Origin of the sequence: Burkholderia theae, assembly GCF_048565265.1 — a bacterium.
GTDB classification, from domain to species: Bacteria; Pseudomonadota; Gammaproteobacteria; order Burkholderiales; family Burkholderiaceae; genus Burkholderia; species Burkholderia theae.
Window position 1 is genome coordinate 1,813,206 of record NZ_CP183461.1, and the last position, 54,848, is coordinate 1,868,053.

The 54,848-nt window shown below is 65.7% G+C and carries 57 protein-coding genes (2 of these 57 cut by a window edge); 42 read left to right on the forward strand and 15 right to left on the reverse strand.

What is annotated here, in order from left to right:
• The 5 genes from ACN22W_RS08505 to ACN22W_RS08525 form a co-directional block, all read left to right on the forward strand.
• Positions 1 to 398: the 3' portion of a glycoside hydrolase family 19 protein gene (locus ACN22W_RS08505; protein ID WP_419687294.1), read on the forward strand. Its footprint begins 169 nt before the window's first position; 398 of the gene's 567 nt are visible here — the last part of the coding sequence; the start codon falls outside the window, past its left edge; its stop codon occupies positions 396 to 398.
• A 77-nt stretch (positions 399 to 475) separates the two neighbouring features.
• Entirely contained in the window at positions 476 to 1,108 is a 633-nt protein-coding gene (locus tag ACN22W_RS08510) for a hypothetical protein (protein WP_419687295.1), read from the forward strand.
• 3 nt (positions 1,109 to 1,111) lie between these two features.
• On the forward strand, positions 1,112 to 1,306 hold the full coding sequence (locus ACN22W_RS08515; RefSeq protein WP_419687297.1) for a hypothetical protein: 195 nt from the start codon (positions 1,112 to 1,114) through the stop codon (positions 1,304 to 1,306).
• A gap of 44 nt (positions 1,307 to 1,350) precedes the next feature.
• On the forward strand, positions 1,351 to 1,815 hold the full coding sequence (locus ACN22W_RS08520; protein ID WP_419687299.1) for a hypothetical protein: 465 nt from the start codon (positions 1,351 to 1,353) through the stop codon (positions 1,813 to 1,815).
• Positions 1,812 to 2,420: an alpha/beta fold hydrolase gene (locus ACN22W_RS08525; RefSeq protein ID WP_419687301.1), complete on the forward strand. Its 609-nt coding sequence runs from the start codon at positions 1,812 to 1,814 to the stop codon at positions 2,418 to 2,420. Before ACN22W_RS08520 ends, ACN22W_RS08525 begins: the two co-directional genes overlap by 4 nt.
• A gap of 268 nt (positions 2,421 to 2,688) precedes the next feature.
• Here the strand turns inward: ACN22W_RS08525 and ACN22W_RS08530 are convergent, their stop codons facing one another.
• Positions 2,689 to 3,228, reverse strand: coding sequence for a hypothetical protein (locus ACN22W_RS08530; RefSeq protein ID WP_419687302.1), 540 nt, complete (start codon positions 3,226 to 3,228; stop codon positions 2,689 to 2,691).
• Between ACN22W_RS08530 and ACN22W_RS08535 the strand changes: the two genes are divergently transcribed.
• Entirely contained in the window at positions 3,167 to 4,675 is a 1,509-nt protein-coding gene (locus ACN22W_RS08535) for a glycosyl hydrolase family 28-related protein (protein WP_419687304.1), read from the forward strand. The genes ACN22W_RS08530 and ACN22W_RS08535 overlap by 62 nt on opposite strands.
• Before the next feature lie 813 nt (positions 4,676 to 5,488).
• Positions 5,489 to 6,004 carry an N-acetyltransferase family protein gene (locus tag ACN22W_RS08540; protein ID WP_419687306.1) on the forward strand — a complete coding sequence of 172 codons (516 nt, stop codon included), beginning with the start codon at positions 5,489 to 5,491 and terminating at the stop codon, positions 6,002 to 6,004.
• A gap of 95 nt (positions 6,005 to 6,099) precedes the next feature.
• Here ACN22W_RS08540 and ACN22W_RS08545 read toward each other — a convergent pair whose 3' ends face one another.
• Positions 6,100 to 6,564 carry a plasmid fertility inhibition factor family protein gene (locus ACN22W_RS08545; protein WP_419687308.1) on the reverse strand — a complete coding sequence of 155 codons (465 nt, stop codon included), beginning with the start codon at positions 6,562 to 6,564 and terminating at the stop codon, positions 6,100 to 6,102.
• Positions 6,565 to 6,872: 308 nt separating this feature from the next.
• Here ACN22W_RS08545 and ACN22W_RS08550 point away from each other — a divergent pair, with 308 nt between their 5' ends.
• Positions 6,873 to 7,268, forward strand: a complete 396-nt coding sequence (locus ACN22W_RS08550) for a hypothetical protein (RefSeq protein ID WP_419687310.1) — start codon at positions 6,873 to 6,875, stop codon at positions 7,266 to 7,268.
• 230 nt (positions 7,269 to 7,498) lie between these two features.
• Here ACN22W_RS08550 and ACN22W_RS08555 read toward each other — a convergent pair whose 3' ends face one another.
• Together ACN22W_RS08555 and ACN22W_RS08560 are read right to left on the reverse strand one after the other, a co-directional pair.
• Entirely contained in the window at positions 7,499 to 7,720 is a 222-nt protein-coding gene (locus ACN22W_RS08555) for a hypothetical protein (protein WP_419687312.1), read from the reverse strand.
• A gap of 426 nt (positions 7,721 to 8,146) precedes the next feature.
• Positions 8,147 to 8,890, reverse strand: coding sequence for a DUF695 domain-containing protein (locus tag ACN22W_RS08560; RefSeq protein ID WP_419687313.1), 744 nt, complete (start codon positions 8,888 to 8,890; stop codon positions 8,147 to 8,149).
• A gap of 26 nt (positions 8,891 to 8,916) precedes the next feature.
• On the opposite strand from ACN22W_RS08560, the gene ACN22W_RS08565 reads away from it, so the two are divergent.
• From ACN22W_RS08565 to ACN22W_RS08585, 5 genes are all read left to right on the forward strand, one after another.
• The gene (locus ACN22W_RS08565) at positions 8,917 to 9,360 is read left to right on the forward strand and encodes a VOC family protein (RefSeq protein ID WP_419687315.1); all 444 of its coding nucleotides are present in this window, start codon (positions 8,917 to 8,919) and stop codon (positions 9,358 to 9,360) included.
• A gap of 48 nt (positions 9,361 to 9,408) precedes the next feature.
• The gene (locus ACN22W_RS08570) at positions 9,409 to 9,717 is read left to right on the forward strand and encodes a phosphatidylserine/phosphatidylglycerophosphate/cardiolipin synthase (protein ID WP_419687316.1); all 309 of its coding nucleotides are present in this window, start codon (positions 9,409 to 9,411) and stop codon (positions 9,715 to 9,717) included.
• 205 nt (positions 9,718 to 9,922) lie between these two features.
• On the forward strand, positions 9,923 to 10,159 hold the full coding sequence (locus ACN22W_RS08575; RefSeq protein ID WP_419687318.1) for a hypothetical protein: 237 nt from the start codon (positions 9,923 to 9,925) through the stop codon (positions 10,157 to 10,159).
• A 198-nt stretch (positions 10,160 to 10,357) separates the two neighbouring features.
• Positions 10,358 to 10,897 (forward strand): aspartyl-tRNA synthetase, encoded by a 540-nt coding sequence (locus ACN22W_RS08580; protein WP_419687320.1) that lies wholly within the window; start codon positions 10,358 to 10,360, stop codon positions 10,895 to 10,897.
• A 153-nt stretch (positions 10,898 to 11,050) separates the two neighbouring features.
• Positions 11,051 to 11,524, forward strand: a complete 474-nt coding sequence (locus tag ACN22W_RS08585; protein ID WP_048243853.1) for a VOC family protein — start codon at positions 11,051 to 11,053, stop codon at positions 11,522 to 11,524.
• 66 nt (positions 11,525 to 11,590) lie between these two features.
• Here the strand turns inward: ACN22W_RS08585 and ACN22W_RS08590 are convergent, their stop codons facing one another.
• Positions 11,591 to 12,562, reverse strand: a complete 972-nt coding sequence (locus tag ACN22W_RS08590; protein ID WP_419687322.1) for a sensor domain-containing diguanylate cyclase — start codon at positions 12,560 to 12,562, stop codon at positions 11,591 to 11,593.
• Between the two features lie 262 nt (positions 12,563 to 12,824).
• Here ACN22W_RS08590 and ACN22W_RS08595 point away from each other — a divergent pair, with 262 nt between their 5' ends.
• Positions 12,825 to 13,052: a hypothetical protein gene (locus ACN22W_RS08595; RefSeq protein ID WP_419687324.1), complete on the forward strand. Its 228-nt coding sequence runs from the start codon at positions 12,825 to 12,827 to the stop codon at positions 13,050 to 13,052.
• Positions 13,053 to 13,199: 147 nt separating this feature from the next.
• Here ACN22W_RS08595 and ACN22W_RS08600 read toward each other — a convergent pair whose 3' ends face one another.
• Positions 13,200 to 13,823 (reverse strand): phospholipase D family protein, encoded by a 624-nt coding sequence (locus tag ACN22W_RS08600; RefSeq protein WP_048243846.1) that lies wholly within the window; start codon positions 13,821 to 13,823, stop codon positions 13,200 to 13,202.
• A 331-nt stretch (positions 13,824 to 14,154) separates the two neighbouring features.
• A complete protein-coding gene (locus tag ACN22W_RS08605; protein ID WP_193098294.1) occupies positions 14,155 to 14,643 on the reverse strand; it encodes a winged helix-turn-helix transcriptional regulator in 489 nt (162 codons plus the stop codon).
• Between the two features lie 169 nt (positions 14,644 to 14,812).
• Between ACN22W_RS08605 and ACN22W_RS08610 the strand changes: the two genes are divergently transcribed.
• Both ACN22W_RS08610 and ACN22W_RS08615 read left to right on the forward strand, forming a co-directional pair.
• On the forward strand, positions 14,813 to 15,250 hold the full coding sequence (locus ACN22W_RS08610) for a PaaI family thioesterase (protein ID WP_129514482.1): 438 nt from the start codon (positions 14,813 to 14,815) through the stop codon (positions 15,248 to 15,250).
• Between the two features lie 143 nt (positions 15,251 to 15,393).
• Positions 15,394 to 16,446, forward strand: a complete 1,053-nt coding sequence (locus tag ACN22W_RS08615) for an NADP(H)-dependent aldo-keto reductase (protein ID WP_412021906.1) — start codon at positions 15,394 to 15,396, stop codon at positions 16,444 to 16,446.
• Between the two features lie 77 nt (positions 16,447 to 16,523).
• Here ACN22W_RS08615 and ACN22W_RS08620 read toward each other — a convergent pair whose 3' ends face one another.
• Together ACN22W_RS08620 and ACN22W_RS08625 are read right to left on the reverse strand one after the other, a co-directional pair.
• Entirely contained in the window at positions 16,524 to 17,810 is a 1,287-nt protein-coding gene (locus ACN22W_RS08620; protein WP_419687326.1) for an MFS transporter, read from the reverse strand.
• 35 nt (positions 17,811 to 17,845) lie between these two features.
• Entirely contained in the window at positions 17,846 to 19,267 is a 1,422-nt protein-coding gene (locus tag ACN22W_RS08625) for a M20 family metallopeptidase (protein WP_419687328.1), read from the reverse strand.
• Between the two features lie 165 nt (positions 19,268 to 19,432).
• On the opposite strand from ACN22W_RS08625, the gene ACN22W_RS08630 reads away from it, so the two are divergent.
• From ACN22W_RS08630 to ACN22W_RS08645, 4 genes are all read left to right on the forward strand, one after another.
• Complete coding sequence (locus tag ACN22W_RS08630) at positions 19,433 to 20,386, forward strand: LysR family transcriptional regulator (RefSeq protein ID WP_129514485.1); 954 nt, start codon at positions 19,433 to 19,435, stop codon at positions 20,384 to 20,386.
• Between the two features lie 64 nt (positions 20,387 to 20,450).
• On the forward strand, positions 20,451 to 21,578 hold the full coding sequence (gene mnmH / locus ACN22W_RS08635; RefSeq protein WP_419687330.1) for a tRNA 2-selenouridine(34) synthase MnmH: 1,128 nt from the start codon (positions 20,451 to 20,453) through the stop codon (positions 21,576 to 21,578).
• Entirely contained in the window at positions 21,575 to 22,633 is a 1,059-nt protein-coding gene (locus ACN22W_RS08640) for a permease (protein WP_048243834.1), read from the forward strand. Before mnmH ends, ACN22W_RS08640 begins: the two co-directional genes overlap by 4 nt.
• 101 nt (positions 22,634 to 22,734) lie before the next feature.
• Positions 22,735 to 23,157 carry a hypothetical protein gene (locus ACN22W_RS08645; protein WP_048243832.1) on the forward strand — a complete coding sequence of 141 codons (423 nt, stop codon included), beginning with the start codon at positions 22,735 to 22,737 and terminating at the stop codon, positions 23,155 to 23,157.
• A 37-nt stretch (positions 23,158 to 23,194) separates the two neighbouring features.
• Here ACN22W_RS08645 and ACN22W_RS08650 read toward each other — a convergent pair whose 3' ends face one another.
• On the reverse strand, positions 23,195 to 24,028 hold the full coding sequence (locus ACN22W_RS08650; RefSeq protein WP_048243831.1) for an ABC transporter permease: 834 nt from the start codon (positions 24,026 to 24,028) through the stop codon (positions 23,195 to 23,197).
• A gap of 6 nt (positions 24,029 to 24,034) precedes the next feature.
• Positions 24,035 to 24,949: a nodulation factor ABC transporter ATP-binding protein NodI gene (nodI, locus tag ACN22W_RS08655; protein WP_240674405.1), complete on the reverse strand. Its 915-nt coding sequence runs from the start codon at positions 24,947 to 24,949 to the stop codon at positions 24,035 to 24,037.
• A gap of 337 nt (positions 24,950 to 25,286) precedes the next feature.
• On the opposite strand from nodI, the gene ACN22W_RS08660 reads away from it, so the two are divergent.
• Positions 25,287 to 25,784 (forward strand): universal stress protein, encoded by a 498-nt coding sequence (locus tag ACN22W_RS08660; RefSeq protein ID WP_129514489.1) that lies wholly within the window; start codon positions 25,287 to 25,289, stop codon positions 25,782 to 25,784.
• 87 nt (positions 25,785 to 25,871) lie between these two features.
• Here ACN22W_RS08660 and ACN22W_RS08665 read toward each other — a convergent pair whose 3' ends face one another.
• From ACN22W_RS08665 to lexA, 3 genes are read right to left on the reverse strand one after another with little or no spacing between them, the layout of a single operon-like run.
• A complete protein-coding gene (locus ACN22W_RS08665) occupies positions 25,872 to 26,576 on the reverse strand; it encodes a DUF2939 domain-containing protein (RefSeq protein WP_419687333.1) in 705 nt (234 codons plus the stop codon).
• A 29-nt stretch (positions 26,577 to 26,605) separates the two neighbouring features.
• The gene (locus ACN22W_RS08670; protein ID WP_048243823.1) at positions 26,606 to 26,941 is read right to left on the reverse strand and encodes a hypothetical protein; all 336 of its coding nucleotides are present in this window, start codon (positions 26,939 to 26,941) and stop codon (positions 26,606 to 26,608) included.
• Positions 26,942 to 26,966: 25 nt separating this feature from the next.
• Entirely contained in the window at positions 26,967 to 27,614 is a 648-nt protein-coding gene (gene lexA / locus ACN22W_RS08675) for a transcriptional repressor LexA (protein WP_047900600.1), read from the reverse strand.
• Between the two features lie 264 nt (positions 27,615 to 27,878).
• On the opposite strand from lexA, the gene ACN22W_RS08680 reads away from it, so the two are divergent.
• From ACN22W_RS08680 to ACN22W_RS08755, 16 genes are all read left to right on the forward strand, one after another.
• On the forward strand, positions 27,879 to 28,916 hold the full coding sequence (locus ACN22W_RS08680; protein WP_048243821.1) for a sulfate ABC transporter substrate-binding protein: 1,038 nt from the start codon (positions 27,879 to 27,881) through the stop codon (positions 28,914 to 28,916).
• Between the two features lie 121 nt (positions 28,917 to 29,037).
• Complete coding sequence (gene cysT, locus ACN22W_RS08685) at positions 29,038 to 29,931, forward strand: sulfate ABC transporter permease subunit CysT (protein WP_193098299.1); 894 nt, start codon at positions 29,038 to 29,040, stop codon at positions 29,929 to 29,931.
• Positions 29,928 to 30,878: a sulfate ABC transporter permease subunit CysW gene (gene cysW / locus ACN22W_RS08690; RefSeq protein ID WP_412021897.1), complete on the forward strand. Its 951-nt coding sequence runs from the start codon at positions 29,928 to 29,930 to the stop codon at positions 30,876 to 30,878. The genes cysT and cysW overlap by 4 nt, the downstream gene beginning before the upstream one ends.
• Positions 30,879 to 30,891: 13 nt before the next feature.
• Positions 30,892 to 31,950, forward strand: coding sequence for a sulfate/molybdate ABC transporter ATP-binding protein (locus ACN22W_RS08695; RefSeq protein ID WP_129514493.1), 1,059 nt, complete (start codon positions 30,892 to 30,894; stop codon positions 31,948 to 31,950).
• Positions 31,951 to 32,025: 75 nt separating this feature from the next.
• Positions 32,026 to 32,952, forward strand: coding sequence for a CysB family HTH-type transcriptional regulator (locus ACN22W_RS08700; protein ID WP_048243814.1), 927 nt, complete (start codon positions 32,026 to 32,028; stop codon positions 32,950 to 32,952).
• Positions 32,953 to 33,447: 495 nt separating this feature from the next.
• Positions 33,448 to 33,834, forward strand: a complete 387-nt coding sequence (locus ACN22W_RS08705) for a DUF805 domain-containing protein (RefSeq protein WP_193098301.1) — start codon at positions 33,448 to 33,450, stop codon at positions 33,832 to 33,834.
• Positions 33,835 to 34,110: 276 nt separating this feature from the next.
• Positions 34,111 to 35,061 carry a sugar ABC transporter substrate-binding protein gene (locus ACN22W_RS08710; protein WP_129514495.1) on the forward strand — a complete coding sequence of 317 codons (951 nt, stop codon included), beginning with the start codon at positions 34,111 to 34,113 and terminating at the stop codon, positions 35,059 to 35,061.
• 145 nt (positions 35,062 to 35,206) lie between these two features.
• The gene (locus ACN22W_RS08715) at positions 35,207 to 36,817 is read left to right on the forward strand and encodes a sugar ABC transporter ATP-binding protein (protein WP_419687337.1); all 1,611 of its coding nucleotides are present in this window, start codon (positions 35,207 to 35,209) and stop codon (positions 36,815 to 36,817) included.
• On the forward strand, positions 36,817 to 37,836 hold the full coding sequence (locus ACN22W_RS08720) for an ABC transporter permease (protein WP_412021894.1): 1,020 nt from the start codon (positions 36,817 to 36,819) through the stop codon (positions 37,834 to 37,836). The genes ACN22W_RS08715 and ACN22W_RS08720 overlap by 1 nt, the downstream gene beginning before the upstream one ends.
• 35 nt (positions 37,837 to 37,871) lie before the next feature.
• Positions 37,872 to 38,903: a LacI family DNA-binding transcriptional regulator gene (locus ACN22W_RS08725; RefSeq protein WP_048243807.1), complete on the forward strand. Its 1,032-nt coding sequence runs from the start codon at positions 37,872 to 37,874 to the stop codon at positions 38,901 to 38,903.
• Positions 38,900 to 39,829: a ribokinase gene (gene rbsK / locus ACN22W_RS08730; RefSeq protein ID WP_419687339.1), complete on the forward strand. Its 930-nt coding sequence runs from the start codon at positions 38,900 to 38,902 to the stop codon at positions 39,827 to 39,829. The genes ACN22W_RS08725 and rbsK overlap by 4 nt, the downstream gene beginning before the upstream one ends.
• Positions 39,830 to 40,128: 299 nt before the next feature.
• Positions 40,129 to 41,901, forward strand: coding sequence for a methyl-accepting chemotaxis protein (locus ACN22W_RS08735; RefSeq protein WP_419687341.1), 1,773 nt, complete (start codon positions 40,129 to 40,131; stop codon positions 41,899 to 41,901).
• 545 nt (positions 41,902 to 42,446) lie between these two features.
• Positions 42,447 to 44,369: a PrkA family serine protein kinase gene (locus tag ACN22W_RS08740; RefSeq protein WP_129514500.1), complete on the forward strand. Its 1,923-nt coding sequence runs from the start codon at positions 42,447 to 42,449 to the stop codon at positions 44,367 to 44,369.
• 125 nt (positions 44,370 to 44,494) lie between these two features.
• Positions 44,495 to 45,763 carry a YeaH/YhbH family protein gene (locus ACN22W_RS08745; RefSeq protein WP_129514501.1) on the forward strand — a complete coding sequence of 423 codons (1,269 nt, stop codon included), beginning with the start codon at positions 44,495 to 44,497 and terminating at the stop codon, positions 45,761 to 45,763.
• Positions 45,760 to 47,439 carry a SpoVR family protein gene (locus ACN22W_RS08750; protein WP_419687342.1) on the forward strand — a complete coding sequence of 560 codons (1,680 nt, stop codon included), beginning with the start codon at positions 45,760 to 45,762 and terminating at the stop codon, positions 47,437 to 47,439. The genes ACN22W_RS08745 and ACN22W_RS08750 overlap by 4 nt, the downstream gene beginning before the upstream one ends.
• Positions 47,440 to 47,672: 233 nt before the next feature.
• Positions 47,673 to 48,977, forward strand: coding sequence for an MFS family transporter (locus ACN22W_RS08755; protein ID WP_129514503.1), 1,305 nt, complete (start codon positions 47,673 to 47,675; stop codon positions 48,975 to 48,977).
• 77 nt (positions 48,978 to 49,054) lie between these two features.
• Here the strand turns inward: ACN22W_RS08755 and ACN22W_RS08760 are convergent, their stop codons facing one another.
• The gene (locus ACN22W_RS08760; RefSeq protein WP_419683564.1) at positions 49,055 to 49,984 is read right to left on the reverse strand and encodes a LysR family transcriptional regulator; all 930 of its coding nucleotides are present in this window, start codon (positions 49,982 to 49,984) and stop codon (positions 49,055 to 49,057) included.
• Between the two features lie 101 nt (positions 49,985 to 50,085).
• Here ACN22W_RS08760 and ACN22W_RS08765 point away from each other — a divergent pair, with 101 nt between their 5' ends.
• The 5 genes from ACN22W_RS08765 to ACN22W_RS08785 form a co-directional block, all read left to right on the forward strand.
• Positions 50,086 to 51,123, forward strand: coding sequence for an agmatine deiminase family protein (locus tag ACN22W_RS08765; RefSeq protein ID WP_419683566.1), 1,038 nt, complete (start codon positions 50,086 to 50,088; stop codon positions 51,121 to 51,123).
• A 46-nt stretch (positions 51,124 to 51,169) separates the two neighbouring features.
• Positions 51,170 to 52,084: an N-carbamoylputrescine amidase gene (aguB, locus tag ACN22W_RS08770; RefSeq protein WP_419683568.1), complete on the forward strand. Its 915-nt coding sequence runs from the start codon at positions 51,170 to 51,172 to the stop codon at positions 52,082 to 52,084.
• A gap of 10 nt (positions 52,085 to 52,094) precedes the next feature.
• On the forward strand, positions 52,095 to 53,207 hold the full coding sequence (locus ACN22W_RS08775) for a polyamine ABC transporter substrate-binding protein (protein WP_419683570.1): 1,113 nt from the start codon (positions 52,095 to 52,097) through the stop codon (positions 53,205 to 53,207).
• Positions 53,208 to 53,257: 50 nt separating this feature from the next.
• A complete protein-coding gene (locus ACN22W_RS08780) occupies positions 53,258 to 54,370 on the forward strand; it encodes an agmatine deiminase family protein (protein ID WP_419683572.1) in 1,113 nt (370 codons plus the stop codon).
• A 149-nt stretch (positions 54,371 to 54,519) separates the two neighbouring features.
• Positions 54,520 to 54,848, forward strand: the beginning of a protein-coding gene (locus tag ACN22W_RS08785; protein WP_419683574.1) for an agmatine deiminase family protein. 1,177 nt of this gene lie beyond the right edge of the window; 329 of the gene's 1,506 nt are visible here — the first part of the coding sequence; the start codon lies at positions 54,520 to 54,522; its stop codon lies off the right edge, out of view.

Sequence of the window (54,848 nt, forward strand, 5' to 3'; positions counted from 1 at the left end):
GCGAGATCTGGGGGCCGACGCCGGCGCAGCGCGCATACGAGCCGCCGGCGGCGAAGGCGGCCGAGCTGGGCAATACGCAGGCCGGCGACGGGTTCCGCTACCGCGGCGGCGGCCTGCTGCAGATCACCGGCCGCTACAACTTCCGCGTGATGGGGCAGAAGATCGGCATTGACCTCGAGGGCGATCCCGATCAGATCGTTCAGCCGAGCGTCGCCGCGGAAGTGTCGGCGCAGTTCTGGGCCGACAACGCCCTGAGTGCGCTCGCCGACGCCGGTGACTTTCTGGCGATCAGCCGTGCGATCAACTTCGGCAACCCGCGATCGGCGGCCACACCGAACGGCATGCCCGACCGTCTGGCGCTCTGGGATTCCTGCAAGAAGGCGTTAGGCGTGGCCTGACGCACCAGTTTTCGATTTTTCGAAATTTCGCAATCCAGCCCGGCCGCACGCCGGGCTTTTTCATTTCCGGACCAGACATGACCCGATGCAGCCATGACGTCGCGCTCGAGCAGCGCTGCGAGAAATGCACGGCCGAGGGCCTCGCCGGCCTGCCGAAAATCGCCGGCGAGCATGCCGTGCGTGTGACCGAAGTCGAGATCGAGTACTACCCGGATCACCCGCCGCGCACCGAATCGGCGACGTTCCGGCACACGAAGAAGGAAGGGCACGCCGCGGGGCTGCGCTGCGCGATCAGCGGCCAGCCGGCGCCCGAGTATCACCACCTGTTCTGCGAGTGGGCTGATTCGGACGCAATCGACTGGATGGTCGTGCGCGGCGTCGCGCTCGGCGAGGTGAAGGAGCTGCCCGTGCTCGACCCTGCGACCGACAAACCGACGAAGGAGCTGTATCCGGTCGAGGAGTCGTTCCTGTGGCTTGTTTGCAAGCTCGTCGAGCTGCGCGGCTTTGACTGGCACGCGTTCGACCCCGCGAAGCCCGAAACCTTCGTCGACGCGATGACGAACATGCTGCCGCTCTCGGCGAAGTTCCACCGGTCGCCGACACACGGCATCCATCACCGGTCGTTCCCGACCTTCGTGTTCCAGGCGTTCCCGCGCAAGGCCGGGTTCGTCTTCACCCCGGACGAGCTCGTCCAAGACCAGAAGGAGTAAGCCATGCCGAAATCCATTCTGCAAACCGGTGCTGTCACGTTCACCGCGTCGTCGTTCGTCCCGCTCATCGATTGGGCGGCATCGGCGATGGGCGTGAAAATCCCGCTCGATGCACAGCTCCAACTCGCGGCGGGTCTGATCACGCTCGGCCATGCCGTCGTCAATCGCTTCTTCCCGCAAGCCATCGCCCAGCAGTAACCGGCCGCCGCGCACCGCGGCACACCTCCCGAAGGAATTCCCCCATGAAGAAGCTCATGCCGCTCGCGGCAGGTATCGTTGCGTCCGTCCTCATCGTCGTGGCCGGCTGCACGACCGCCCAGCAACAGAAACTCGCTGATCTGGCGGCGACCGCCAAGGTTCGGGTCGCGCAAGCCTGCTCGGTTGTGCAGCCGACGCTGCTCGACCTGAGCGCGTCGCTGCCGAACGACGCGAACCTGAAACAGCTCGCCGCGGACAATGGCGAGATCTGCGCGGCCGCGCAAGCGCTCGACGCCACCAGCGCTCAATCGCTCGTGAACACGCTGATCCCGCAGGCGATCGGTCTGGTCGGCATGCTTCCGATCGATCCCACCGCACAGGCTTCGATCCGGCTGGCGCTCGGCGCGGCGTCGATCGCGCTGTCGAACTGGTTGGTGGTTTACGGCACGCCGGTGGCGACTGCGCCGGCTGCTGCTTCGACGCCGCTCGCGGGCGCGCCGCTGCAATGACGCCGCGCGATTACGCGCTGCTCGCGCAGGAGGCGTATTCCGCAAAGCCAGACATCGGCAAAGCGGACAGCGCCTCGCGCGCGATCGTGCGGCAGACGGCCGGCGGTCTCGTCGTTGCCTTCCCGGGCACCGATAATCTCGATTGCGTGGCGGCCGACCTGGACGCCCATCCGATCGATGTGATCGGTGTCGGGCAGGTGCACCATGGTTTCTGGTCTGCTTGGGGCGCCATCGCCGTCGACGTGCTCGCCGCGATCGACGGCCGGCCGGTGACGCTCGTCGGGCACTCGCTCGGCGCGGCGATCGCGATCATGGCCGCAGCGGCGATGGTGGTCGGCGGCCGCCCGCCGGCGGCCGTCTACGGCTTCGAGCCGCCGCGCGTAAGCACGAACGACAGCGTCGCATCGCTGCTCGCGAAGGTGCCGCTCAACCTGTTCAAGAACGGGAACGACATCGTGCCGGATCTGCCGATCGAGTGGCGTCACGCCGGCGTAATCCGGCAGATCGGTCGCGCGACGCTGCCATTTCCTAATGTCAAGGATCATGCAATCGCGCGCGTGATCATGGCGTTGGCGAACGACCAGGTTTCCGCCAAGACAGCGTAGAATGGTGGGAATGAAGCGAAAAAAAGCCTGTTGAATCAAGGGCAAGTTTTTCGGTAAGATTCCCACTTACGCGCCTGTGAGGCTTGCTGCATATGGATGACATACTAGGATTGTGATTCCTGTCGTCGTGGGTTCGAGTCCCATCAGCCACCCCAAAATTCTTGAACAAAACAGGCGCTTCGGCGCCTGTTTTGCTTTGTGCGGGCCATTCGGGTAACAGCGCCGATTCGAGCCTCGCCATCTCCTGAGCGTTCTGCTCGCCATTCATTCATTTCGCGTAAGTCATCGGAAATATCTCTGTGCTGTGCTCGAATTGTTTCGTGCAAAGGCAGCAGCGGTCATTCCGTTCATCGGCATTGCTGTCGCGTAGCGATGGCGACGCATGTTGCACGGGCGGCGAAAGCGAATTCCGGGGCGTTTCAAGAAGGGTATTCAGAAACTGCGCCGAAATACGAACGGCATTCGGACGTTGCAGCCGCGGACGGTCGCGCAGATCCAGCAGGTCGGGCAGGATGGAAGGGCGCCAATCCTTGCCGCGTTGACGCACCAACAGGAACTCGCCGACAAGGTTGCGGTCGCGATGACTGTCGCTGACTTCCCATTCATCGCACGGAACCGAAGCAATGAAGAAACGAATACTCGCGCTGCTACCCGCCACGGCGCTTGCACTCGCCTTGGCGATATCGCTCGTTGCACGCGCAGAGAGTGCGCCCGGCGAAGCCCCCACGGCTGCGCAACTGAAGAGCATGTACTCGTCGGTATCGCAGTTCCGCAGCGCCGCGCCGGGCAGCGTTTCGCGCACGATCATCGACAAGCTGCAGGACGTCGTTAATTTCCGCGACTTCGGCGGCAAGTGCGACGGCACGACGAACGACGACGCTGCGATGAACGCGGCGCTGACGAACCTCACCGCGGGCGAGCTGCTCGTGTTCCCGGCGGGCACCTGCGTATTCAGCACGCCGAAGGCGCTCCCGATCGTGCAGAACGTGTCGATCCGCGGCGCGGGCGCGCGACAGACGGTGTTGCTGTACACCGGTTCGAATACGACCTCGGATCTTTGGACCGTCGGCGATGGCACGACGTCGATGACCGGCTGGTCGATCTCGGGACTGCGCTTCGACTCGACCACCACGATGACGGCCGGCGCCGCGCTGCATCTGAAACGGATGCAGAACGGCAGTGAGCTGTTCGACGTCGACGCGGGCGTCTTCGGGCAACCGTCGCGCAAGCTGTACAACGGCATCTGGCTCGACAACGTCAACGTTTTCAAGTACTCGAAGTTCAACATTCAGGTCCAGAACCAGGGCTTGATGATGAACGGGGCGCCGACCAGCGACGAGGGCTCCGACATCTTCCTCGACGACGGTGTCGTGACCTTCTCGAACATCGGGTACCACGTGGGCGGCGGCCAGGGCGGCGTCTATTTCGGCAAGGTGCTCGCGTACGGTAATGGCACGAACTACCAAATCGACAATTCGCTGACCGCGCGCCTGAACCGCGAGATCTTTTTCAGCGACCAGAGCATTTCCGACAGCTCGTACGGATACGGCGTCTGGATCAACGACTCACTGACCTCGAATGCGCCGATCGTCCTGAACGGCGCGTTTGGATCGGCCGGCATGCTTGGAGGCGGTCCGAACGGGATCGAGATCTACGTGCAGAAATGGCCGAACGGCCGCATCTCGCTCGGGCCGGGCCAGCTCTATAACGCGACGAAAGACGGCATGCGCGTCGACGACGCGAGCACGATCATCACCATCGATTCGACGCGCCACATCGCTTACAACGGTGGTTATGGCGTGAACGCGACTGTCCCGACGACCAACATCTACAGCCTGTCGCAATACGTTGCGTCGAACACGCTCGGGAACTACTCGCGCAACGTGAAGCTCGGCCCGCTGAATGTTGGCGGCGCGATCTCGGGCACGTCGATCGCGAATAGCCAGCAGCAGATCGACAAGGCCTACACATATTCCGCGCCGGCGAGCGGCGCGGCCGTGACGATCGCATCGGGCACGCAGACGGCGCTGATCGACCCGGCCGCGACACTCGCTGCGCTGACGATCACCCTTCCGGCGTGCACGTCGAGCTACGACGGTTCGATCGCGCGGTTCTCGTCGACGCAGGCCATTACCGCACTCTCGCTCACTGCCGCATCCGGAAGAGTTGCAGCTCCCGCGACATCGCTCGCTGCAGGGGCGGGGCACGGGTACCTCTGCCGGGGCGTGAATGCGACCTGGTATCCGTTGTACTGACCGTTCAAAAGCGTCGCACAACAGCCGCCCGCGGGGGACGCCGCTTCTCGATTCTCGAACAGCGCGTCAACGTGAACGCGGCCGCCGCCGAAGAGCACCTTCAGCGTCAGGACGAAAAGATCGATGCCATCGTGGTTTCGCTTTCCATGATCCATGCATGTGACTGCCATCTTCGTCCGATCCTCGGGCTCGCCTTGCACACGCGCTTCCACGATCGGGATTGTCCCGCTCGGCATGTGCCCGTTGTGTCTCGCCATTCGTTCGCGTTGTGCCGACAACGCACATGCGAGTTCGCGAACGGGGCTTTCTTTCTCGCCTCAGGCTAAGGTTCGCACGCGCCGTGCCGTTATCTTTCCTGGACAGCCCTCGTGCCTCGAATGCTGATCCGTTTTCTTGCCTGCTCGCGTACTGCGCGAGCAGGCTTTTTTCGTTTACGGCGGCTTTAAATCGGCAACTTGGCGGAATAGAGCAGGGACTTGGCGCGAACCGACAAAGCGCAACAGTCTTTCATTCGTGTAATGTGTGACTTCCTCGTGCCCGCATGCTTTGCAGGGCCGTTCGATCCCGACGACCAGTGACGGTGTCGGGATTTTTTTTGCCTGCGCGCCAATGTCCCGACGACAAGCCGTCACGGAATGCAATGCCGTCGCGGAGTCCGGCGAAGACGTATCGATGCGACGGCTTCAACAACTGCACCGCACTCACGCCACGCCAAGGCATCGGACCCGTGGCGACCTTCGCATACCGCAAAGCACGGTATATTTTGCGACAAGACATTCCGATCGATAGAACAAGCAGAAGGAGTTACCGCCGATGCCGGAAACCCGGACCACGCTTCGAGCCGCGACAGCGCAGGACGCAAGCCACATCGCTCGCCTGCACACGCTGAGCTGGCAAACCGCATACAGCCATATCCTTCCGGCCGCCTATCTGTCCGACGAGGTGCCGACGGAACACGCGGTCCGGTGGCGCAAATATCTCGATCGCAACGAAGAGGAGTGGGGCCTTGTGCTGATCGCCGAGTCGGATGGCGAGCCCGTTGGTTTCGTCAGTGCCGAACGCCCGGTCGATCCGGTGCTCGGCGTGCTGCTTGACTGCCTTCATGTTCATCCGTCGCATCACGGCAGCGGTACCGGCAAGCGCATGATCAAAGCCGTTCGCGCGTGGGCGCGGACGCTTGGTGTGGACAAGGTCCACCTGCAGGTACTCGAGGGCAACGTGCGCGCGATCGGTTTCTACGAGCACAACGGCTGGCAGTTGGCGAGAGTCGAAACGAGCCGCATCGGCCAGACGGAGGTCACCGACCGAATCTACGCGATACAGGCCTAGGCGCTCGTCCGCAATCGAATGAACGGTCGCCCGCGATGCAGCGACTCCCGGCCACGCCGAAGTCACACCGGGTAAAGGCTGAATTTGCTTCGCCTTTACTCGCCGCAATAGTGAACGAGCAAATCGGCTTCCGTCTCGTGCACTTCGACGGGCAGCGTCGTCGCGCCTGCATAGGCAAGATAGCGTGCGCGATGCTGGCCGTTGCGGAATGACGCGACGCCGACTTTCGACAGGCCGGGAATGCCGAGCAGCATTCGCGTTCTCGTTTCGCGAAACGTGATGAACGGCATGTCCGGAATCCTGTCCTGGTCCGGATCGAGGAACTCGCGAATACCCACGGCTTTGCCAGGCGCCCAGTACTGAACGGACGGCAGCACGTAGTCCGTGGTATCGCGGTCGGCACATGCCAGCAGTTTCTTCAGGTCGATCGTCACGACCCGATGTCGCGAGTCGTCGGACGAGAAAACCCGCTTGAGGTGCGCATAGGCATAGGGGACGTGCCCGGGAAGCTGGATAATCCAGACATCTACGCCGTTCTGTTGTGCGCGGGCGAGTGCCATTGTTTCCTCTGGTGGTGCAAGCGGTCTTTGTGGCCGGAGTTTAGCAGCGCGATTGCAACAGTGGAGCAGATTGATACACGGGATAGGAAAATGGAGCGGCCCGCAGCGGGATCGGAGGCGAAAGCGCAGAAGGTATGGTCGGCAAAGCGGATGCGGTCATGCGCCAGTGGTCGATATGAGAATATCGCGATACTGCCGGCGGGAATGACACGCCGCACGAAATTCATGCAAGATTCACATGGCATCGCGAAGCCGGGCAGGCGCGGATCATCATAAGAACCGAGAGATCAGATTGACCGGAGAAAAACATGGCGTCGAAACTTGAGATCGAATACCTCGATTACTGTTTCACCGCGACGCTCGAAATCAGGGAGTCCGGCCGGACCGGTGTTGTCGACTGGCAGCTCGAATCCAATGCGCGAAGCAAGACCCTCGCATGGATCGTGTTCGATCGCTTCCTCGAACGAAACGACTTCGCCGATGAGGAAGATGCGCGCGCAAATATCGTCGACTGGCTGGAGCGGCTTGCGGATCCGAGGTCGGGTGCGTCAGCGGAGATTGCGAAGGCGGGCGTGGTGGCTTCGGGGGCGGTGGCGGCAACTTCATCGACTGCCGAAATCGTCGGCGAGACCGTCATTGAAATCGTCAGCGATCTCGACTGGATCGACATGGTTACCGACTGGTTTTCCAGCGGTTCGCCTTGATGACGAAACCGGGGTGTCGTGACGCAGGTTATCGTGCTCGTGAATTACGGCTTCGCGAAATGCCGTATAAGAAAACGAAACCAGAGTCACGGTAAAAAATAGAATATCCCTGCTTTGACAATACACGCGCCTGACCGGAAACTGAACCCGGATCTGAATACGTCCGCTTGAATCAAATCAAGATCGAACTCCAGATATGAAATGAAGAACGCTGCTGACGGCTGGCGCGATCACTCATGCCCGATGCCGGCCTGACAAGCTGCACAGCAATGTTGTTCAGAGTCGGCGGATACGAATAGCTTGTCGACCGATTTTTCGTCAGCGAGGGCGGCAAGAAGTATCAGCACATTTTCGACATGCCCGAGCATCTCGGCGCGGTGCTTGCATGGTCTTTCCGGAAATCGATCGACGCGTCTCCATACCAGCGGGGCGGTGATGTTGTTGCCCGTCATCGTGGTGACGCTGGCCGCGCGGCACGCGAGCCTGCCGGTTGCCGCGGGATTGTCACCAAATGGTGAGTTGCCGCACAGACTGTTGCGCGGCCCCCGATCACAATTTGGCAGGTTGACCGTTCTTCCCCGGCCCGGTCAACCGTTTCCCCGCTCGCTTGCGCAGGAGCGGGGCTTTTTGCCCGTCCGACGCCGGAAGGCTGCGTCGGCGGAACCGGACAGGCGTTCGGCAGGCTGCGTAATCGCGCCCCGGCATCCGTTCGCCTGATCCGTACGAATCGCTTTCCTCGTGCCTGAGCGAACCCTCAGGCCCATCGCCGGTTTCGGCCGGCGATGCCTTGGTCCCGGCGGCGCGCAGCCACGCTGCCGGGATGTTTTTTGCGCCGAATGCGCTGCATCACGTCGTGCGCAACGCGCATGTCGACCCGCTCAGCCAGTCTGTTCGACGCTGGTTTCCCATCCGTCGTATTCCCCTCCGAGCGAACGCACTTCGCGATTGATCGCGATCGTATGGCGCGTGATGTCGGCCAGCGCCATGGTGCCTTCGTGCGAAAACCGTACGGCCGACTTGCCGTCCTCGGTCGGGGCGACCGATTCGACCGGATAGCCTTTCGCTTCGGCCCAGTCCGCGAACTGGTGCGCGTCGCTCGGGTCCTGGAAATACGCCCAGTGCATCACGCGCCGGCTCACGTCGCTGGCATCGCCTTTCTGCCGCAGCGCATCCAGCACGCGCATGTCGCGCATGATCTGCCAGTCGTCGTCGGTCGGGTAGAGGGTTTGCCAATACGCCTCCTTGTCCGGATCGTCCTGATGGGCGTACTGAAGCGCGTAGGTCGTCTGGTCGGCCAGCGAGTCGACGATCTCCGCCGCCACCTCTCCGTCGAACGGCACGTAGAAAAGGAAATCCCGATTACCGTCGACGGTGATGCGGCCGACCTGTACGCCGCCTTTCGCGGTGATCGTGGCGTCCAGCAGATCCTCGATCGTCGTGAGGTCGGCGAACTCGTCGCCGGTCGGCAGCCCTTCAGGCGTCGGATGAGCAAAGGGGACGCGCACGCTGAGCAGCGACGTGCGCGGATCGCCTTCCGCGATCTCCGCAAAGCTGTGGTTGAAGCTGATGAAAGCCTGATGGTCGCCCATTCTGGCAGGGAAGGTTCCCCAGGCGTCGGTCATGTGTTTCTCCCGTACACGATTGTCTGTTGACGGTTGCAAAGCGTCCCAATGTATCATCGAAAATCGCGTTGGCCGAAGAGGCGCACATGATCGCGAGTCTGGGCATTCTGGTGCCGGTCGAAGAGGATCGCTATCGGGCGGTGGTGGATTTCTACCGTCTGGCGCTCGCGCTTCCGGTGCATTCCGACGGTGTGTCGGCTGCGGGGAATCCGTGGCATCGCTTTGTCGTGCAGAGCGCGACGCTGACCGTTCATACCGGCAGGCACGGCGAGTTTCCGTATCCGGAGTTTCGTCCGACCGGCCATGGAATCGCACTGGCAATCGAAGTGCCACACGTCTCGGAGGCCGTTGCACGACTTGAATCGCACCGCGTCGGCATCCTGAACGACTGGGACTACGGCGACGGCACGGTGGCGATTTCCGTGGCAGACCCCGCGGGTAACGTATGCGAGATCTGGGGTTGCCCGTGACCCGGCGCGCTGGTGCGGCGGGCCGCAAAAATTTCGAAGGAGAATCCGATGTCGATGTTTGCGGTGAATGGTGTCCGAATCGATCCGCTCAGCGCGCGCGTGACGCACGTGCGCTGGGCGGCCGTGAATTCGGCCGACCGGTCGTGGGCGGCGAAGCCGAGCGAGGCGCCGGTGGCGGAAGTGGCGCACGCGCTCGCGTCGGGCAACGATGTCCGTGCGATTTTCTCGGAGTCGGACGCAACCGCGATCGGGCCGAAGCTGAAACGCGTGCTGTATCGCGACGCATCGGAAGGCATCGAGCTCGACATCGATGCAACGAGCGAGTCGCGCACGTTGTGGGATCTTCCGCAAATCTGACCGGAGCGGCACGCGCAGGCGGTAGCGGGTGCCGCAGCATCGATTGCGGCAGCTGGCCGAAAGGCCGGCTCGCACAACGCCGATCGCGAGGAGTAGTATCGGACAACCGCCATGCTGTCGTGCTGTTGCGCCGAACGGTTTGATGCGCCGCGCGACTGTTGGCGAGCCAGTACCCGAAGCGAATATCGCACACGCGCCCGAGACCATGTCCAGACCGCTCATCGCCCCGTTGGTATCCGCGCTTTGTCTGGCGCTCTCGGCCTGCCAGACCGCGTCCGAGCCGGCTCCGCTGCCGTCGCCCGAGACCGCGTCGGCAGCCGTTCCGGCGTCGTCGCCGGCCGTGCCGATCCGCGGTATCGGCCTGGCGCCTCATCTGGCGGGGCAGAGTCACTGGGCCGTCGGTCAATGCACGACCAACGGCACCGTCAAGGTGTGTAATTGACCGACGCTGACCGAACGGTGTCCGTTCCCTGCGAATGAAAGCGTGTGAGTGCGCGGCGACGCAGAACTTTCCCGGCCGCAACGAATTCTTGTCGACAAGGCGCTCGTCGCCGATCCCTGTCTTCCGGTTCGTTCCCGGCGTGTTGATAGGGCGCTCGACCTCGATGGGCCGATTGCCGTCGATGCAATTGATTGAGCGATGAACAGCGAACACGAAACAAACGATTCGGGCTTGCACGTCGATCCCGTCGCGGGAACGGTCATCGGCCAGCTGCCGGTCACGCTGGCGGTCGATAGCCGGAGCCTGACAAGACGGGCAATCGTCTGCGCGGTGCTGGCCGTGGCGAGCCTCTGCGGTTATGCAGCGGACCCAACGCTCTGGCCGGTTGCGGCGCTGGCCGTGCTGCTGGCGCTGGCGAGTGCCGCCTTCTTCGTCTCGTCGCGGCGCAAGATGGCGCTGCATGTCGACGAAACGGGTTTCAGGCTGATCGGCTCGGCGCGTGAAAAACCGGTTACGCCATGGCGCGACGTCACCGAGTTCCGGATCATCAGCGTCGCCGGAAATCGCTACATCGGCTACCAGTTCTCGGCGTATTCATCGCGCACCAAGGTGCCGGGCGGCGTGATGCTGCCGATCTCCCGGTTTGCCGATCTTCCGCTCGACGCGGTGGCCGGATTGCTGGAGGCATGCCGTCGACAGTTCGGCGTGCCGGAAGAGCGGGCCGACGACGCTTTGTAAGCGCGGCCTGAGCGACCCGCCGCTCAGGAAAACAAAAAAATGTCGGGGGCCATGTCGATTTCCGTCGGGTTCGTCCGTCGTAGCATCGGAGGCGTGCGCATCGCGCGTCCGTCCCGTTTTCCGATACGACAACCGACTGAAGGAGCGACACCCATGTCCACGTCCGTCAAACCGATCCCGGAAGGGATGCGCACGCTGACGCCGCACCTGATCTGCGCCGGCGCAGCCGCCGCCATCGACTTCTACAAGCGCGCCTTCGGTGCGAACGAACTGTTTCGCCTGGCGATGCCCGACGGCAGGCTCGCGCACGCGTGCCTCGCGATTGGCGATTCGACACTGATGCTGGTGGATGAAATGCCCGAGCACGGCGCGCTCGGGCCGAAGGCGCTGAAAGGCACGTCGGTCTGCCTGCACCTGTACGTGCCGGACACCGATGCGGCGATCGCAAAGGCCGTCGCGGCCGGTGCGACGGTCACGATTCCGGCGGCCGACATGTTCTGGGGCGATCGCTACGGACAGGTCGAGGATCCGTTCGGACACCGCTGGTCGCTGGCGACGCATCAGCGCGACCTGACGCCCGAGCAGATCGCGGAGGCGATGGCCAGCGCACCGCCGTGCGGAAGCTGACATAGCCGCGCAGCCGCGCTTGGACGGCAGGGCGGCGGCACAGGCCCGCGCCCGGTTCGCCCGCGGTCACGTGCCGGCCGTCTTGCCGCGCTGCTTGTCCTCGTACATCCGGTGATCGGCCGATGCGAGCAGGTCGACCACCGCGTGATGGCGCGCGGGATCGTACGCGACGTGCCCGACGCTGAACCGGATCGCGTAGCCGCGCGCGTCGGCCGCGTTGCGCAACGCGAGCGCGTGCGTCACGCGTTCGACCGGCTCGACGGCGTCGGCCGGATCGGTGGCGCTCAGCAGCACGACGAACTCGTCGCCGCCGAGCCGTGCGATCACGTCGCCGTCGCGCAGCGCGCCCGTCAGCGTATCGGCGAATGCCTTGAGCGCGCGGTCGCCTTCGGCATGGCCGAAGCGGTCGTTGATCGTCTTGAAATCGTTCAGGTCGAAGAACAGCAGCGTGGCGTGGCGGCCCAGGCGATCGCACAGGCTCAGCACGTGGCGGGCCAGGATCTCGAAGCCGCGCCGGTTCGTCAGCTGCGTAAGCTCGTCGGTGGTCGCGAAATGCAGCGCCGCGATCTCGCGTTCGGTCATGTGGGCGAGATCGCCGAGCAGCGCGAGTTCGTCGGGCTCGAGCGAGCGCGGCCGCGTGTCGATCAGGCACAGCGTGCCGATGGGTGCGCCGTTCGGCGCGGCAAGCGGCCGGCCGGCGTAGAAGCGGATGCCGGGTGCGCCGGTGACGAGCGGGTTGTCGTGGAAGCGGCTGTCGTTCAGCGCGTCCTGGATCACCATCGTATTGCCCGCGAGCAGTGCATGGGCGCAGAACGATACGTCGCGCGACGTCTGCGTGACGTCGATTCCCGCATGGCTCTTGAACCACTGGCGATTCTCGTCGACGAGGCTGACGAGTGCGATCGGTACGTCGAACAGCCGGCGCGCGAGGCGCGTCAGGCGGTCGAAACGCTCTTCGGGCGGCGTGTCGAGGATCGAGAGCGAATGAAGCGTATCGAGCCGGGCCGCCTCGTTGGCCGGTTTCGGTGCGATTTGCATGGGCCTTGTCTCTTGTCCCGGCTGCGAGCCGGTCATCGGATCGTATGCCGACCAGTATGGCGCATTATTCGGCGCATCGCCAAGCCGGAAGCCCGGCCCGACCGGTTTCGGCTTGATCCGGATCGATGCAGATGCGGTGAGAAGCGGGCGTCATGGGCCTGCGTTTCGTCCCGATACGGAATCGAATGCGCGATGCCTCAAGGTGCTCGGCGGCGTGCCGTAAATAGGACGAGTCCAATCGTTCATCACATCCCATCGCACCATGGTTCGAATTCTGTACGCGGGTTATCTCGCGTTTGCGCTGTATCTCCTTTACCCGATGGTGCAGAACGCGCTGGCATTCGGCACGGATTGCGTGAGCAGCGCGCTGCCAGGGGGCGCCCGCGGTTTGTCGACGCCTTCGGCAAGCGGCGTGGGCGGACACGCGAACCGCTGCGCGCCGACCGCGCAGGCCGGTGCCGCAACTGGGCGGCTGCCTGAAATCCATTGAGCGCGGATTGTCGCGCGTGTCGCTCGATGCATGAGGCGGCGCGTTGGCCATTCGGCCGAATTGAATGCCGCGCGTCGCTCGACGATCCTGTGCAACGCGGCGGATCGAATGCGAGGTGGCGAGAGCCGGGTGACAGCGCGGCGCGCGTCAGTAGCTGGAGCGGTACGGCGCGCCCTGGTCGAAGCGGCTCTGCCAGTGCGCGAGGTAGCGCGATGCGAGTTGCGGATTGTTCCAGACCACCACGACGTTTTCGGAATTGCGGCTGGCGGCCGATGCGCTGTAGTTGAACGAACCCGTTTCGACGTGCTCGGCGTCGATCACGAGGTACTTGTCGTGATGGATCGCATAGGCGTCGATCGTGCGGGTCGGGATGCCGGCGTTCACGAGCAGGTTCAGCGCCTGCTTGCTGCTCTTTGCGCGGTTGCCCTTGTCGTCGACGACCACGGCGACATTGACGCCGCGTCGCTTCGCGGCGAGCAGCGCGCGCGTGACGGGCGGCGACGTGAACGAATACGCGGCGACGCGGATCGAGCTGCGCGCAGCGCCGATCGCCTTCAGCACGAGTGCCTCGGCGCCGCCGTCGGGCGAGAACGCCGATTCGACGACCTGCGTCGCGGGTGCTTCGTGAGTGGGCGCGGGCAACCATCGCGACACGAAGTCGATCGCTTGCTGGAGCAGCGATTCACTTTGCGTCTTGCCGAAAGCGGCGAAGGGGGTGGCGAGCAGGGAAGCGGCGAGACAGGCGGCGGCGAGGCGATTGCGCGACAACATCTTGGACAGCGAACAATTTCGAGACAGCGGGCCGTGAGTGTAACGCAGACGCGGCGGCTCGGTCACGTGCGGATGCGAAGGGATTCGCACGCGCGATGATCGGTGGTCGCCGTGGCAATGACGCAAAGTTGCGTTGTGCGGTATCCGCGTATGCGATCAGGTTGATCGACGGATGTTGCCGACGGCGGCGTGTGATTGCGCTTGCCGTTGCGGGATAGCGATGCGCAAGCAATGCGCGAGCGCAGTCGAGCGGGCGCGTTGCGGCCCGTGATGGAAGCGCGCGTGCAAAGAACGACTCGTCGGCGTCAGTCGATCATGCGCGCGCGATGCGTCAATCCTCGACCGCCGGCGCGCCTGCTTGGTCGGATGCGATCCACCCGGGGCCGGGCTCCGGCAGCACGTCGCGTGCGTCGAGCGGTTCGCCGCAGGCCGAGCACACGGTGACCGCATGCATCAACTGGCCGCAGGTGCGGTGGCGCAATTGCACCGGCGGCCCCTGGCCGTCGTCCTTCCAGCGGTCGCCCCACGACATCAGCGCGAGCAGGGCCGGGTAGAGGTCGAGACCTTTGTCCGTCAGCCGGTATTCGAAGCGCGGCGGGCGCTCCTGATACGCACGCTTGACCAGCACGCCTTCGTCGACGAGTCGCGCAAGCCGTTCGGCCAGCACGTGGCGCGTGACGCCAAGCTGGGTCTGGAACGCGTCGAAACGGCGGCAGCCGAGGAACGCGTTGCGAAGGATCAGCATGGTCCAGCGGTCGCCGAGCACGGCGAGCGTGCGCGCGACCGAACAGTTCAGCGTACCGATGTCATCCCATTTCATCGTCGAGTCTCTTGCGGCGGTTCAGCGAATCAGCGGGTTCGATTATAGAACCCGCCTTCGGTTGCAACGGGCACGGCTGCGTTGACAACGGCCGGCATCGTTGTCAATAATAAGTTCCAATTTAGAACTTACTCGCGCGGCGACGCGCTTTCAACCCGGAGACACCCCGATGAATCCGCTTTCCCTGTCCGGTCTCGATCTGCTGCGTGCCGCGGTGGCGGGCGACGCGCCGCTCGCGTCGATTTCCGAGACGATCCCGATGCGTCCGCTGGACGTCGAACTCGGCTATGTGAAGTTTTCGGCGCGCGCGGACGGCCGGCACCTGAATCCGCTTGGCGGCGTGCACGGCGGGTTTGCCGCGACGGTGCTCGATTCGGTCACGGGTTGCGCGGTGCATTCGATGCTCGACGCGGGTGTCGGTTACGGCACGGTCGATCTGCATGTGAAGATGCTGCGGCCCGTGCCGCGCGACGCCGACCTGATCGCGGAAGGGCGCGTGATCCACCTGTCGCGCTCGCTGGGCGTCGCGGAGGGCACGCTGAAGACACCGGACGACAAGATCGTCGCGCATGCGTCGGCAACCTGTTTCATTCAACGGCCGCAGTAACGAGGGCGCCAGGGCCGTCGTCCGCGCAGGCGCGTGAACATCCATGGCGGCGAAGGCCGCCTGTAAGCGTCCGCGGCGCAAGTCTGAAGCGGCCGCTTCAATGTGATAGCGTTTCTGCTTTCCACCGACGCGACAGGAACAGCATGGAATACCGCACACTCGGCGATTCGGGCATCGAGGTCAGCCTGATCGGTCTGGGCACGATGACGTGGGGCGAGCAGAATTCGGAGCGTGACGCGCACGAGCAGATCGACTACGCGCTCGGGCAGGGCGTGACGCTGATCGATGCCGCGGAGATGTATCCGGTGCCGCCGAAGCCCGACACGCAGGGGCGCACCGAGCAGTACATCGGTACGTGGCTCGCGCAGCATCGCGCGCAGCGCGACCGCATCGTGCTCGCGACGAAGATCGCGGGGCCGGCGCGGCAGCCGCACAATCCGCGCCATATCCGCGGCGAGGGCAACCAGTTCGACCGCAAGAACCTGACCGAGGCGCTCGATGGCAGCCTCAAGCGCCTGCAGACCGACTATGTCGATCTCTACCAGTTGCACTGGCCCGACCGCAGCACGACGACGTTCGGCCGCCCGGCCTATCCGTGGGTCGACGACGCCTATACGGTGCCGATCGAGGAAACGCTCGGCGTGCTTGCGGAATTCGTGAAGGCCGGCAAGGTGCGCGCGATTGGCGTGTCGAATGAAACGCCGTGGGGCGTCGCGCAGTTCCTGCACGCGGCCGAGAAGCTCGGGCTGCCGCGCATCGCGAGCATCCAGAATCCGTACAGCCTGCTGAACCGCACGTTCGAGAACGGGCTGTCGGAATTCACGCACCGCGACGGCGTCGGCCTGCTCGCGTATTCGCCGCTCGCGTTCGGCTGGCTGTCCGGCAAGTACGAGAACGGCGCGCGTCCGGCCGGCGCGCGCATCACGCTGTTCGAGCGCTTCCAGCGCTACAGCAAGCCGCAGGCCGTCGACGCGACGTCGCGTTACGTCGCGCTCGCGCAGCGTCACGGGCTGTCGCCCGCGCAGCTCGCGCTCGCGTTCGTCAACAGCCGGCCGTTCGTGCGCAGCAACCTGGTCGGTGCGACGTCGCTCGCGCAGTTGAAGGAGAACATCGGCAGCATCGACGTGACGCTGTCCGACGAGATCCTCGCCGAGATCGACGCGCTGCACGAACTGCAGCCGAACCCGGCGCCGTAAACGGCACGCGGCCCGCGCGGCAACGATGCCGCGACGGGCCGCGTCGGCAGCGCATCGTGGCGCCGCCGCTGGCTTCGTTACCGCATCTTGAGCCGTGTGCGCGCGACAAACAGCGCGGCGAGGCTCAGCAGCGCGCAGCCCATCAGATAGAGCGCCGGTGACAGCCGGTTGCCGGTCGCGCTGATCAGCCAGGTGATGACGAACGGCGCGAAGCCCCCGAACAGCGTCACGCCCGTGTTGTAGCTGACCGCGAGCCCCGTCGCGCGCGTCTGCGGCGGGAACAGTTCGGCCATCAGTGCCGGCAGCGCGCCGCAGTACATGGCCTTCAGCATGCCGATCCAGATCAGTGCGGCGAGCATCGTCGCGAACGACGCGTGGCGCGTGAGCCATGCGAACGTCGGCCACACGGAGACGAGCATCAGGACGGCCGCGACCACCATCATGCGGATCCGCCCGGTGCGATCGGACAGGTGGCCGACGACCGGCGTGACGAGCGTCAGCACGAAGCCGGTCGCGAGCGTCGCCGCGAAGCCGGTCGACGCGGGCAGCCCGAGCTGCTTGATCGCATAGGTCGGCATGTACAGCACCATGTAGTTGATCGCGGTCGAGATCACGAGTGCGCCGATCGACAGCAGCAACCGCAATTTCTGATCCGCGAACAGCTCGCGCACGGGCGCTTCGGAGCGCGCCTGCGTCTTGAACTCGACACCTTCGTCGACGTAGCGGCGGATATACAGCCCGATCGGCCCGATCGCGAGACCGAACAGGAACGGAACGCGCCAGCCCCAGCTTTCGAGTTGTGCGGGTGTCAGCGTGGTCGTCAGCAGTGCGCCGAAGCCGGAAGCGAGCAGCGTTGCGAGGCCCTGGCTCGCGAACTGCCAGCTCGACATGAAGCCGCGCCGCTGCGGCGCGTGCTCGACGAGGAACGCGGTCGAGCTCGCGAACTCGCCACCCGCGGAAAAGCCCTGCATCAGCCGCGACAGCATGATCCCGAGCGGTGCGAGGATGCCGATCGATGCGTAGGTCGGCATCAGCGCGATCAGCAGCGTGCCGGCCATCATCATCGCGATCGACAGCAGCAGCGACGCCTTGCGGCCCGCGCGGTCCGCGTACGCGCCGAGCACGAAGCCGCCGATCGGCCGGATCAGGTAGGACAGCCCGAAGGTACCGAGCGTCAGCATCAGCGACGTTGCTTCGCTCGTCGCGGGGAAGAACAGCTTGGCGATCGTTACCGCGAAGAAGCCGTAGACGATCAGGTCGAACCATTCGAGCGCGTTGCCGATCGACGCCGCGAAGATGATGCGCCGGATCTTCGCGGCGCTGGGGCGGGCGGCTTCCTGCGAGGTCAGGGTGGTCGTATTCATCGTGTGTGCAGGTCCCGTGAAAGGGGCGAAGCGCGTTACAGGACGGCGCCGGCCGCGGCGGGCGCCGCGCGGCGAACGGGCGGCGCGTCGTCGCCGAGATCCCAGAAGAGGCCGGCCATCATCTGCAGCCCTTCGCTGACGACGCTCGCGAGCAGGTGCTCGTCGGGCGCGTGCTGCGAGCACGCCGGGTACGAGTGCGGCACCCACAGCGTCGGCAGCCCGAGCGTGTCGGCGAACACTTCGTTCGGCAGCGTGCCGCCGAGATTCGGCAGGATCGCGGGCTTCTTGCCGGTGGTGCGCGCCAGCGACGCGACGGCCCAGCGGACCCACGGATCGTCCGGCGGCACGCGCGTCGCCGGTGCGCCGCGTTCGACGTCGATCTCGATGTCGCCGAAGCCGTGCGCATCGAGGTGCGTGCGCAGGTGCGCTTGCAGCGCTTTCCAGTCGGTGCCGACGACGAAGCGCAACTGACAATGCGCATACGCGACGGGCGGGATCGCATTGACGGGGTGCTCGGGGTTGCCGGCCTTGAACGCGAGAATCTCGAACGTATTCCAGCCGAACACGCGCTCGGCCGCGGACAGGCCGGGCTCCCCCCAGCCGGCATCGAGCGCCGGATCGCCGGGGCCGCCGCCGACGGACAGGTCGGCGAGCGCGTCGCGCACGGCGGCCGGGATCGGCGGCGGGCGCAGCCCCGCGACGCGAATCGCGCCGCGCGCATCGACGAGGCTCGCGAGCGCATGCGCGAGCACGATCGCCGGATTGCGCAACAGGCCGCCCCAGTTGCCCGAGTGGTGCGCGCCGTCGCGGGCGCGCAGGCTCAGCTTGAAGTTGACCGAGCCGCGCGAACCGAGGAACACGGTCGGGCGCGCGGCGGCGATGCGCGGGCCGTCGGACGCGATCAGCACGTCGGCCGCGAGCGCGTCGCGCTCCTGGCGGCACAGCGCGTCGAGGCCCGGCGACCCCGTTTCCTCACCCATCTCGATCAGCAGCTTCGCGTTGAAGCCGAGCCGGCCGCCGCGCGCGTCGAGCACGCTCGCCAGCGCGGCCAGGTTGATCGTGTGCTGGCCCTTGTTGTCGGCGCTGCCGCGGCCGTACCAGCGGTCGCCGTCGGCCGTCAGCGTCCACGGCGACAGCGGCGCGCGCCACTGCGCGTCGTAGCCGCGCACGACGTCGCCGTGGCCGTAGATCAGCACGGTCGGCAGCGCATCGTCTTCGTGGCGCGACGCGAGCAGGAATGGGCCGCCGCCGTCGACGGGGTTGTCGACGATCCGCGAACTGAAACCGAGGCGCGCGGCCTCGGGGGCGATCTCGTCGGTCAGGTACGCGCGCAGCGCGGCACCGCTGCCGCTTTCCTGGCTTTCGGTGCGCAGGCCGACGCGGCGGCTCAGGGTCGTGAAGAACGCACCGGATTCGAACTGGTTCAGCGCGTGCTGGATGGCGATGTTACGGCTCAAGTCGGGTCTCCTCGGTCGGGTTCGCGGCGCATGCGGATCACGTGCGCAGCGTGAAGTGCGATCGATTCTAGAAAGCCGTTTTTTTTGTCACAATGATCGAATTTCGAACCTTTCTTTGCCGAAAAGGCAAAGCAGCGCAGCCGGGAGCGGCACGGAGACAGAACGATGGCGGCTTTCCTGCATGGCCTCGCGTTGCGGTATTTCGTCGAAGTGGCGCGCACCGGCTCGATCAGCGACGCCTCCGCGCGGCTGCACGTGGCCGTGTCGGCGATCAGCCGCCAGATCGCGAAGCTCGAGAGCGAGCTCGGCGCGCCGTTGTTCGAGCGCCGGCCGCGCGGGATGGCACTGTCGGAGGCCGGCGAGCGGCTGCTGGCGTTCGCGCAGCGCAGCCTGCTGGAGGCCGAGCACGTGATGAAGGACATCGGCGGGCTCGATGCGCTGCACGGCAGCCTGCTGAAGATCGCATGCTCGGAAGGGTTCGCGATCGATTTCCTGCCCGGCGCGCTCGCGAGCTTCAAGGCACGCCACCCGGGCGTCGATTTCACCGTGTGGGTCGTGTCGCCGGCAGACGCGACGCGGCGCGTGCGCGACGGCGATGCGGACGTCGCACTGACCTTCAGCCTCGCGCCGGAGAAGGGCGTGCGCGTCGAGCACACCGAACGCGCGCCGATCTTCGCGCTGGTGCGGCACGACCATCCGCTCGCGACGCGCGACGCTGTGTCGCTCGCCGATGTCGCGCGTCATCCGCACGTGCTGCCCGAGGCCGGCACGACGGTGCGCCAGCTGATCGACATCGCGTGCGCGCTCGACGGGCTATTGCTCGAGCCCGAACTGACGAGCAACAACACGGCGGCGATGTATGGCTACGCGCGGCGCACCGGCGCCGTGATGTTCACGGGGCTGCTGTCGGTGCGCGACCGCTGCGACGCGGACGGCTTCGTCGTCGTGCCGGTGACAAACCCGCAGTTGCGCGAGCGCAGCATCCAGGTGCAGACGATGGCGGGGCGCGATCTGCCCGCGTCGGTACGGGCGTTTCGCGACCATCTGATCGACGCGATGCAGGCCGCATCGCCGCCGCCGGCCGCCGCGCGCGGCCCGAGACGCCGGCCCGTGAGATAATCGTCAATCCGCCTTCCGCGCCCATGCGGCTCATCGAGCCGCATCGCCCCTGTTTGACGCCAAATTGAAGAACCTGATTGTCACCCTCGATCGCGTCGGCGAGTTCGACGAGATCATCGACGTGCGCACGCCGCTCGAGTTCGCCGAGGACCATATTCCCGGCGCACTGAACGCGCCCGTGCTCAGCAACGAAGAGCGCGTGCTCGTCGGCACGATGTACCGCCAGGTGTCGCCCTACGAGGCGACGCGCGTCGGCGCGGCGATCGTTGCGCGCAACATCGCACGCCATCTCGACACGACGTTCGCCGACCGTCCGCGCAACTGGCGGCCGCTGATCTACTGCTGGCGCGGCGGCAAGCGCTCGGGCTCGATGACGACCTGGTTCAACCTGATCGGCTGGCAGGCACGCCAGCTCGACGGCGGATACAAGGCGTATCGCCGCTCGGTGTGCGCGACGCTCGACACGCTGCCGACGCGCTTTCGCTACATCGCGCTCGTCGGCCATACGGGCTGCGGCAAGACGCGCCTGCTGAACGCGCTGCGCGACGCGGGCGCGCAGACGCTCGATCTCGAGGCGCTCGCGTGCCATCGCGGTTCGCTGCTCGGCGCGCTGCCGGGCAGGCCGCAGCCGTCGCAGAAGGGGTTCGATTCGGGGCTCGTCGAAACGCTTGGGTGTTTCGACCCCGAATGGCCGGTGTTCGTCGAATCGGAAAGCCGCAAGATCGGGCTCGTGCAGTTGCCGATCGCGTTGATCGACGCGTTTCACGCGGGGCCGTGGGTGCAGGTCGAAGCCGCACATGACGAGCGCATCGCATTCCTGCTCGACGATTACGCCCACCTGTTCGACGCGCCGGTCGCGTTCAAGGCGCAACTCCATCGACTGATCGGCCTGCACAGCCGCGAAGAGGTGGCGCACTGGAATGCGCTGATCGATGCGAACGCGCGGGCCGAACTGTTCACGACGCTGATCGACAAGCATTACGATCCCGCGTATGCGCGCACGTACCGCGCAACGTACAACAAGCCGAACCGGGCGCTGACGTTCGCTTTCCGGCCCAACGCGGCCGACGTGCGCGATCAGGCGCATTCGCTGCTGGCCCAGCTCGCGCTGGCCGGGCTGCCCGCGTCGGCCGCGCTGGCGGCAGGTGCGGAATCCGTTACCGACAAAGACAAATCGACGACCACACGATGACGACCACACGCACCCAACCCAATCCGGCCCTCGGCTGGATGACCTTCCTGCTGATCGCGGTCGCAGGGCTGTTCTATGTGAAATGGTTCCCGTACTACAACAAGGCGTTCGTTGCCGCCGAGCATCATTCGATCGGCCAGTCGATCCTGATGGGCACGTCGGCGGTCGCGCCCGAGCCGTCGCTGAAGGCCGCGCTCGACTACGCATGGGCGTACGGCAAGGCGATCTGGCAGGCGATGGTGCTCGGCCTGCTGCTCGGTTCGGCCGTTCAGGCGCTGCTGCCCGCACACTGGGTTGCGCGCGTGCTCGGCCGCACGGGCTTCGGCAGCGTCGCCGCGGGCGGCCTGCTGTCGCTGCCCGGGATGATGTGCACGTGCTGCGCGGCACCGGTCGTCGCGGGCCTGCGTGCGCGCCATGCATCGCCGGGCGGTGCGGTTGCGTTCTGGCTCGGCAACACGGTGCTGAACCCGGCGGCGCTGGTGTTCATGGGCTTCGTGCTCGGCTGGCACTGGAGCGCGCTGCGTCTCGTGCTTGGCATCGCGATGGTGTTCGGGATCGGCTATCTGCTGAACCGCATTGCGCGTCCCGAAGACCGCAGCATCGACGATGCGCAGCTCGCCGCACTGGCGGCCGAGCAGGCCGCGGCCGGCAATCCGTTCGTCCGCTGGGTGAAGCTGCTTGCCCGCATGGCCGTGCGCCTCGTGCCCGAGTACATCGTGCTCGTGCTGCTGCTCGGCGCCGCGCGCGCATGGCTGTTCCCGCATATCGGCCCGGACATCGGCAATCATCTCGGCTGGATCGTCGCGTTCGCGGTCGCGGGCATGCTGTTCGTGATCCCGACGGCCGGCGAAGTGCCGATCATCCAGGCGATGCTGTCGCTCGGCATGGGCGTCGGCCCGGCCGCCGCGCTGCTGATGACGCTGCCGCCGATCAGCGTGCCGTCGCTCGCGATGCTCGCGCGGTCGTTCAAGCCTTACATGCTGGCGATCGTCGCGGTCCTCGTCGTCGTGTTCGGGATCGCGAGCGGACTGCTCGCGGTCGCGTTCGGGTTCTGACGCGCGCAAGCGATGCGCCGATCGGGCGCGAACGTCGTATTCATCCGGCGTCGCCGCTTCACGCGTGCGGCGCCCTTTACAAGAAGCAAACAGGAAAACGCATGACCCAACCGAAGATCCATCCTCGACTCGAAAAGGCGCTGACGCGCGGCGATCTCGCGATCCGCCAGGCCAATTCCGCGCGGGCAACTGCCGTGCTGAACGCGCTCGGCACGATGATCATCGAAGCCTCTTCAACGATCGGCGTCGAAGCCAGCATCGACATTCCGCAGGGCGACCGCATTTACGATCCCGTCAACGGCCTGTGGCCGCAGAAGATGCTGGTGTCGTTCGACGGCCCGGTGGACGAAGCCGATGCGGACGAACTGCGCACGGTCTATTTGGTTGCCGACGATCCGGGCACGCAATTCCGCGTCGAATGGCATCGCGCGGACGGCAAGCTCGGCCGCCAGGAAGGCGGCCCGCTCGCGACCGTCGCGTTCCTGACCGACGTCGAGATCCCGTGGAGCGACGACGACGAGTGATGTCGTCGCGTGAAGCCGGCGCCGCGCGCGCCGGCTGTCAGCGCATCATCCGCCGCCGGAACAGCCACGCGGACAGCAGGAATCCGCCGACCGCGTAGCCGGCGAGCACCGCGATATGCAACGCGACGTCCGTCGCCGGCCGGCCGAGCATCGCGGGCCGGATCAGCTCGACCGCGTTCGCGAGCGGCAGCGCATGCGCCGCATGCTGCGCGATCGGCGGCAACTGCGTGATCGGGAAGAACACCCCGGACAGCAGCAGCATCGGCGTCAGCACGAGCGTCTGATAGAACATGAAGAAATCGTAGGACGGCGCGAGCGCCGTGACGATCATCGCGATGCTCGCAAACGCGAGGCCCGCGAGCGCGATCACGGGCAGCGCCGCGAGCATCGACGGAAACCGCGCATAACCGAGCGCACCCGCGACGAGCATGATCGCGACACCCGACAGCATCGCCTTGCTGGCACCCCAGACGATCTCGCCGAGCACGATGTCGCCGAGCGCGAGCGGCGTATGCATGATCGCTTCCCAGGTGCGCTGCACGTGCATGCGCGAAAAACCCGAATACATCGACTCGAAGCTCGCGGACATCATCACGCTCGACCCGACCGTGCCGGCCGCGAGGAACGCGATATACGACACGCCGTCGACATGGCCGAGCATCAGGCCGAGCCCGAAACCGAGCCCGAACAGATAGATCATCGGATCGGCAAGATTGCCGAACATCGACGCGAGCGCGAGTTTGCGCCAGACGAGATAGTTGCGCCGCCAGACGGCAACCCAGTTGGTTGCGTTCGCGGGCATCGCGATCGCGAAGCGCGACTCGCGCGGCGGTGCCGACGGTGCGGCGGCGGAATAGTTGCGGACGTCCATGATCGCTCAGTCCTGCATTTCGCGGCCCGTGAGCCGCAGGAACACATCTTCCAGATTGGCTGGGCGATGCAGATAGCGCAACCCCGGGCGACCCTTGAGCCGCGCGCTGAGCGGCTCGGGGTCGCTCACGTAGCAGAACAGCGTCTCGCCGCTGATCTCGGTGCGCTTCGCGAACGCCGACAGCTCGTCGCGCAGGATGGCCGGATCGGGCCCGTAGATCTCGATCACATCGCAGCCGATCTCCGATTCGATCAGCGCGTGCGGCGCGCCTTCGGCGATCTTGCGGCCTTCCTCGATCACGCACAGGCGGTCGCACAGGCGTTCGGCTTCTTCCATGAAATGCGTGGTGATCAGGATCGTCTTGCCGCGCGCGAGCAGCGAGCGCAGCCGCTCCCACATCAGGTGCCGCGCCTGCGGATCGAGGCCGGTCGTCGGTTCGTCGAGCACCAGCACGTCGGGATCGTTGACGAGCGCGCGGGCGAGCGTGAGGCGGCGCTTCATGCCGCCCGACAGCTCGCCGACTTTCGCATCGGCCTTGTTCTCGAGTTTCGCGAATTCAAGCAGCGGCCGCACGAGCGCACGGGCAGCCTGCGCGGACATTCCGAAATAGCGGCTGAACACGAGCAGGTTCTCGCGCACCGTGAAGTCGGGGTCGAGATTGTCGAACTGCGGGACGACACCAACGCGCTGGCGCGCATGCCGCGCACGGGATGGAACCGGTTCGCCGCACAGCGAAATGGTGCCGGCATCGGGATGCGCGAGGCCGAGCAGCATCTTCAGCGTCGTGGTCTTGCCGGCGCCGTTCGGCCCGAGCAGGCCGTAGCATTCGCCGGCTTGCACGTTGAAGGACAGACCGTTGACGACGAGCTTGTCGCCATAGCGCTTCTCTACGTTCCGTAAATCGATCGGTGCGACGGACATGGGCATGTTGTCATTGTGAGCGGGCGCACGGGCGTTCCGCTGTCGGCTGCGTGGCCGGTTTGCGAACGGATCGGGCGAATGCGTGTCACATGGGCATGACCGAAGCGCACGAGGCCGACGCCTGATGGCCCGCCGGAGTACGAACGGGCCATTCTAGTGCATCGACTGCGTCTCTTCAGGGCATGCCTGCACGGTGCGATGCATGCGCGCACCGATCGTGCACTGCATCATCGCGCACGCGCCGAGCGGGGCGAATCAGCGTTTTCCATCCCTTGCGTCCTGAATTGCGGCGCACCATGATGAATGCGTAGGCTCGTTGTCGCGATAGGGAGGTTTCATGGCTAGCTACAACAAGATTTTGCTGTGTTACGACGGCTCGCTCGAAGGGCGCAAGGCACTGCGTTGCGGTGCCAATCTCGCAATGGACCTGAAGGCCGAGACGCATTTGCTGTCGGTCGTCGACATGCGTTCGAGCATTGCACAAAGCGCGGGTTTGCTGACCGACGTCGCGTGTGGCCGATTCGAGGAAACCGCGCGTGAAATCCTGCAGGAAGGCGTGAACTGGCTACGCGAGCGCGGCGTACAGGCCGAAGGCCATTTCGCGTTCGGCTATCCGATCGACGAAATCGCGAATCTCGCGACGGAACTGAAGGTTGACCTCGTCGTCGTCGGCCACCGGTGCCGTAGCGGGTTGTCGAGATGGTGGATGGGGTCGGGGAATACGCAACTGCTCGACCGTGTGAACTGCAGCATTCTGGTTGCGTGCTCGTCCGCGCAAGAGCAGAAGGCCGAAATCGCGCGCGAGCGTGAAGCGGCTACGGCGAGCGGCAAATGATCTGATGACTTGACGACGGCCTGACCGGCGATTCGCGCCGGTCAGGCGCCGCGCCACATCAGCGGCGCGGGCGTCGACCGCGGCCGGCTACGCATGCAGGTCGATCGCGGACAGCTTCCACGAGAACAGGCCGAAGCGGTGGAATATCGCCGCATAGCGGGTGCCGTCGGCGCTTCGCTGATAGGTCACGACGAATTCGTCGACATTCCGGTAGCCGGCACTGGTTTGCTGCTGGTGCGGTGGATGCGTTGCATCGCCCGCGCTGGCCGGTGCGGCAGGGGCCGGTGCCGGCGATGACGCGGCCGTGGCGACCGCGTTGCTGCCCGGAACGGCTGCGCTTGCCGGAGCCGGATTGGCCGGCGGTGCGGCCGGTGCATTGCCTTGCGGCAGATTCGACCATTCGGGCGGACGCTCGCCTGGATTGCCGCGCGGCGGCAAGCCGCTCATCAGCGCGGCCACGCCCTCCGGGGTTGCGTATGCATCGACCAGCGGGCCGATCAGCGCGGACCCGATCAGCGCACCGATCACCGCGAACGGATTGTTCTTCTTCACCGCGTCGATCCGGCGCATCAACTCTTCCGTGACCTGCTGCTTCAGACTGATGCGCAGCGACGGAAAATCGACATATTCACTGATGGCTTGCGCATCGCGCGCATCGATCGCCGATTTCAGGCGGCCGAGCGCGACGTATGGCGACGCATATGCATAACCGATCGCCGCAATGACGGCGACGGCCAGCACGGCGATCAGCAGGGGCTTGAGCCGCCATGCGCGGCCCGAAGATCCAGTCACGTTGCCTCCGGTGCGGGAATGTTCCGCAATCAGAGACCGCCTGGCGTGGCCGATCGTTCCTCGGCGATGCAGCGATCGATCATCCGGCACACGGCATCGATCGTGCCGACCATGATCAGGCGCGAACGGCCGTGATAGACGCGCACCGGCGCGCGGCGCGCAGGTTCCGCGTGATTCAGACCGGCGTTCAGCGATACCCGCGCGAAGGCGGGAAGCGCTGACGGCAGCAGCGACGCCTGCCGTTCGACTGCGACTTCTTCTTCCACAGGCGCCGCCGCGGACAGCGGTGCGCAGGGCGTGCGGCCGCGCAGATGACGCAGGCGACCGAATTGACGGAAAGGCAGCAGGCGGGCAAGGCGTTCCATGATGTTCTCCTAACGAGACGGAATGTCAGAGTTCGCCGGATCGGATCAGCCCGACGGCGATGCCTTCCAGCGCGAATTCCGCGCTGCCGGCCTTGACGAAGATGTTTTCGTAATCGGGGTTCTCCGCGATCAGCTCGAGACCGCCCGGCCGGCGCATCAGGCGCTTGACCGTGACGTCGTCGCCGAGACGCGCGACGATGATCTGGCCGTCCTTCGCTTCGGTGCGCTTCTGCACGGCGAGCAGGTCGCCGTCGAGAATGCCGGCGTCGCGCATCGACAGGCCGCGCACCTTCAGCAGGTAGTCGGGCTTGCTGGAGAACAGCGCGGGATCACACGCGTAATGCTGCGAGATGTGCTCCTGCGCGAGGATCGGGCTACCGGCCGCGACGCGGCCGACGAGCGGCAGCGACAGCTGCATCAGGCCGGCATGCGGCAGCGTGAACTGGTGCGGGGAATCTTCGAGGCCGAGCAGGCGGATGCCGCGCGACGCGCCGGCGGCCAACTCGATCACACCCTTGCGCGCCAGTGCGCGCAGGTGCTCCTCGGCCGCATTCGGCGAGCTGAAGCCCAGTTCGGCCGCGATCTCGGCGCGGGTGGGCGGGAATCCGGAGCGTTCGATCGCGCGACGGATCAAGTCGAACACTTGCTGCTGACGGGCGGTGAGTTTGGTCATGGCTCAACTGTATGGATAGACAGTGAGCTGTATTTTTATACAGTACTTCGCGAAATTCAAGTGTTACGTGAGGTTCGACGCGATCGCGCCGGTTCCGACGCGATTCCGCGACGTCCGGACGCCGGTTTATCCGCCGCAACCGTCCATCCCGTCTGCGTTAGCACTTTTGAGTATTAAAAAATGAAGAACGATTATTTTTAATCATGTAACCCGTTCGTTAGACTGGCCCGACATCGCAATACCGACAACACTGGAGAACCAAGGATGGCGAAGCGCAATACGGGGCTGGTGGGCGGGGTGGGCCGCCTGATCGCAACACTCGCGCTGGGCGCGGCGGCGGCGCTGGGCGTCGCGACGCATGCGCAGGCCGATACGACCTTCCTGAACGTGTCGTACGACCCGACGCGCGAGCTGTATCAGGACTTCAACCAGGCGTTCGGCAAGGAGTGGAAGGCGAAGACGGGCGAGACCGTCAACTTCAAGCAGTCGCACGGCGGCTCGGGCGCGCAGGCTCGATCGGTGCTCGACGGCCTGCAGGCCGACGTGGTCACGCTGGCGCTCGCTTACGACATCGACGCGCTCGCGAACAAGGGGCTTGTCAACAAGGACTGGCAGAAGCGCCTGCCCGACAACGCTTCGCCGTACACGTCGACGATCGTATTCCTCGTGCGCAAGGGCAATCCGAAGGGGATCAAGGATTGGGACGACCTGACCAAGCCGGGCATCTCGATCGTCACGCCGAACCCGAAGACGTCGGGCGGCGCGCGCTGGAACTACCTGGCCGCGTGGGCATACGCGCTGCACAAGCCGGGCGGCAACGAGCAGACGGCGAAGGAATTCGTCACGAAGCTCTACAAGAATGCGGGTGTGCTCGATTCGGGCGCGCGAGGCGCGACGACGAGCTTCGTGCAGCGCGGGATCGGCGACGTGCTGATCGCATGGGAAAACGAGGCATTCCTGTCGGTCAAGGAGTTCGGCACCGACAAGTTCGAGATCGTCGTGCCGTCGGTGAGCATCCTGGCCGAGCCGCCCGTCGCGGTGGTCGACAAGGTGGTCGACAAGAAGGGCACGCGCAAGCTGGCCGACGCGTACCTGAATTTCCTGTACAGCCCGCAGGGCCAGGAGATCGCGGCGCGCAACTACTACCGGCCGCGTTCGAAGAACGTGCCGGCCGAACTGACGAAGCAGTTCCCGAAGCTGAAGCTGTACACGGTCGACGACACGTTCGGCGGCTGGACGAATGCGCAGAAGACGCATTTCGCGGACGGCGGCGTGTTCGATTCGATCTACAAGCCGCAGTAACGCCATAACCACAGCGGTGCGCCACGCAGTGCGCCGCATCCCCGACGGGCCGCCGGCGCGATTCACCGCGCCGGCGTTTGCGTCGGACCCATGAGCAGCAACGACCCAGCAAGAGCATCCGATGACGACGTACACCTTTCGCAAGCCGAGCGCGCTGCCCGGTTTCGGCGTGACGCTAGGCATCACGGTGGCCTATTTGAGCCTCGTGGTGCTGATTCCGCTCGCCGCCACGTTCCTGAAGACCGCGACGCTGTCGTGGGACCAGTTCGTCACCGCCGTCACGTCGCCGCGCGTGCTCGCATCGTACCGGCTGACGTTCTCGGCCGCGCTCGGCGGCGCGCTGATCAACGCCGTGTTCGGCTTCCTCGTCGCGTGGGTGCTCGTGCGCTACACGTTCCCGTTCAAGCGGATCGTCGATGCGATCGTCGACCTGCCGTTCGCGCTGCCGACCTCGGTCGCCGGCATTTCGCTTGCGGCCGTCTATGCGACCAACGGCTGGGTCGGCCAGTATCTCGCGCCGCTCGGCATCAAGATCGCGTTCACGCCGGCCGGCGTGCTGGTCGCGCTGACCTTCATCGGGCTGCCATTCGTCGTGCGCACCGTGCAGCCGGTACTCGAGGATTTCGAGCGCGAGCAGGAAGAGGCCGCCGCGTGCCTCGGCGCGTCGCGCTGGCTGACGTTCCGCCGCGTCGTGCTGCCGGCCGTGCTGCCGGCGCTGCTCACCGGTTTCGCGCTGGCGTTCGCGCGTGCGCTCGGCGAATACGGCTCGGTGATCTTCATCGCCGGCAACGTGCCGATGAAATCCGAGATCACGTCGCTGCTCATCATCACGAAGCTCGAACAGTACGACTACGCGGGCGCGACCGCGCTCGCGGTTGTGATGCTGGTCGTGTCGTTCCTGATGCTGCTGCTGATCAACACGCTGCAATGGTATTTGCAGCGCCGCACGAGCAAGGGCGCGAGCGGCCCCGCACCCGCGACCGTCGTCGCAACCGCGGCAGGAGGCCAGCAATGAACCAGGAGGCCACCGTCGTGCTGAAAACCCCGTCGTCGGCCGCGCGCGGGCGCGCCGCGAAGCGGCTCGACCCCGTCAGCGAGTCGCGCGTCGTGCGCTGGCTGCTCACGGGCATCGCGTTGGCGTTCCTCGCGTTCTTCCTCGTCGTGCCGCTCGCCGCGGTGTTCGTCGAGGCGCTGAGAAAGGGTGTCGGCTTCTACCTCGAATCGCTGGCCGATCCCGATGCCTGGGCGGCGATCAAGCTGACGCTGACCGTCGCCGCGATCGCCGTGCCGCTGAACCTCGTGTTCGGCGTGTGCGCATCGTGGGCGATCGCGAAGTTCGAATTCCGCGGCAAGGCGTTGCTGACGACGCTGATCGACCTGCCGTTCTCCGTGTCGCCGGTGATCTCGGGCCTGGTCTACGTGCTGCTGTTCGGCGCGCAGGGCTGGATCGGGCCGTGGCTGCAGGACCACGACGTGCAGATCATCTTCGCGGTGCCGGGCATCGTGCTCGCGACGATCTTCGTCACGTTCCCGTTCGTCGCGCGAGAGCTGATTCCGCTGATGCAGGCGCAGGGCACCGACGAGGAAGAGGCCGCGCGCGTGCTTGGCGCGTCGGGCTGGCAGATCTTCCGCCGCGTGACGCTGCCGAACGTGCGGTGGGGCCTGCTGTACGGCGTGATCCTGTGCAATGCGCGCGCGATGGGCGAGTTCGGCGCGGTGTCGGTCGTGTCGGGCCATATCCGCGGCGTGACCGACACGATGCCGCTGCACGTCGAGATCCTGTACAACGAATACAACTTCGCGGCAGCGTTCGCGGTGGCGTCGGTGCTGGCGCTGCTCGCGCTCGTCACGCTCGCGCTCAAGCTGCTCGCCGAGCGTCATCTCGCCGCCGAACTGGCCGGCGCGCGCGACGCCGTTCCCGCACATGCCGGCCCCGTCGCCGCCGTTTCGTCGAAATCGTAAAGAGGCAACCAGAATGGGTATCACCGTCCGTAACCTTCAGAAGCGCTTCGGCGATTTCACGGCGCTCGACAACGTCTCGCTCGACTTCCCGCCCGGCGAACTGGTCGCGCTGCTCGGGCCGTCCGGCTGCGGCAAGACCACGCTGCTGCGCGTGATCGCGGGCCTCGAGCACGCGGACGCCGGCCAGGTCGTGCTGCAGGGGCTCGACGTCGCATCGGTCGGCGCGCGCGACCGTCAGGTCGGTTTCGTGTTCCAGCATTACGCGCTGTTCCGCCACATGACGGTATTCGAGAACGTCGCGTTCGGGCTGCGCGTGAAGCCGCGCCGCGAGCGGCCGTCGGAAGCCGCGATTCGCGACAAGGTGCACGACCTGCTGAAGCTGGTGCAGCTCGACTGGCTCGCGCAGCGCTATCCGTCCGAGCTGTCGGGCGGCCAGCGCCAGCGCATCGCGCTCGCCCGCGCGCTCGCGGTCGAGCCGAAGGTGCTGCTGCTCGACGAACCGTTCGGCGCGCTCGACGCGAAGGTCCGCAAGGAACTGCGCGGCTGGCTGCGTCGTCTGCACGACGACCTGCATATCTCGACGATCTTCGTCACGCACGACCAGGAAGAGGCGCTGGAAGTCGCGGACCGCATCGTCGTGCTGAACCGCGGCCACGTCGAGCAGGTCGGTAGCCCGCAGGACGTCTACGATCATCCGCAGAGCGCGTTCGTGTACGAGTTCCTCGGCGCTGCCAACCGGCTGCCGGGCACGGTCGCCGGGCGCGGCTTCGTCGCCGAGGGCGCGGCCGCGCCGATCGAGGTCGATGCCGATTTCGCGGGCCCCGCGAACGCGTACGTGCGGCCGCACGACCTGCAGCTTTGGCCGACGGGCGAAGGGCATCGGGACGGCATCGCGGTGGACGTGCGCCGCGTGATCCCGCTCGGCGGTTCGGTGCGCGTGGAGCTCGAGGCGCGCGCGGGCGGTGCGCTCGAGGCGGAACTCGATCGCGACGCGTGGCGTGCGCTCTCGCTGCAGGTCGGCGACGGCGCGACGGCCGTGCCGCGCGCGGTGCGTGTGTTTCCCGCGCGTTGACGAGAGAATGCTGGGCAGAGGGCGGAAACCGCTCCGATTCGACAATCAAACAACGACAGCCTAAGAGGCATACCCATGAATTTTCAGCAATTGCGGTTCGTGCGCGAAGCGGTGCGCCAGAACATGAACCTGACGGAAGTCGCGAACGTGCTGTACACGTCGCAGTCGGGCGTGTCGAAGCAGATCAAGGATCTCGAGGATGAACTGGGCGTCGACATCTTCATCCGGCGCGGCAAGCGGCTGACGGGGCTCACGGAGCCCGGCAAGGCCGTGCACCAGCTGATCGAGCGGATGCTGCTCGACGCCGAGAACCTGCGCCGCGTCGCACGCCAGTTCGCCGACCAGGACAGCGGCCACCTCGTCGTCGCGACGACGCACACGCAGGCACGCTACGCGCTGCCGAAGGTGATCCGGCAGTTCACCGACGTGTTCCCGAAGGTGCATCTCGCGCTGCGTCAGGGCAGCCCGCAGCAGATCGCGCAGATGATCCTGAACGGCGAGGCCGATCTCGGCATCTCGACCGAGGCACTCGACCGCTATCCGGACATCGTCACGTTCCCGTGCTATTCGTGGCATCACACGGTCGTCGTGCCGAAGGGCCATCCGCTCGTCGGCCGTGAGAACCTGACGCTCGAGGAAATCGCCGAATACCCGATCATCACGTACGACCAGGACTTCACGGGCCGCTCGCATATCGACCAGGCGTTCACGCAGGCGGGTGCCGTGCCCGACGTCGTGCTGACCGCGATCGACGCGGACGTGATCAAGACCTACGTCGAGCTCGGGATGGGGATCGGCGTCGTCGCGGCGATGGCCTACGATCCGCAGCGCGACACGGGGCTCGTCGAACTCGATACGCAGCATCTGTTCGAGGCAAGCACGACGCGGGTCGGGCTGCGCAAGGGCGCGTTCCTGCGCGCGTATGCGTACCGGCTGATCGAGATGTTCGCGCCGCACCTGAACGAAGCGGAAATCGCGGGGATGTTGCGCGAAGCCGTCTGATGGTGGCGCGCCGCGCGCCGTCCCGGAAAGTTGCCCGCGGACGGCGCGATGTGCGCGCAGGTTGCCATGCACAGGGCGGCGGCAGGGGCAGGGGATGCGCCGCCGCTGTCATGGCTGACCGACTCGTCGAATAATCGAATCATCGACCGCAGTCGCGGTTTCCAGTCCGATGCGCCGCGAGCGGCGCTCGACGCGCGTTCGCCTGCCAGCAGAAAAACAAGACGGCACATTCGAACGCTTCGTTTCGGCCCTGTCGAACGGGCCACGCTTCGGAAGATATGATTCAATGCGCCTGAATGCTGGATGACGGGCGTTCGGGCCGCTTCACGGCCTGACTGACCGGCACCCGCGGCACAACGCAACGCTGCGTCGAAGTGCGAGAAGCGAAACCGACAAGCCCTCATCGTTCAGCAAACAACGCATGCGGATTGCCGGTTCCAACCCACTCGAACGCACATCACGCCGCGCGCAACACGTACGGAGAAGCGCTAAACAATGAATCTCAAATGGTTTCTCTTTTCGTTCGAAGGCCGGATCGGCCGCATGCCGTGGTGGATCTACGCGCTGGTTTCCGCGTTGATCAGCGCGGTTTTCGATGCGGGTTCCCGCGGTTCGCCGGATGACGACCTGCCGCTGCTGGCGATGCTTGTGCTGGTCGCGATCGCGGTCGTCGCGGTGTGGTCGTCGCTTGCCGTCGGCGTGAAGCGGCTGCACGACATCGACAAGTCGGGATGGTGGATGCTGCTGATTTTCGTGCCGATCGTCGGCGCGATCGCGCTGTTCGTGATGAACGGCTTCATCGCCGGCACGCCGCATGCGAACCGCTTCGGCGAGCCGCCGTCGTCCGATGAAGACGAACCCGCGCCGCAGGACCCGGCGTAATGCGCGACGCGCGCGCTCCGAATAAACCCTTAATTATTGATCAGACAGGTTGCGCGTCGAAGCGAATCGGTACAGCATAGCCCTCACTCCGCCGGCGGTCCCGCTGGCGGCGGCGCGTCAACGACAGCACGCGCCAGGCAGTCGGCCGTCTGCCTTGCTTCCATTTCGTGGTACCGACAGCAGCATCGATGGCCATTGCTCGGGTAGTGTGGCGCAAACGTTTGCTCACATTAAAACAACAGTCCGGCCCATTGGGCCAGTCGCCAGGAGATGTGTATGAATGTCCTGTTTCGCCGTCGCTTCCTGACCGCCGCGCTCGCCGCCGTCGCGGTCGCTGCCGCACCGGCCGTCCACGCGCAATCGGCGGCCAAGCCGAAGGTCGCGCTCGTGATGAAGTCGCTCGCCAACGAGTTCTTCCTGACGATGGAAACCGGCGCGAAGGAATACCAGAAACACAATGCAAGCCAGTTCGACCTGATCACCAACGGCATCAAGGACGAGACCGACACCGCGAACCAGATCCGCATCGTCGAGCAGATGATCGTGTCGAAGGTCGACGCGATCGTGCTCGCGCCGGCCGATTCGAAGGCACTCGTGCCGGTCGTGAAGAAGGCGGTCGATGCGGGCATCATCGTCGTGAACATCGACAACCGGCTCGATCCCGACGTGCTGAAGTCGAAGAACCTGAACGTGCCGTTCGTCGGCCCGGACAACCGCAAGGGCGCGCGCAAGATCGGCGACTACCTCGCGAAGCGGCTGAAGGCGGGCGACCAGGTCGGCATCGTCGAAGGCGTGTCGACGACGACCAATGCGCAGCAGCGCACGGCCGGTTTCCAGGACGCGATGAAGGCGGGCGGGATGAAGGTCGTGTCGGTGCAGTCCGGCGAATGGGAGATCGACAAGGGCAATGCGGTCGCATCCGCGATGCTCAACGAATACCCGAACCTGAAGGCGCTGCTGTGCGGCAACGACAACATGGCGATCGGCGCCGTGTCGGCCGTGCGCGCGGCCGGCAAGCAGGGCAAGGTGCTCGTGGTCGGCTACGACAACATCAACGCGATCAAGCCGATGCTGAAGGACGGCCGCGTGGTCGCGACCGCCGACCAATACGCGGCGAAGCAGGCCGTGTTCGGCATCGACACGGCGCTCAAGGCGATTGCCGAGCATCGCAAGCAGGCCGACATGTCGGGCGTGGTCGAGACGCCGGTGGATCTCGTGACGAAGTGACGCGGCCCCGATGCGGCCGCCGCCCTCAAGAATCCGGCGCGGCGGCCGTTATCAGGGGTGAGCGCGATCACGGCCACTGCATGCACATGCACTTGTGAGCGTCACACCCGCGCGCCGCGTACCAGCGGCCGCAACCAGGATCGCGATGGAACCGACCTTCCAACCCTCCCGTTCAGCCCATCCCGTGCTGTCCGTCTCCGGCATCGGCAAGACCTATGCCGAACCGGTGCTCGCCGACGTCACGCTGACGCTCGAGGCGGGCCACGCGCTTGCGCTGACGGGCGAGAACGGCGCCGGCAAGAGCACGCTGTCGAAGATCATCGGCGGGCTCGTCGAACCGACCGCCGGCACGATGCAGCTCGGCGGCCAACCGTATGCGCCGGCGAGCCGCACGCAGGCCGAGGCGCTCGGCGTGCGCATGGTGATGCAGGAGCTGAACCTGCTGCCGACGCTGACGGTCGCCGAAAACCTGTTCCTGAATCGCCTGCCGCGGCGCTTCGGGATCATCGACCGTGCACGGCTGCGCGACGACGCGCGTGCCGCGATGGCGCAGGTCGGGCTCGACGAGGTCGATCCCGATACGCCGGTCGGCGCGCTCGGCATCGGCCACCAGCAGATGGTCGAGATCGCGCGCAACCTGATCGGCGACTGTCGCGTGCTGATTCTCGACGAGCCGACCGCGATGCTGACGGCGCGCGAAGTCGAGCTGCTGTTCGAGCAGATCGACCGGCTGAAGGCGCGCGGTGTCGCCATCGTCTACATCTCGCATCGGCTCGAGGAACTCGCGCGCGTCGCTGAGCGAGTCGCGGTGTTGCGCGACGGCCGGCTCGTGCATGCGGGCGACATGGCGGCGACGACGTCCGACGGGCTCGTCACGCTGATGGTCGGGCGCGAGATCGGCGAGCACATCGATCTCGGCGAGCGCCATATCGGCGCGCCGCGGCTCGTCGTGTCGGGTCTCTCGCGCGGGACGGCGGTGCGGGACGTGTCGCTCGAGATCCGCTCAGGCGAGATCTTTGGAATTTCAGGGCTGATCGGCGCAGGGCGCACCGAGCTGCTGCGGCTGATCTACGGCGCCGATACGCCGGATGCGGGGACGATCGCGGTCGGCCAGCCGCTGAAGCCGGCGCGGATCGGTTCGCCCGTCGATGCAGTGAAGCACGGCATCGCGCTGATCACCGAGGATCGCAAGGGTGAAGGGCTGCTGCTGTCGCAGTCGGTGACCGCGAACGTGTCGCTCGGCCAGCTCGACCGGTTCGCGCGCGGCGGCATCGTCGATACCGTGCGCGAAACGGCGCTCGCCGAGCAGCAGATCGACGCGCTGCGGATCCGCACGCACGGTGCGACGCAGGCGGTCGGCGAACTGTCGGGCGGCAACCAGCAGAAGGTCGTGATCGGCCGCTGGCTGGCGCGCGACATGGGCGTGCTGCTGTTCGACGAGCCGACGCGCGGGATCGACGTCGGCGCGAAGTTCGAGATCTACACTTTGATGGGCGCGCTCGCGCGCGAAGGCCGTGCACTCGTCGTCGTGTCGAGCGACCTGCGCGAGCTGATGCTGATCTGCGACCGGATCGGCGTGATGTCGGCCGGCCGCATGACCGCCGTGTTCGAGCGCGGCAACTGGACCCAGGATGCGCTGCTGGCCGCGGCGTTCGCCGGCTTCGGCCGCGAGACGCCGCCGGGCGGCGCGCAGCATCCGGACGCCGGGCCGGCGCAAGGCGCCGCTCCGGGCACTTCGACGACAGGACGACAGTAATGACCCAGCCTCCCGTATCCCCGACCGACGCAGGCGCACAGCAGACCGCGACGGGGCGCCGCGCGCGCACGTTGTCCGGCACGCGGCTCGGCCTGTCGAACTATCTCGGGCTCGCCGGCGCGCTCGCCGCGATGATCGCGCTGTTTTCGATGCTGAGCTCGCATTTCCTGACCTACGATACGTTCAGCACGATCGCGAACCAGATTCCCGATCTCGTCGTGATGTCGGTCGGGATGACCTTCGTGCTGATCATCGCCGGGATCGACCTGTCGGTCGGCTCGGTGCTCGCGCTCGCCGCGTCGATGGTCAGCGTCGCCGCGCTGAAATGGCAGTGGGGGCCGCTGCCGGCCGCGCTGATCGGGATCGCGGCCGCGACCGTCACGGGCGCGCTGACGGGCGCCGTCACGGTCGGCTGGCGGATCCCGTCGTTCATCGTGTCGCTCGGTGTGCTGGAGGCCGCGCGCGGCCTCGCATACCAGCTGACGAATTCGCGCACGGCCTATATCGGCGACGCGTTCGATTTCCTGTCGAATCCGATCGCGCTGGGCATCTCGCCGGCGTTCCTGATCGCGGTCGCGGTGATGATCGCGGCCCAGTTCGGGCTCACGCGCACCGTGTTCGGGCGCTATCTCGTCGGGATCGGCACCAACGAAGAAGCGGTCCGACTTGCAGGGGTTAACCCGCGTCCGTATAAAATTCTCGTATTCGCATTGATGGGCGCGCTCGCGGGGCTCGCGTCGCTGTTCCAGATTTCGCGGCTCGAGGCCGCCGACCCGAATGCGGGCGTGGGCCTCGAACTGCAGGTGATCGCGGCCGTCGTGATCGGCGGCACGAGCCTGATGGGCGGGCGCGGCTCGGTGATCAGCACGTTCTTCGGCGTGTTGATCATCTCCGTGCTGGCCGCGGGGCTGGCGCAGATCGGTGCGAACGAGCCGACCAAGCGGATCATCACCGGCGCGGTGATCGTGGTGGCGGTCGTGCTCGACACGTATCGCAGCCGGCGCGCGCGCGCCCGGTAGTACGACAGACAGAACAGACCAGAGAGAAACGGGAAATGGCGACGATCAAGGATGTGGCGGCCATGGCGGGCGTGTCGTTTACGACCGTCTCGCACGTGGTGAACAATTCGCGGCCGGTGTCCGCGGATGTGCGTGCGAAGGTCGAGGGCGCGATCCGCGAGCTGAACTACGTGCCTTCGGCCGTGGCGCGCTCGCTGAAGGCACGCTCGACGGCGACCATCGGCCTCGTCGTGCCGAACAGCACGAATCCGTATTTCGCGGAGCTTGCGCGCGGCATTGAAGACCAGTGCGCGGCCAACGGCTATTGCGTGTTCTTCTGCAATTCGGACGACGATCCCAAGAAGCAGCGCAACTACCTGCGCGTGCTGCAGGAAAAACGCATCGACGGGCTGATCGTTGCGTCGGCGGGCGAGGATGCGGTGCTTGCGGAGACGCTCGCGGACGCGCATGCGCCGCTCGTCGTGGTCGACCGCAACATCGAGGGGCTCGCGGCCGACCTCGTGCAGATCGACCACGAGCGCGGCGCCTACCTGGCGACGCGTCACCTGCTCGAACTCGGGCACGCGAAGATCGGCTGCATCACGGGGCCGACCGACACGGCGGTCAGTGCGATGCGCGTGCACGGCTTCATCCGCGCGATGGCCGAGCGCGGGATCGACATCATGCCGGGCGCGATCGCGGAAAGCGATTTCTCGTGCCTCGGCGGTTATCACGCGGCGTCGCGGCTGTTCGAATCGGTGCGGCCGAGCGCGATCTTCGCGGGCAACGACCTGATGGGCGTCGGCGCGCTGCGCGCGGCGGCCGAGCGCGGGATGCGCGTGCCCGACGACTGCTCGATCATCGGTTTCGACGACATCGAATTTTCCCGCTACACGTATCCGGCGCTGTCGACGGTCGGCCAGTCGGTGCGCGCGCTCGGCGAAATGGCCGCGCAGACGCTGATCGAGCGGATCGGCGGCGGCTCGACGGCCGCGCCGAGCCGCCGCCGGGTCGTGTCGCCGCGCCTTGTGCTGCGCGAATCGACCGCGATCTACCGCGAGCCGCCTGCACCGGGCGGCCGCGCATGACGGCGCCCGCGGCGGGTGCCGGCCGCGTGACGGTGGTCGGCAGCCTCAACATGGATCTCGTCGTGCGTGCGCCGCGACTGCCGCTGCCGGGCGAAACGCTCGCCGGTCACGCGTTCGCGCAGGCGGCGGGCGGCAAGGGCGGCAACCAGGCCGTCGCCGCTGCGCGGCTCGGCGCGCAGGTCGCGATGATCGGTTGCGTCGGCGCGGATGCGCACGGCACGGCATTGCGCGCGGGCCTCGAAGCCGAGGGAATCGACTGCACGGGGCTGGCGACGAGCACGTCGGCGTCGACCGGCGTCGCGCTGATCGTCGTCGACGATGCGAGCCAGAACGCGATCGTGATCGTCGCGGGCGGCAACGGCGAGGTCACGACCGAAACGATTGCGCGCCACGAGGCCGCGCTGGCGTCGGCCGACGTGCTGATCTGCCAGCTCGAGACGCCGCCGGACACGGTGTTCGCGGCGCTGTCGGCCGGACGGCGGCTCGGCCGCACGGTGGTGCTCAATCCGGCCCCGGCCGTCGCGCCGTTGCCGGCGGGCTGGCTGCCGCTCGTCGATTACCTGATCCCGAACGAGGTCGAGGCGGCCGCGTTGACCGCGCTGCCCGTGCGCGATCCGGCCGAGGCGGAAGCCGCCGCGCGTGCGCTGCAGGCCGGCGGCGCGCGCAACGTGCTGGTCACGCTCGGCGCGCGCGGCGTGCTTGCGCTGACCGCCGACGGCGTTGCGCGGCACTATCCGGCCCCGGCCGTGCAGGCCGTCGACACGACGGCGGCCGGCGACACCTTCATCGGCGGTTTTTCCGCACGGCTCGCGGCCGGCGCGGACGTCGACACCGCCATCCGCTTCGCGCAACGCGCGGCGGCGCTGTCGGTCACGCGCGCGGGCGCGCAGCCGTCGATTCCGACGCTCGCCGAACTGGCCGATTAGGGCCCGATCTCCAACCCCCGATCCCCGATTCCGCAGCACGGCCGGCTCGTCACACGAGATGGCCGGCCGCGCTCGCGGCCACGCGCCGGAGCGCCGGCGAACCTTTTTCCATCCTGCTTGCCGAGATTGCACGACGTTGCATTATTCGTTCAGCTATTTGTAATAAACAGACGAATTATTCGAAAAAATCCGTGAAAACCATCAAGTTGTGCGTCGCACGGTCGTAAATGCACCAGGAGAAGCAATGCTTCGAGCCAACGGGCCTGGCCCGTTCATGACGTCGCTACACAGGAAGGATGATGGTGTTCAGGAACCTGACGATTCGCGCGCGCATCGGTTTGACGATGGCGTTTCTGGCGGTGCTGCTGGGCGTAACCGGCGTGCTCGGGCTGTACGGGATGACGCGTTCGAACGACTCGACGCGCGAAATTTTCACGAACCAGATGCCGAGCGCGGTCGACGTGGCGGTCGCGGAAATGTTCGCGGCGCGCGAGCGCCTCGCACTCGACCGCGCGGCGCTGCTGGCCGGTACACCGGACTCGGCGGCCGCCGTCGAGCGCAGCCGCGCAATGCGCACGCAGGCCGATGCGTGGTGGCAGAAGTATCTCGCGCTGCCGCGCGGGCCGGAGGAGGATCGGCTCGCGCAGGATGTGGCCGCGAAGCGACAGGCGCTGCAACGCGGCTGTGACGCGTTCGCGAGCATCCTCGGAGCGGACCAGCGCGATCGCATCGGCGACGGCGCCAAGCAGCTCCAGGCGCTCTACAACGACCTCTCGGTGTCCAGCGAAGCGCTGCGCAACTTCCAGTTCACCGACGCGAAGGCGGGTTTCGACAGTGCGGAATCGATGTTCGACACGTTGCGGGTCCTGTCGATCGTCGCGCTCGTGGCAGGTATCGGCGCCGCGCTGCTGTCGTGGCTGACGCTGAGCCGCGCGATCGGCCGCCCGATTGCCGACGCGCTCACGCATTTCGACGCGATCGCCGCAGGCGACCTGCGCCGGCCGATCGTCGTGGAGCGGCGCGACGAGATGGGCCAACTGCTCGAGGGCCTGGCGAAGATGCAGCGCGGGCTGGTCGACACGGTACGCACCGTGCGCGGCGGCAGCGAGTCGATCGCGACGGCGGCCCGCCAGATCGCGGCCGGCAACATCGACCTGTCGTCGCGCACCGAGGAACAGGCCGCCGCGCTGCAGGAAACCGCGTCGAGCATGGAGCAACTGACCGGCACCGTGAAACAGAACGCGGACAATGCGCGCCAGGCAAGCTCGCTGGCCGCGAACGCATCGGAGATTGCAAACAAGGGCAATACGGTGGTCGGCCAGGTGGTCGGCACGATGGGCGAGATCAACGACAGCTCGGCAAAGATCGCGGACATCATTGCGATCATCGAAGGAATCGCATTCCAGACCAACATTCTTGCGCTGAATGCGGCCGTCGAAGCGGCGCGCGCCGGCGAGGAAGGCCGCGGTTTCGCGGTCGTCGCGGGCGAGGTGCGCAGTCTTGCACAGCGTTCGTCGGCCGCGGCCAAGGAGATCAAGGCGCTGATCGACGCGTCGGTGGAGCGCATCCGGTCGGGTTCCACGCTGGTCGACGAAGCAGGGCGCACGATGAGCGACGTGATCGGTGCGGTGCAGCGCGTGACGGACATCATGGGCGAGATCGCGGCGGCGTCCGAGGAGCAGAGCGGCGGGATCGACCAGGTGGCGCGCGCGGTCGCGCAGATGGACGAGGTCACGCAGCAGAATGCGGCGCTCGTCGAGGAAGCCGCGGCCGCCGCGCAGTCGCTCGACGAACAGGCGGCGCGCCTGCGCGAAACGGCGTCGGTATTCCAGCTCGACGGCGACGCGGCGCGCTCGGGTGCTGTCGCTCCGGTTGCGGCGCGTCATGCGCCGCGTGCACCCTCGGCCGCAGGTCAGGCTGCGGCGCGCGATGATCGCGATGCACCGCCGAAACGCACGGCCGCGGCGATGCCGGCGCGCAAGCCAGCTAGTGCCGCTGCTGCGCCCGCACCGGCGCCAGCGGCCGCGACCGCGACCGCGACCGCCGGCGCCGACGACTGGGAGACCTTCTGATTCGCGCGTGCCGCGCATCTATCCCCATTTGGTGACGAACGACGCCCGCGACCTGCGGGCGTTGTCGTTTTTGCGGCGAACAAAATGTGACAGCGCGCATGCACGATCGTGCATCGTCGTGTGCATCGCGTGACCTGTGCCGACGGATCCACGCAACGATGCGCGTCGTATGTCCGCATCGATGGTACGGGTATCTCCGTAAGGGCGCTGCGCAAAAAAATTGTAACGGCGCGCGAAGCGTGTCGTCGTAAACGGCCGCTCGAACGTATAGGGATGAAGGGGAGAAGTGGCAACGTCGGATGTGTCCAACGCACAAGACGTTCTGTCGTTCGACGAGACGCGGCGGATGCAGTTTCTGCGGCTCGGGAGATCGATTGTAAAACGACGAAATGTGTTGTCCAAGCGGTGTTGTCGAGAATAACGAACTTCATACGAAGAGTTCGTGAAAAAAAAACAGAAAGGGTTTAGGATGAATTCGAACGCGCTTGCTTCTGCGCAGTCGTACGAAGGCAGGCACGTCTTCAGACTCAGGCGAGGGAGGTAGCATGGATATTTACAGCAGCTTCGCGAACCGCTTCGAAAAAACGCGAGAGGAAGAGCTCTCGCTGGAGGAGTATCTCGCGCTCTGCAAGAACGATCCATCCGCGTACGCGACGGCTGGTGAACGCATGCTGGCAGCAATCGGGGAACCTGAACACATCGATACCCGCAACGAGCCGCGCTTGTCGCGGATCTTCGCGAACAAGGTCATCAAGGTCTATCCCGCATTCCGTGAGTTCTACGGAATGGAGGAAGTGATCGAGCAGGTGGTCGCGTATTTCCGCCACTCTGCGCAAGGGCTCGAAGAGAAGAAGCAGATCCTCTATCTGCTCGGTCCGGTGGGCGGCGGCAAGTCGTCGATCGCCGAGCGTCTGAAGCAACTGATGGAGCGCGTGCCGTTCTATTCGCTGAAGGGTTCGCCCGTCAACGAATCGCCGCTCGGGCTGTTCGACTACGACGAAGACGGCCCGATCCTCGAGGAACAGTACGGCATCCCGCGCCGCTACCTGAAAAGCATCCTGAGTCCGTGGGCCGTCAAGCGGCTGCACGAATACAACGGCGACATCCGCCAGTTCCGCGTCGTGCGTCGTTATCCGTCGATCCTGCGGCAGGTCGGCATCGCGAAGACCGAGCCGGGCGACGAGAACAATCAGGACATCTCGTCACTCGTCGGCAAGGTCGACATCCGCAAGCTCGAGCAGTACGCGCAGGACGATGCCGACGCGTACAGCTACTCGGGCGGCCTGTGCCTCGCGAACCAGGGCCTGCTCGAGTTCGTCGAAATGTTCAAGGCGCCGATCAAGGTGCTGCACCCGCTGCTCACCGCGACGCAGGAAGGCAACTTCAAGGGCACCGAAGGCTTCGGCGCGATTCCGTTCGACGGGGTGATCCTCGCGCACTCGAACGAGTCGGAGTGGAAGGCGTTCCGCAACAACCGCAACAACGAGGCACTGCTCGACCGGATCTTCGTCGTGAAGGTGCCGTACTGCCTGCGCGTGTCGGAAGAGACCAAGATCTACGAGAAGCTGATCCGCAACTCGTCGCTCGCCGAAGCCGTCTGCGCGCCGGGCACGCTGAAGATGATGTCGCAGTTCTCGGTGCTGTCGCGCCTGCACGAACCGGAGAATTCGAGCCTGTTCTCGAAGATGCAGGTGTACGACGGCGAAAACCTGAAGGACACCGATCCGAAGGCGAAGTCGTACCAGGAATACCGCGACTACGCGGGCGTGGACGAAGGGATGACGGGCGTGTCGACACGCTTCGCGTTCAAGATCATGTCGCGCGTGTTCAACTTCGATTCGAGCGAGGTCGCGGCCAACCCCGTGCACCTGATGTACGTGCTCGAACAGCAGATCGAACGCGAGCAGTTCCCGCCGGAAACCGAGCAGAAGTACCTGTCCTTCGTGAAGGACGTGCTCGCGTCGCGCTACGCGGATTTCATCGGCAAGGAGATCCAGACGGCCTACCTCGAGTCGTATTCGGAGTATGGCCAGAACATCTTCGACCGCTACGTCACGTATGCGGACTTCTGGATCCAGGACCAGGAATTCCGCGATCACGACACGGGCGAGAGCTTCGACCGCGCCGCGCTGAACGCGGAGCTGGAGAAGATCGAGAAGCCGGCCGGCATCAGTAATCCGAAGGATTACCGCAACGAGATCGTGAACTTCGTGTTGCGTGCGCGGGCGGCGAATGCCGGCAAGAACCCCGTGTGGACGAGCTACGAGAAGTTGCGCGTCGTGATCGAGAAGAAGATGTTCTCGAACACCGAGGAACTGTTGCCGGTGATTTCGTTCAACGCGAAGGGGTCGGCGGAGGAGCAGCGCAAACATGAGGACTTTGTGAACCGGATGGTCGCGAAGGGCTATACGCCGAAGCAGGTGAGGCTGCTTTGCGACTGGTACCTGCGCGTGCGCAAGTCGTCATGACGCGCGCGGTACCGCGCCCGTGCGGCGAGTCCGTACGGGCGCTTTCAGAGGCGCCGCCCGCATGACGGGAGACGGCATGTGCGGCGAGCGTCCCGGCATTTCGACTTTCGAGCGGGAGACCGGCAGTGCTTCATCAAATCATCGACCGCAGGCTGGCCGGCAAGAACAAGAGTATCGCCAATCGCGAACGCTTTCTGCGTCGCGTCAAGAACTACATTCGTCGTGCCGTGTCCGACGCGGTGCGCGACCGTAGCATCAAGGACATCCAGAACACGCAGAGCATCACGATCCCTCGCAAGGACATCGCGGAGCCGAATTTCCGGCACGGGCCGGGCGGGCGTCGCGAGTACGTGCACCCCGGCAACGAGGACTACGTGCGCGGCGACAAGATTCCGCGTCCGCAGGGTGGCGCGGGCGGCGGCGGCAGTCAGGCGAGCAACGAGGGCGAAGGGCAGGACGACTTCGTGTTCGAGTTGTCGCGCGACGAGTTCATGCAGTACTTCTTCGACGATCTCGAACTGCCGCGCCTCGTGAAGACGCACCTGCTCACGGTGCCGAGCTGGAAGAACGTGCGCGCGGGCTGGTCGGCGGAAGGCACGCCGAACAACATCGATGTCGTGCGTTCGCTGCGCAGCGCGCTCGGCCGGCGCATCGCGCTCGGTTCGCCGCTCGTCAACGAGCTGCGCGAACTCGAGGCGCAGCTCGAATTGATGAAGAGCGATCCGGAAGACCGCCGCGCGGAAATCGCGACGCTCGAGGCCGAGATCCATCACCTGAAGGGGCGCATCTGGCGGATTCCGTTCATCGATCCGTTCGACCTGCGCTACATCAACCGCGTGAAGCAGCCGCAGCCGTCGAGCCAGGCCGTGATGTTCTGCCTGATGGACGTGTCGGGCTCGATGGACGAGCAGCGCAAGGATCTCTCGAAGCGCTTCTTCATCCTGCTTTACCTGTTCCTCAAGCGCAACTACGAGCGCATCGAGGTCGTGTTCATCCGCCACCATACGCGCGCCGAGGAAGTCGACGAAGATACCTTCTTCCATTCGACCGAGAGCGGCGGCACGGTCGTGTCGAGCGCGCTCGAGCTGATGCGCAAGGTGATGAACGAACGCTACTCGCCGACCGAGTGGAACATCTACGGCGCGCAGGCGTCCGACGGCGACAACTGGACCGACGATTCGCCCAAGTGTCGCAAAATCCTGGAAGAGGATATCCTCACGAAGACGCGTTACTTCGCGTATATCCAGGTCGCGCCGGAAGAGCAGAACCTGTGGCTGGAATACGCGCAGCTGGCCCTGTCGCAGCCGCATCTTGCGATGAAAAAAGCGGAATCGGCTGCCGACATCTACCCGGTGTTTCGCGAATTGTTCGAAAAGCAGGTGGAAATGTCATGACGACCCGCCATCTGCACAACGAGTCGCGCGGCTACGAGCCGCGCCCCTCCGGCGACGACACGGCCGGCCCTGTCGCAGCGCAGCAACGCGCGCAGGCCGAACCGCCGCCGCCGGCCGCCGACTTGCCCGGTGTCGGGCAAAAGGAAGCGCGTATGAACGTTGCCGAACGCAAGCCGTTGCCGTGCCCGTCCGACTGGACGTTCGAACTGCTCGAGGAATACGACACGCACATCTCGCAGGTCGCGGAACAGTACGAGCTCGACATCTACCCGATCCAGCTCGAACTGATCAGCGCCGAACAGATGATGGACGCGTATGCGTCGGTCGGGATGCCCGTCAACTACCGTCACTGGTCGTTCGGCAAGCACTTCCTCTCGACCGAGAAGAGCTACCGCCGCGGCCAGATGGGCCTCGCGTACGAAATCGTCATCAATTCGAACCCTTGCATCGCGTATCTGATGGAAGAGAACACGATGACGATGCAGGCGCTCGTCATCGCGCACGCGGCGTACGGGCACAATTCGTTCTTCAAGGGCAACTACCTGTTCCGGCTGTGGACCGACGCGCACGCGATCATCGACTATCTCGTGTACGCGAAGAACTACGTCGCGGAATGCGAGGAGCGCTACGGCCTCGATCGCGTCGAGGAACTGCTCGATTCGTGCCATGCGCTGATGAACTACGGTGTCGACCGCTACAAGCGGCCGCAGAAGCCGTCGCTGTCGAAGGAAGCGGCGCTGCGGCGCGAGCGCGAGGCGTACCTGCAGTCGCAGGTGAATGAACTGTGGCGCACGCTGCCCGGCAAGAAGCCCGAGCTGATGGAGGAACAGGAGGGTCGTTATCCGCCCGAGCCGCAGGAGAACCTGCTGTATTTCGCGGAGAAGAACGCGCCGCTGCTCGAACCGTGGGAGCGGGAAGTGATCCGCATCGTGCGCAAGATCGGCCAGTATTTCTACCCGCAGCGGCAGACGCAGGTGATGAACGAAGGCTGGGCGACGTTCTGGCACTACACGCTGCTGAACACGCTGTATAACCAGGGCAAGCTGGAAGACGGCTTCATGATGGAGTTCCTGCATTCGCACAGCAACGTGGTCTACCAGCCGCCCGTCACGAAGCCGTACTACAGCGGGATCAACCCGTATGCGCTCGGCTTTTCGATGATGAGCGACATCCGGCGGATCTGCGAGGCGCCGACGGAAGAGGATTACAAGTGGTTTCCGGAGATCGCGGGCACCCCGTGGCTGCCGGCGATGCACTACGCGATGCGCAACTTCAAGGACGAGAGCTTCATCGCGCAGTACCTGTCGCCGAACCTGATCCGCGAGATGCGGCTGTTCTCGGTGCTCGACGACGACATGCGCGATTCGCTCGAGGTGTCGGCGATCCACGACGATTCCGGCTACCAGTACGTGCGGCAGGCGTTGTCGCGGCAGTACGACATCCATCACCGCGAGCCGAACATCCAGGTGTGGGCGGTGAACACGCGCGGCGACCGCAGCCTCACGCTGCGCCACTTCATGACCGACAACCGCCACCTGTCGAACGACAGCGACGAGGTGCTCAAGCACATGGCGCGGCTCTGGCAGTTCGACGTGTACCTGGAAAGCGTCGACGAGGCCGGCACCGTACGCAAGCGCTACGAGTGCCGCTACGTGCCGCCGGAGGTACGCGTGTGAGCGGTGCTTTCGGCTAGTTTGCATCGGACGCCAGCCTGCGGGCTGGCGTTTTCATATGACGAACGCGCGGCAGGAGAATATTTTTCTACATCCGGACGAACCCGGAAAGCCTGTTACTTTACATTTCGCTAAAATCCCGTAGCGCCGTGCGCCGGAACCGGTGCCACGTGTGACCGTACGCGGCGGCCCCGAGCCGTCTCGCCCAGAAAGTACTAAAAGGAACAGACCAACCCATGGACGTCCAGACCGACCAAGCTGCGCTGTCTGCGCATGACACCCGGCGGCGCGTGTTCGCCATCGTCGGCGCCTCATCGGGCAACCTCGTCGAGTGGTTCGACTTCTACATCTACTCGTTCTGCGCGCTGTACTTTGCGCCGGCGTTCTTCCCGAGCGGCAACACCACGACGCAGCTGCTGAACACGGCCGGCGTGTTCGCGGCCGGCTTCCTGATGCGTCCGATCGGCGGCTGGCTGTTCGGCCGCATCGCCGACCGTCACGGCCGTCGCGCGGCGATGATGATCTCGGTGCTGATGATGTGCGGCGGTTCGCTCGTGATCGCGGTGCTGCCGACCTATGCGCAGATCGGCGCGCTCGCGCCGGCGCTGCTGCTGGTCGCGCGCCTGTTCCAGGGCCTGTCGGTGGGCGGCGAATACGGCACGAGCGCGACCTACATGAGCGAGGTCGCGCTGAAGGGCCGGCGCGGCTTCTTCGCGTCGTTCCAGTACGTGACGCTGATCGGTGGCCAGCTGTGCGCGCTGCTGGTGCTCGTGATCCTGCAGCAGACGCTGTCGGCCGACGAACTGAAGGCGTGGGGCTGGCGCATTCCGTTCGTGGTCGGCGCGGCGGCCGCGCTGATCTCGCTGTACCTGCGGAAATCGCTCGACGAAACGTCGACGAGCGCGTCGCGCGACAAGAAGGACGCCGGCACGATCCGCGGCGTGTGGCAGCACAAGGGCGCGTTCTTCACGGTGGTCGGGTTCACGGCCGGCGGCTCGCTGATCTTCTACACGTTCACCACGTACATGCAGAAGTACCTCGTGAACACGGCCGGCATGCATGCGAAGACGGCCAGCAACGTGATGACCGTCGCGCTGCTCGTCTACATGCTGATGCAGCCGGTGTTCGGCGCGCTGTCCGACAGGATCGGCCGCCGCACGTCGATGATCCTGTTCGGCTCGTTCGCGGTGATCGGCACGGTGCCGTTGATGCATGCGCTGAAGGACGTGACGAGCCCCGTGGCCGCGTTCGTGCTGATCACGGTCGCGCTGGCGATCGTCAGCTTCTACACGTCGATCAGCGGCCTCATCAAGGCCGAGATGTTCCCGCCTGAAGTGCGCGCGATGGGTGTCGGCCTGTCGTATGCGGTCGCGAACGCGATCTTCGGCGGCTCGGCCGAGTACGTCGCGCTGTGGTTCAAGTCGGTCGGCAGCGAGGAAACCTTCTACTGGTACGTGACGGTGCTGTGCGCGATCTCGCTGATCGTGTCGTGGCGGATGCGCGATCCGAGCAAGGAAGGGTATCTGCGCCACGAACCGTGATCGATTGCGCCGCGCGCGCATTCGCATCGTGACGAACGTCCCGCCAGCCGGCGGGATGTTTTTTTTGCGGCGTGCGATTACGCGGGCGGCAGCGGCATGGCGGCGGATGCCGGATCGGGCGCGCCCGACTGCCGGCCTTGCTCGACCAGCCATTCGAACATCCGCTCGACGATCGGCGAACGCGACGGGCCGTCGATGCGCGACAGCCACCACGTGGTGCCGGGCAGGCGCGGGTAGTCGGCGAGCACGGTCAGCGTGCGCTGATCGATGCCGGCCTGCGCGACGAGGCGCGGCAGGCACGCGAGGCCGCGGCCGCGCAGCACGGCGTCCAGCACGAGCCGCTGATCGTCGTAGATCGCGTGCATCCGGAAATCCGACAACTGCTCGCGAAACACCGTCGCCAGACGCTCGTCGGTCAGGCTCGCTTCGAGACAGATGAGCCCCGCATGCCGCGGGTGCTCGCCGCGCGGCACACGTTCGAGCTGCTCGGCGAGCGGCGTCGCGCACACCGTTACCCATTCGTCGCGCATGAACGGGATATCCAGCAGGCCCGGCTGCAGCATCGGCCGCGTGCCGATCGTCATGTCGACGTCGATCTCGTCGACATAACGCGCCGTCTCGTCGGTCGACAGCAGCGGGCACAGGTCCGGCAGGATCTCCTGTAGCTGCCCGAGGCGAGGCTGCAGCCAGCCGTGCAGCAACGGCGCGGGACACACCAGCACGACGAGCCCCGGGTTCAGATAGGTCGCGATGCGGTCGAGCCCGCCGCGCAACGTGTCCATCGCGCGCTGCACGCTGCGCTGCAGGACCTCGCCGGCGATGGTCAGTTCGACACCGCGGCCGCGCCGGCGGAACAGCGGCTGCCCGAGTTGCGCTTCAAGCTGCTGGATCTGATGGCTGATCGCCGATTGCGACAGGTGCAGCTCGTCGGCCGCGCGCGAGAAATTGCCCAGCCGGGCCGCGGCTTCGAAGCCGGTCAGCAGTTTCAGGGACGGAACGCGTTGCATCGAGATATGAGGTAAATTGATTAATTAAGCCAAAAAATATCAATATTCATCAAGTTTAACCTGTCGCACAATCGGCCATCAATCACAACGGAGGCTGATCGATGGGTCGCTTTGATGCTCGCCAGCGCGGTTACCGGATGCCCGCCGAATGGGAATCCATGGATGCCACGTGGCTCGGATGGCCGGTTCTCGAAGGGCGCGAGGACCTGTGGGGCGTTCATTACGCGCAGGTGTGCCGCGAGTTCGCGCTGGTCGCGCGGACCATCGCCCGCTATCAGCGCTGCGTGGTGGCCGTCCACCACAGCCAGGCCGACGCCGCGCGCGAGCTGGTGGGCGCGAGTGTCGACGTGTTGCCGGTCGCGGCCGAGGACAACTGGCTGCGCGATTGCGGGCCGATCTTCCTCGTCGGCGAACGGCGCGAGCTGGGGGCGGCTGTGTTCCGCTTCAATTGCTGGGGCGAGAAGTACCAGCCGTACGACGGCTGCCAGCAGGCCGGGCAGGACATCGCGCGCGCGGCCGGTGCCGAGATCTTCAATTCGCACATGGTGCTGGAGGGCGGCTCGTTCTACGTCGACGGGCAGGGCACGCTGGTCACCACCGAGAGCTGCCTGCTGCATCCCAACCGCAATCCGCACCTGAGCCGCGCGGAGATCGAAGCGGAGCTCCGGCGCATGCTGGGCGTCGAGAAGATCGTCTGGCTGCCGGGCAATCCCGACGAAGTGGAGACGAACGGGCACGTGGACGGCATCGCGTCGTTCATCGCGCCCGGCCGGATGCTGTGCCAGGCCGCGCAGCCGGAGCAGGGCGACTATTTCCGCGTGATGCGCGAAAACCGCCGCGCGCTGGAACTCGCGACCGATGCGGCCGGGCGCCGTTTCGAGCTGATCGACCTGCCGTCGCCGATCGTCAGCGAACGCTTCGGCTCCGAGCGCTACTGCGACTGCTATGCGAACTACATTCTGGTGAACGGCGCGGTGATCGTGACCGCGTTCGGCGTCGAGCAGGATCAGGCCGCGCGTGAGGTCTTCAGTCGCGCATTCCCGGAGCGTAACGTGGTGATGTTGCCGATTCCGACGCTGTCGATCGGTGGCGGCAGCATCCACTGTTCGACGCAGCAGCAGCCGTCCGTCGCGCGCTGAGCGACGTCCCACCCGCGGTTTCCGGTCCCACCGAGGAGCAATCGCAATGCCGTCCAAACACATCATCGTCGCCGCCGTCCAGATGGCGTCGGGCAGCTGGAATCTCGAAGACAACATGGCCACCGCGGAACGCCTGATCCGCGAGGCCGCCGCGCAGGGCGCGAATCTCGTGCTGTGCCCGGAGCTGTTCGCAATGCCGTACTTCTGCGTCGATCAGAACGTGCGTCATCTCGAACTTGCGCAGCCGTTCGAAGGCAACGCGCAGATCGCCCGTTTCGCGGCGCTGGCCGGCGAGCTCGGCATCGTGCTGCCGATCGGCTTTTTCGAGCGTGCGGGCAATGCGGCGTACAACTCGATCGCCGTGGCGGATGCCGACGGACGCGTGCTTGGCGTCTACCGCAAGACGCATATCCCGGACGGGCCGGGTTATACGGAGAAGTTCTATTTCACGCCCGGCGACACCGGATTCAAGGTGTGGGACACGCGCTTCGGCCGGATCGGCATCGGTATCTGCTGGGACCAGTGGTACCCGGAGACGGCGCGCTGCCTCGCGCTGATGGGCGCCGAGATCCTGTGCTTTCCAACCATCATCGGCTCGGAGCCGTTCAGCAGCGAGTTCGATTCGGCCGGCCACTGGCAGCGCACGATGCAGGGCCACGCGGCGGCCAACATGGTGCCGGTGGTGGCGGCCAACCGGATCGGCCGCGAAGCGGGTTTCGGCAACGGCAATCCGCAGCAGCAGGGGCTGACAGGCGTGTTCTACGGGTCGAGCTTCATCGCGGATCACACGGGCGAGAAGCGGGCCGAGGCGAACCGTACCGACGAAGCCGTGCTCGTGCACACGTTCGACCTCGACGCGATTCGCGCCGACCGGCAATCGTGGGGCTTCTTCCGCGATCGCCGTCCGGAGATGTATCGCACCTTGCTCACCAGCGACGGCGTGTCGTCCTGTTATCGATGAGGAGTGGCCGATGAAACGGAAAGGATGGCTGCGCCTCGCTGTACCGGGCCTCGCGCTGTGCGTGCTGGCCGGAACGGCCCGGGCCGACGAAGAGAAGGTGCTGAACCTGTACAACTGGAGCAATTACTTCGCGCCGGATACCGTGTCCGCGTTCGAGAAGGAAACCGGCATCAAGGTTCGCTACGACGCATACGACAGCGACGAGACGCTGCAATCGAAACTGCTGACCGGCAACAGCGGCTACGACCTCGTATGGCCGACCAACGACTTCATGGCCAAGCAGATCCAGGCCGGCGTGTTTCGCAAGCTCGACAAGAGCCGGCTGCCGAACCTGAAGTATCTCGATCCGTCGCTGCTGAAGCAGATGGCGCAATCCGATCCCGGCAACCAGTACGGCGTGCCGTACATGTGGGGCACCGTGGGCGTCGGCTACGACCGCGCCAAAGTGCGCGCGATCCTCGGCAAGGACATGCCGGCCGACAGCCTCGACCTGCTGTTCAACCCGGCGCTCGCGGCGCGTATCGCCGCGCAGTGCGGGCTGGGCCTGCAGGACTCCGCGAGCACGGTGCTGCCGCTGGCGCTGCGCTACATCGGCCGCGATCCGATGCATCCGTCCGCGCAGGACTATGCGGCCGCGCAGGCGATGCTGATGAAGGTCCGGCCGTTCATCCGCGAGTTCGTCGGGTCGTCCGATGCGAACGAGCTGGTCGACGGCGAGCTGTGCGTGACGGTCGGCTTTTCCGGTGCGATCAACCTGGCCGCGCAGAAGGCGAAGGCGCGCGATCCGAAGCGCGATATCGTGTACGACATCCCGCGCATCGGCAGCCTGATGTGGTTCGACGCGATGGTCATTCCGGCATCCGCGAAACATCCGGACAACGCGCATGCGTTCATCAACTACATCCTGCGGCCGGACGTGATCGCGAAGATCTCGAATTCGACGCGCTACGCGAATGCGAACCAGGGTGCGCTGAAGCTGATGGACCCGGCGCTGGTGCGCGATCCGGGCATCTATCCGGACGAGTCGACGCGGCGCACGCTGTTTACGCCGATCGCCGAATCGCCGGCCACGATGCGTCTTGAAGGCCGAACCTGGCTCGGTTTCAAGACGGCGCGACCGTGACGGCACACCATGAAACAATTGAAGCAACCGGCAAGCGAAAGAGGAATGCCATGACAACGAGACGTCAACTGTTGAAACGCGGCCTGTCCGTATCGGGCGCGGCGCTGGCCGCCAGCACGCTGGGCGGCTTGCTCGGCCGCGCCGCGCATGCGCAGCAGGGCGCGGCCTGGCACATGCCGGACGAGGGCGCGCCGCACACGGCGACCTGGATGGCGTTCGGCCCGAGCGAGGACATCTGGGGCGCGCGGCTCCTGCCCGTGGTGCGCGAGAACCTCGCCGCGGTCGCGAAGGCGATCGCCGCGCACGAGCCGCTCAAGATGCTGGTGCGGGAACAGGACTACGCGATCGCGTCGCGCCTGTGCGGCGCATCGGTCGAGCTCGTCCAGCATCCGGTCGACGATCTGTGGATGCGCGACACGGGGCCCGTGTTCGTGAAGAACGGGTCGGGCCAGCTCGGCGGCGTGAGCTTCAATTTCAACGGCTGGGGCAACAAGCAGGAACACGACCAGGACGCGGAAGTCGCGCCGTTCGTCGCCGAACGCGCGGGTGCGCGGCTGGTCGATACGCGGCTGGTGCTGGAAGGCGGTGGCATCGAGGTGGACGGCGAGGGGACGGCGATCATCACGCGCAGCTGCGTGCTGAATCCGAACCGCAATCCGGGCGTCAGTCAGGCCCAGTGCGAGGCGGAGCTGAGCCGGTTGTTGGGACTGAAGAAGATCATCTGGTTGCCCGGCATCGCCGGCAAGGACATCACCGACGGGCATACCGACTTCTACGCACGCTTCACGAGCCCGGGTGTCGTGGTGGCCGGGCTCGACACGGACCCGTCCTCGTACGACCACGCGGTGACGCGACAGCATCTGGAGATCCTGCGGAAATCCACCGACGCGAAGGGCCGACCGTTGAAGGTCGTCGTGCTGCCGGGCCCGAAGACCGTCCGGCACACCTACGAGAACGCGGAGTTCGCGGCCGGCTACATCAACTTCTACGTGTGCAACCGCGCGGTGATCGCGCCGCAGTTCGGCGACAGCCGGGCCGACCGCAATACGCGCGACACGCTCGTCGACCTGTTTCCCGGCCGGGACGTCATTCAGCTGAATATCGACGGCATCGCGGCGGGCGGCGGCGGCATCCACTGCACGACGCAACAGCAGCCGGCCTGAGCGTGGCCGCGGGCCGGTCTGCGTGACCGGTTCGTACGGCTGCCGACATTCGCCGGTCGATCCGGACTACTGATAAAAAATATGAAATCCGTCTCTATAGACGGAAGCCGGCGTGCGCACGCGCGCCGGCTGCGCAATGGAGTGAACACATGACGAAAAAAGGGACCCGTGCAAGCGTGGACAAACACGTGCGGCACATGCCGGATACCGGCCGACGCGGATTCATCCGCTGTTCGGCCGCGTGGCTCGGCATGCCGCTGCTGGGCAGCCTGGCCGCGTGCGGTGGCGGCGACGGAGCGTCCGATGCGGCTTCCGCGCCGCGCGTGACGCCACCGACGCCGTCGGCTCGGCAGGCCGTGTACCGGCTGCCGGCCGAAGATGCGCCGCACGCGTCGACCTACATGGCTTTCGCGTCCGGCACGGAAGGCATCTGGATGCCCGTCACGTCGCAAAGCACGGATGCCGGCATCGACCGGGT

What these genes read in the sequence shown, in the direction of transcription:
- ACN22W_RS08510 (WP_419687295.1), top strand. Translation starts at nt 476, where the DNA reads ATGACCCGATGCAGCCATGACGTCGCGCTCGAGCAGCGCTGCGAGAAA.
- ACN22W_RS08515 (WP_419687297.1), top strand. Translation starts at nt 1,112, where the DNA reads ATGCCGAAATCCATTCTGCAAACCGGTGCTGTCACGTTCACCGCGTCG.
- ACN22W_RS08520 (WP_419687299.1), top strand. Translation starts at nt 1,351, where the DNA reads ATGAAGAAGCTCATGCCGCTCGCGGCAGGTATCGTTGCGTCCGTCCTC.
- ACN22W_RS08525 (WP_419687301.1), top strand. Translation starts at nt 1,812, where the DNA reads ATGACGCCGCGCGATTACGCGCTGCTCGCGCAGGAGGCGTATTCCGCA.
- ACN22W_RS08535 (WP_419687304.1), top strand. Translation starts at nt 3,167, where the DNA reads ATGTACTCGTCGGTATCGCAGTTCCGCAGCGCCGCGCCGGGCAGCGTT.
- ACN22W_RS08530 (WP_419687302.1), bottom strand. Translation starts at nt 3,228, where the DNA reads ATGATCGTGCGCGAAACGCTGCCCGGCGCGGCGCTGCGGAACTGCGAT.
- ACN22W_RS08540 (WP_419687306.1), top strand. Translation starts at nt 5,489, where the DNA reads ATGCCGGAAACCCGGACCACGCTTCGAGCCGCGACAGCGCAGGACGCA.
- ACN22W_RS08545 (WP_419687308.1), bottom strand. Translation starts at nt 6,564, where the DNA reads ATGGCACTCGCCCGCGCACAACAGAACGGCGTAGATGTCTGGATTATC.
- ACN22W_RS08550 (WP_419687310.1), top strand. Translation starts at nt 6,873, where the DNA reads ATGGCGTCGAAACTTGAGATCGAATACCTCGATTACTGTTTCACCGCG.
- ACN22W_RS08555 (WP_419687312.1), bottom strand. Translation starts at nt 7,720, where the DNA reads ATGACGGGCAACAACATCACCGCCCCGCTGGTATGGAGACGCGTCGAT.
- ACN22W_RS08560 (WP_419687313.1), bottom strand. Translation starts at nt 8,890, where the DNA reads ATGACCGACGCCTGGGGAACCTTCCCTGCCAGAATGGGCGACCATCAG.
- ACN22W_RS08570 (WP_419687316.1), top strand. Translation starts at nt 9,409, where the DNA reads ATGTCGATGTTTGCGGTGAATGGTGTCCGAATCGATCCGCTCAGCGCG.
- ACN22W_RS08575 (WP_419687318.1), top strand. Translation starts at nt 9,923, where the DNA reads ATGTCCAGACCGCTCATCGCCCCGTTGGTATCCGCGCTTTGTCTGGCG.
- ACN22W_RS08580 (WP_419687320.1), top strand. Translation starts at nt 10,358, where the DNA reads ATGAACAGCGAACACGAAACAAACGATTCGGGCTTGCACGTCGATCCC.
- ACN22W_RS08585 (WP_048243853.1), top strand. Translation starts at nt 11,051, where the DNA reads ATGTCCACGTCCGTCAAACCGATCCCGGAAGGGATGCGCACGCTGACG.
- ACN22W_RS08590 (WP_419687322.1), bottom strand. Translation starts at nt 12,562, where the DNA reads ATGCAAATCGCACCGAAACCGGCCAACGAGGCGGCCCGGCTCGATACG.
- ACN22W_RS08595 (WP_419687324.1), top strand. Translation starts at nt 12,825, where the DNA reads ATGGTTCGAATTCTGTACGCGGGTTATCTCGCGTTTGCGCTGTATCTC.
- ACN22W_RS08600 (WP_048243846.1), bottom strand. Translation starts at nt 13,823, where the DNA reads ATGTTGTCGCGCAATCGCCTCGCCGCCGCCTGTCTCGCCGCTTCCCTG.
- ACN22W_RS08605 (WP_193098294.1), bottom strand. Translation starts at nt 14,643, where the DNA reads ATGAAATGGGATGACATCGGTACGCTGAACTGTTCGGTCGCGCGCACG.
- ACN22W_RS08610 (WP_129514482.1), top strand. Translation starts at nt 14,813, where the DNA reads ATGAATCCGCTTTCCCTGTCCGGTCTCGATCTGCTGCGTGCCGCGGTG.
- ACN22W_RS08615 (WP_412021906.1), top strand. Translation starts at nt 15,394, where the DNA reads ATGGAATACCGCACACTCGGCGATTCGGGCATCGAGGTCAGCCTGATC.
- ACN22W_RS08620 (WP_419687326.1), bottom strand. Translation starts at nt 17,810, where the DNA reads ATGAATACGACCACCCTGACCTCGCAGGAAGCCGCCCGCCCCAGCGCC.
- ACN22W_RS08630 (WP_129514485.1), top strand. Translation starts at nt 19,433, where the DNA reads ATGGCGGCTTTCCTGCATGGCCTCGCGTTGCGGTATTTCGTCGAAGTG.
- ACN22W_RS08640 (WP_048243834.1), top strand. Translation starts at nt 21,575, where the DNA reads ATGACGACCACACGCACCCAACCCAATCCGGCCCTCGGCTGGATGACC.
- ACN22W_RS08645 (WP_048243832.1), top strand. Translation starts at nt 22,735, where the DNA reads ATGACCCAACCGAAGATCCATCCTCGACTCGAAAAGGCGCTGACGCGC.
- ACN22W_RS08650 (WP_048243831.1), bottom strand. Translation starts at nt 24,028, where the DNA reads ATGGACGTCCGCAACTATTCCGCCGCCGCACCGTCGGCACCGCCGCGC.
- nodI (WP_240674405.1), bottom strand. Translation starts at nt 24,949, where the DNA reads ATGTCCGTCGCACCGATCGATTTACGGAACGTAGAGAAGCGCTATGGC.
- ACN22W_RS08660 (WP_129514489.1), top strand. Translation starts at nt 25,287, where the DNA reads ATGGCTAGCTACAACAAGATTTTGCTGTGTTACGACGGCTCGCTCGAA.
- ACN22W_RS08670 (WP_048243823.1), bottom strand. Translation starts at nt 26,941, where the DNA reads ATGGAACGCCTTGCCCGCCTGCTGCCTTTCCGTCAATTCGGTCGCCTG.
- lexA (WP_047900600.1), bottom strand. Translation starts at nt 27,614, where the DNA reads ATGACCAAACTCACCGCCCGTCAGCAGCAAGTGTTCGACTTGATCCGT.
- ACN22W_RS08680 (WP_048243821.1), top strand. Translation starts at nt 27,879, where the DNA reads ATGGCGAAGCGCAATACGGGGCTGGTGGGCGGGGTGGGCCGCCTGATC.
- cysT (WP_193098299.1), top strand. Translation starts at nt 29,038, where the DNA reads ATGACGACGTACACCTTTCGCAAGCCGAGCGCGCTGCCCGGTTTCGGC.
- cysW (WP_412021897.1), top strand. Translation starts at nt 29,928, where the DNA reads ATGAACCAGGAGGCCACCGTCGTGCTGAAAACCCCGTCGTCGGCCGCG.
- ACN22W_RS08695 (WP_129514493.1), top strand. Translation starts at nt 30,892, where the DNA reads ATGGGTATCACCGTCCGTAACCTTCAGAAGCGCTTCGGCGATTTCACG.
- ACN22W_RS08700 (WP_048243814.1), top strand. Translation starts at nt 32,026, where the DNA reads ATGAATTTTCAGCAATTGCGGTTCGTGCGCGAAGCGGTGCGCCAGAAC.
- ACN22W_RS08705 (WP_193098301.1), top strand. Translation starts at nt 33,448, where the DNA reads ATGAATCTCAAATGGTTTCTCTTTTCGTTCGAAGGCCGGATCGGCCGC.
- ACN22W_RS08710 (WP_129514495.1), top strand. Translation starts at nt 34,111, where the DNA reads ATGAATGTCCTGTTTCGCCGTCGCTTCCTGACCGCCGCGCTCGCCGCC.
- ACN22W_RS08715 (WP_419687337.1), top strand. Translation starts at nt 35,207, where the DNA reads ATGGAACCGACCTTCCAACCCTCCCGTTCAGCCCATCCCGTGCTGTCC.
- ACN22W_RS08720 (WP_412021894.1), top strand. Translation starts at nt 36,817, where the DNA reads ATGACCCAGCCTCCCGTATCCCCGACCGACGCAGGCGCACAGCAGACC.
- ACN22W_RS08725 (WP_048243807.1), top strand. Translation starts at nt 37,872, where the DNA reads ATGGCGACGATCAAGGATGTGGCGGCCATGGCGGGCGTGTCGTTTACG.
- rbsK (WP_419687339.1), top strand. Translation starts at nt 38,900, where the DNA reads ATGACGGCGCCCGCGGCGGGTGCCGGCCGCGTGACGGTGGTCGGCAGC.
- ACN22W_RS08735 (WP_419687341.1), top strand. Translation starts at nt 40,129, where the DNA reads ATGGTGTTCAGGAACCTGACGATTCGCGCGCGCATCGGTTTGACGATG.
- ACN22W_RS08740 (WP_129514500.1), top strand. Translation starts at nt 42,447, where the DNA reads ATGGATATTTACAGCAGCTTCGCGAACCGCTTCGAAAAAACGCGAGAG.
- ACN22W_RS08750 (WP_419687342.1), top strand. Translation starts at nt 45,760, where the DNA reads ATGACGACCCGCCATCTGCACAACGAGTCGCGCGGCTACGAGCCGCGC.
- ACN22W_RS08755 (WP_129514503.1), top strand. Translation starts at nt 47,673, where the DNA reads ATGGACGTCCAGACCGACCAAGCTGCGCTGTCTGCGCATGACACCCGG.
- ACN22W_RS08760 (WP_419683564.1), bottom strand. Translation starts at nt 49,984, where the DNA reads ATGCAACGCGTTCCGTCCCTGAAACTGCTGACCGGCTTCGAAGCCGCG.
- ACN22W_RS08765 (WP_419683566.1), top strand. Translation starts at nt 50,086, where the DNA reads ATGGGTCGCTTTGATGCTCGCCAGCGCGGTTACCGGATGCCCGCCGAA.
- aguB (WP_419683568.1), top strand. Translation starts at nt 51,170, where the DNA reads ATGCCGTCCAAACACATCATCGTCGCCGCCGTCCAGATGGCGTCGGGC.
- ACN22W_RS08775 (WP_419683570.1), top strand. Translation starts at nt 52,095, where the DNA reads ATGAAACGGAAAGGATGGCTGCGCCTCGCTGTACCGGGCCTCGCGCTG.
- ACN22W_RS08780 (WP_419683572.1), top strand. Translation starts at nt 53,258, where the DNA reads ATGACAACGAGACGTCAACTGTTGAAACGCGGCCTGTCCGTATCGGGC.